The following is a 57,064-nucleotide window of genomic DNA, read 5'->3' as shown; positions in this document are numbered from 1 at the left end:
ACGGCGTCGTACGCCACCACGCCGCCGACGCCCACGTGGAGACCACCACCGTGGCCGGCGCACCCGAGGTGCTCGCCCGGCTGGTGGGCGAGTCGACGTCGTACGGCGACGGCGGGGTGCGCGCTCCCGCCCTGCGGCTGCTGCTCGGCTCCCGGATCGCCGACCTGTCCGGCGTCCTCGATCCGCAGCCGCTGCTCGCGCTGGCCCAGAGCGAGCTGCGGGCGCGCGCGGCCGCCGAGCCGGTGGTCGCGGTCCTGGAGGTGCGGTCATGACGGCCACCGAACTCACCGAACTCACCGCCGTGGACGACATCGAATGGGGCGTCCGGCTGCTGGCCGCCACACCCACCCACGAGGGGCGCGACCCCGAGCTGCTCCGCCAATGGGCGCGTAGAGCCGATGAGTTCGGGTCCCGACTGGCCCTCGCCCCCGTGCCCTCCTCCACCGCGCGCGTGGTCGAGCGGGGCGATGGTCTGGAGCGGATGCTGCTCGCCCGCTACACATCACGGCCCCCGACCGTAGAGCTGTACACCGACACGCTCGCCCTCGCCGAGGAGCTGGTCGACGCGCGGGGCTGGCGCGACTGGTATCCGCCGGGCTCGGTGCGGGCCGCCGCGCTCGCCCACGAGGCCGTGCACGCGCATCTGCACCACGGCCCGGCGAAGGCCGCGCTGAAGCAGGCGCTCGGCCACACCGTGCTGCGGCTCGGCCGCCATCGCGTGGCCGGTCATGTCGCCGGTGCAGAAGAGGTCGCCGCCCACGCGTACGCCCGAACCGTCTGCGGGCTCGGGCGCAGCCCCCTGCTCCTCACCGCCGCGCTGCGCACGGCGCTCACCCGGCCCGGAAGACAGAGAAGAGAGAACTGACCATGGGCGTCGTCATCCTCCTCGTCATGGCCGCCGGCGTCGGCCTGATGCTCACCCGCAGACTGCCCACCGCCTTTGCGCTGGTGCTGCTCGCCGTCGTCATCGCCTTCCTCGCCGGGGCGCCGCTCACCGGCAAGAACAGCGTGCTGGACACCGTTCTCCAGGAGGGCGCGCCGACCCTGGCCGCCACCATGATCGCGATCGTCCTGGGCTCCTGGCTGGGCAGACTCCTCGACGAGACCGGGATCGCGGGCACGCTCGTCCGCAAGATCGTGGAGTTCGGCGGTGACCGCCCGACCGTCGTCGCCCTCGGCGTCCTCGCCGTGTCCGCGCTCGTCGGTACGGTGACCGGCTCGGCGCCCGCCGCCATGCTCGCCGGGATCATCGGCATCCCCGCGATGATCGCCGTCGGCGTGCCCAAGGTGACGGCCGCGGGCACGGTGCTGATGGGCATCGCCGTGGGCATCCCCTTCGAGCTGCCGCTGTGGCAGTTCTTCTCCACCGCGCTGGAGCTGCCGGTCCCGACCGTGCGCGGCTTCATGGTGAAGCTGTTCCCGTTCGCGCTGGTCGCGGCCCTCGCGTTCGTCCTGGTCGAGACACGTCGGCGGGGCACGGAGCACGCCTGGTCGCTCAAGTCCGTCGACTCCCCCGACTCCTCAGGTGCGAAGCCTCGTTCACGGCGCCAGGAGCTGGGCGACGCGCCCTGGTACGCGCTGCTCGCCCCCGCCGTCCCGCTCGTTCTCGCCCTGGGCCTCGAACTCGCCATCATCCCTTCCCTGTTGGCGGGCGTGCTGTACGCGCTGGTCACGACCACCCGGCCCGGCGAGATGAACACGCGGCTGCTGCGCACGCTCTACGGCGGTTTCGAGGTGGCGGCCCCGCCGCTCGTCCTGTTCATCGCCATCGGCGTCCTGCTCGCGGCCGTGAAGCTGCCGGGCGCCGTGGAGGCACTCGAACCGCTGGTCAAGGCCGTGAGTCCGCAGAACCCGGTGCTGTTCGTCCTGGTCTTCACGCTGCTCGTCCCGCTGTGCCTCTACCGCGGTCCGCTCAACGTGTTCGGGCTCGGCGCGGGCATCGCCGGCGTCCTCATCGCCGCCGGCATCTACCCCGCGGTCGCCGTCCTGGGCATGGCCACCTCGTACAACCAGGTCTTCGGCGTCGCCGACCCCACCAGCACCCAGACCGTGTGGAGCGCCCAGTACGCGGGCGTCACTCCGCAACAGGTGATGGTGCGGACGCTGCCGTACGTCTGGGCGGTCGCCCTCGGAGGCCTGTGCGTCACCGCCGCCACCTACCTCTGAGCCCTTCTGCCATTACTGCCGCTGCTGCCGTTCCTGCCGTTCCCGCCGTTTCTGCCGTTCCTGCGATCGGAGCCCCCCATGCACGACCACCACCTCAACCGGCGTCTCCTCCTGCGCGCCGGCGCCGCCACCGGAGCCGCTCTCGCCGTCGGGACGGCCCTGGGCGCCCAGCCCGTCGCCGCAGCGCCCGGCGGATTCCCCGACTACACCTACAGGCGCACTCTTCTGACCGCGTCCCAGCTGAAGTACAACCCCACCGGCGAGATCATCTTCCCGTGCATCCGGGGCGTCTACGACAAGCTGAGCTCCCCGCTCGGCCGCTACTACCTGTACTACGCGCCGCACGACCCGCCCGGCGGGATCTGTCTGGCGTACGGGGACTCGCTGGAGGGGCCGTTCACGGAGTACCCGGCGAACCCGATCGTCTCCAACAACTGGGCGGGGCACTACTCCGTCAGCCATGTCTCGTCGCCCCACGTGCTGTGGAACGCGGACGTCAAGGAGTTCTGGCTGTACTTCCACGGCGAGAACCACACGACCCGCCTCGCCCGTTCGGCCGACGGGATCCACTTCACGTACGACAAGGTCGTGCTGTCGAAGTCCATGCTCCCGGCCGGCACCACGGAGACGTCGTACGCCCGGGTCTTCCGCCACGACCTGCCCGCGCGCGGCGCCCGCTACGTGATGCTCTTCATGCTGAACAACACCACCGACCACCGTGACATCCACTGGGGTTGGTCCGCCGACGGCCGCACCTGGACCTACGACCAGCAGGCGCTGATCCGGCACACCGACGTCGACGCGGTCAACGTCGGCGGTCCGCACCTTCTCCACCGCAACGACAGCACGTACGTCGTCTACAACAAGGACAAGTCGAGCGGCGGCGACATCATGATCACCGAGGTCGGCAACGACTTCGCCAAGCGCACCCACCTCGGCGTCTTCTACAACTCCCGCAGCACGGCTCCGGAGTACGGGCGTGCCGCGGCGCCGTCCTTCGGCACGGACGGCGGCGTCCCGTACATGATCTACGAAGCGGGAGAGCGGCTCTCGGGAGCCATCGCCGTGGCCCGGGGCTGACCAAGCCGTGTTGCCGTGTTGCCGTGTTGCCGTGTCACGACTGTGCCACGGCGGTGTCCTGAAGGGCCAACGGCGTTGTCCTGAAGGGCCGACGGCCGTGACCTCAGGGCGCTGCGGCCCCTCATACCCAGTGTCCTACTCAGAATGTCTTGCTCGAAGCAAGATCAGGAATCCGGCGGAATCGCCGCCGGCGCCCCTGCTACCCCCACCCCTCGGAAGGAACCACCCCTGATGAACCGCCACCTGCGCAAGGCCGTTTTCGCCACCGTTGCGATCACTGCCGGGCTGCTGATGACGGCGTGCCAGAACGGCACTGACGCCGACTCGTCCGGCAAGAGCGGAACGGGCGCCACGGCGGACGCGGAGAACGCGTCGAACTCCAAGAACTCGAAGGGTGTCAGCGGGACGTTCAAGGACGGCAAGGTCACCTACCTCGCCTCGGGCAAGTACATCGTGACCGTGACGGGCAAGGACGCCCAGCAGTTCCTGGTGGCCGAGGACACCGAGGTCTACGGCGTCGGCACCATATGCGGCGTGTCCGGGTCCAAGGTGGACGCGCCGTGCACGCTGGACGAGTTGGAGACGGCCGTCAAGAAGGGCGCCGTGAACGCCGACGTGGAGATGAAGGACGGCGTCGCCACCCTGGTGACCGAGCGGCGTGCCGCACAGCAGGACACCGGCTCCGGGTCGACGTCCGGGTCCGCCGAATCGCCGTCCACGTCCTCCGGCTCGTCCTCCGGCTCCGGCAGCGGCTCCTCCGACTCCCGCGAGACCGTCGTCGAGGGCGTCAACGGGGGCAAGGGCGTCAACGGAACCTGGTTCGGCAACGTCTCCTACGTGGCGCCGGGCAAGTACACGGTCTCCGACTCGAAGGGCACCGAGCAGCAGTTCCTCGTCTCCGAGGACACCAAGATCCTGGGCTACGACGACATCTGCGACGCCATCAACACCGGCCCGGGCGGCGAGGGCAGCGCCGAGTGCACCGAGGCACAGCTGGAGAAGGCCGCCAAGACGGGCTTCAGCGCGGAGGTCGTGATCAGCAACGGCATCGCGACCACCATCCGCGACGACAACTGAGCCACACCGCACACAGAGCCGGTGGACGGCCCCAGCACCTTGCTGCGGGCCGCCCCTGGCCGTACCCCGGCCGACGCTGTCGGCCCGGGCCTCCAGGGCGTCACGTAGTCGTTGTTTCAGTGACCCGCGTCACAGTGAACGGGGCGGAGCCGCAACCCGATTCAGATCAGTTCGTGTTGCGGTTCCGGCTGTCGCGTCGGGGTGGTCTGCGGTTCCGGCCGGGCGAGTGCGGTGGTCCGGACGTAGCCGTAGATCACCGAGGTCATCGCCAGGATGAGGAGCGGTCCGGACAGCCACGGATGCTCGGCCATCGGCAGCGGCAGGAAGCGGTAGGACACCAGGAGCGCGGTGAAGACCGTCGTGCCGTAGACGACCAGCCGGATCCCGGATCGGTCCCAGCCGCGGTCGAGCGAGCGCAGCGCCGCCTCGATCGTGAGCGTGAACACCACGCCGGCCACGAGGTCCACGCCGTAGTGGTAGCCGAATCCCAGGGTTGCGCAGAGCGTGGCGATCAACCAGAACGTGCCGGCGAAGCGCAGCGTCCTCGGGCCCTTCCGGGAGTGGATGTAGATCGCGACGGCCCATGCCGTGTGCAGGCTGGGCATGCAGTTGCGTGGGGTGATCTTGTCGAACGGCATGCCGTGCGGGGCGGTGATCGGCGGCGGCGTTCCCGGCCACAGATCGGCCACCGCCCACTGCGCGGTGGAGTGCGTCTCCGACCACAGGCTGACCGCCGCCCAGTGCTCGGTGCCGTCGCCGTAGGCGAAGATCGGTCCGACCACCGGGAAGATCATGTAGATGGCCGGCCCGAGCATGCCGATCGCCAGGAAGCTGCGCACCAGATGATGGCCCGGGAAGCGGCCCTCGGCCCCCACGTTGCGCAGTTGACAGAGCGCGACCAGGACCGCGGCCACCGCGAGGTTGCCGTAGACGAAGTCGAGGAAATTGAAGCCGATCGGGCCGGTGGCCGTGACGATCCGGCCCATCACCCACGAGGGGTTGCCCAGCGCGTGATCGGCGGTCGCCACGTACTGGTCGAGCACCACCGGGCGGGTCGTCGAGGTGATGAGCAGCCAGGTGTCTCCGGCCTTGCGGCCGGCCACCAGCAGCAGAGCCAGTCCGACGCCCTTCAGCAGCAGCACACGTTCATGGCCGCGGCGGCGCGTGACCGCGATGACCGCGTAGCCCAGAATCACCCACAACGCGCCGGTGCCGAAGGGGTGGCCTTCGGTCACCTTGGCGTCGACCGCCCAACGGACCAGCCAGACGACGGCGTCGATGCCGATCGCGACACCGGTCGCGATGAACCGTTGCCGCCAGGTGAGCACCACCAGCATCAACGCCATGCTGGCGTAGAGCAGAGCACCCGACTTGGGGGGGAATATCGCCTCGCGCACCTGGCAGGTGATCGGCCCCGGCAGGCCGTAGCGATGTGCGGCGGACTCCAGCGCTATGAGGAATCCGAGGACCGCGACACCCGCCACGGCCCAGAGTCTCGCCCGTGGCCGACGCCACACGGAGGACGCCGTTCTCCAGGCTATTCGCGCCGTTCGCGAAGACGCCTTCGGTGTTATACGTATCAATTTCGGCCGCTTTGTTAGATTCTGGTGGTTTCGGGGTGGGTTTCGTTCGTCACCCTCCAGCCGGGGCCGCTCTCTCCGGCAGGAAGAGCAGTCCGTCGAAGCAAGACGGAAAGTCGGCTGTCCGGGTTCCGGCGTGGTTCCGGTCTCGTTCCGGAGCCGTTCCGGAGCCGTTTCCGGCCTCGTTCCCGCCCGTTCTTCGACCCGCGAGCGAAGCACAGCGAATCTGCGCAGGTCAATAGCCGTGTACACCCCTGCCGTGGCCGTCGGCAGCAGGTCACGGACCCATGTGGATGTGCGCGGCCCAGAGGGTCGGGAAACCGGGGTAGCGGTCTCGGATCAGTCCGATCGCGGTATGCACGGCGACGCCGGTGCGGGCGGCGTCGAAGCCGTCCGCGGCGAGCTGCGCGTAGACGCGCTCGGCGATCTCGACGGCGATGGTGTCGTTGATCTGCCACAGCGTGCCGACGACCTGCGGAAATCCGGCGAGCTGGAACGCGGTGACGACGTGGAGGGCCTCGTCGGCCAGGTCGCGTCCGGTCACGGCGGTGGCGCAGGCGGACAGATAGGCGAACTCGGATCGCTCGAGCCGCAGCCGGGAGATCTCCCGCACGTCGAGCGGGTGGGCGGCATGGTCGTGGACCAGCAGGTGACTTCGGTGCGGGTCGTCGGGATCCACCCCGGCGTGGCAGGCGAAATGCGCCCAGGGGTGGGCGGCCAGGCGGGACAGCACGGCCTCGCGGGTCGCCTCCTCCCCGACCAGGCCCTCCAGCGCGGGAAAGATCCGGGCCAGGTGCTGGTACTCGGTGCGGGCGCCCGGCAGGTCGCGTGCGCCCGGCGTGTGCGGCATGGCGACCGCCAGTACGCGCGGCGGACCGGATTCCCCGGACGGCGTCGTACGCCGGGTGTGCTGGGCGCGGGCATGGGACAGCGCCCGCACGGTGGGCGTGTACGAGGACACGACGCTGTCCATGACCGTCTCCCGCCGCCCGTCCGCGGAGGGCGCCTGAAGATGGCGGCCGGCGGCGTGCAGCGGGAAGTGCGCCAGCGGGCCGCAGGGGATCCACCACATGCGACGCGTGCCGGTCCGGCCCACGGGGTGGGTGAGACCGAGCAGGTCCAGGACCGGTTCCGCCACGTCGTCCCAGAGCCAGGGCAACGTGTCCTCCGCCATGACCCGTTCGGCCTCGATGCGTGCGTCGCGCGAGCTGCCGCTGCGCGCCAGAAGGCGGCGCATGTCATGGAGGCGGTCGTGGACGTCGTCGTGGTCGACGTTCGGCAGTTCGCACACCTGGATGCCGTCGGCGGCGGTCAGCACGAGCGCGTCGCACCGGTACCGGCTGACGTTGACCATGACGATGGGGCCGCTGTGGGCTTCGGCGGCGAGCTGCGCGGCCTGCGGGGGCAGCAGGAAGCGCTCGAGACCGGGCAGTGTCCGGATCCGGGCGACCAGATCCTCCAGCTCCTGTGCCAGCCTGCGGCGGAGATCCGGGTCGGCCGCGCCTCCGGAGCCCTCGGCGGCGCCGATCAGGTCGGAGCCGTCGGTGGTCGAGCCGTCGGTGGTCGAGCCGTCGGTGGTCGAGCCGTCCGTCGTGGAACCCTCGGTGGTGGAGTCGTCCAGGCGGGCGCACAGGTGATCGAACCGGTCGGCCAGGTCCGGGGCGCGCTCACGCAGTTCGGTGAGATCCGTTCGGGACTCCAGGGCCTGCGCCAGCAGCACACCGCGTCCCATTTCGAGCACCTCGACCGCCCGGTCCGGCAGTCCGGCGGCAAGCGCGCAGGCGGCCGCGTCGCTCGCCAGACGGGAGTACTCGGTCATCCATCGCGTCGCATCGGAGCGCAGGAGGCCACGAGCCGCGAGGCGGGGCAGCAGTGCCACGCCGAGGGCGAATCCGCGCGCCGCCTGCGCGGGCCGGCCGATCGCCATCGCGAGCTCGCCCCATTCCCGGGCGGCGGACAGCCGGACCGCGGTCGGGGCGCCGGCCCGGGACGCCGCCGTCTCCAGGAGGCCGAGCGCCTCCTCGGCATGCCGCCCGTCGTCGGCCTGCCGCCCGTCCTCCGCGCTCACAAGCGGCCGGCGCCCACCGCGGATGCCCGGCGACAGCGACAACGACAACGACAGCGCCAGATTCAGTTCGCAGTGCGCCCGGAAGTGATGGTCCTCGGCGGTCCCGTCGACGGCGGTGCGGCCCACCGCGATCGCCTCCTCCAACGAGGCCGGGTCCCCCGACTGCTCGAAGTGCAGCCGCAGGGAGTTGCCGAGGTTCGCCAGCACGGCGGCCCGGTCACGGCCGCCCGCGCGGGAGGCGAGCTCCGCCATCTCGCGCTCCAACGCGATGGCGTGCCGCAGACTGCCGAGGTCCTCCGCCCGGCGGGCACTGGCCTTCAGTACGACGGCGAGGTTCGCCAGATACATCCATCGATTCGGATGGTCCTCGGGCGTCGCCTCCACCGCTTCGTCGCCCAGCACGATCGCGCGGTCGAGGGCCCGCACGTCTCCCGTCCGGTTGAAGCGCTGGTTCAGCATGCGCAGGAGGGTCGACCGGTAGCGCGGTCCGTCGGGGTGCCCGGCGGGCAGCAGGTCGACGACGGCGCTCGCGGCCTCGATGCCCTCGTCGAGCGCGGCCATGTCCCCGGTGCGGTCGGAGAGCGTGTTGAGCAGGTCGCCGAGGTTGTTCAGGGCCGTCTGCCGGATCGGCGTACCGCGTGGCGCAGCCCCGACCGCGCCGCGCGACATGGCGATCGCCTCGGCCAGGACCGACTGGTCCCCGGTGCGCGCGAACTGGTGGCTCAGCAGGAGGGCGGCGTTCACGAGCACCACCGACCTGGCCTGGTCCGAGTCCGGTAAGGCCTCCAGCGCGGTGGTGCTCAGCCGCAGGGCCTCATCCAGCAGGGCGGCGTCGTCCGAGCGCTCGTACAGCATCCGCAGGGAGTCGGCCAGCCCGCCCAGGGGCACGTACCGCTTCTCGTCCACCGGCGACATCGCACGGACCCCCGCCCGACCGACGTCGACCGCCTTCCGCAGATGTCGGACATCGCCGGTGCGCTGGAACAGCGCGCGGAGGGATTCGGCCAGGTTGTGCAGGCACATCGTCCGGTCCGTGCTCCCGACGGCGGACCGCTCCACCGCACCACGGGCGACCGCGACGGCCTGCTGGATGTCGGCGAGCTCCCCCGTGTGCTCGTACAGGCGCTGCCAGGCCGTTCCCAGGGTCCTCAGCCGGCCGACGAGCAAGGCGGAATCGTCGGCGGTGCCGGCCGCGGCATCGGCCACGGCATCGGCCACGGCGTTGCGCGCGGCGTGGATCGTCAGCCGCGCGGCGTGCGCGTCGGCGCCGCCGTCGAGGTGCGACGCCAGCACCTGGAGCAGGTTCTCCCACGTCGCCTCGCCGTCCGGGTTCAAGGGCGGCCCGGGCGGTCGCGGCACCGGCTCGGGCAAGGGCAGATCGGGCTTCAGCAGGCTCACGAGGACGAGCAGCGCGGTGGCCGTCCGCACCTCGGGCAGGGCGCGTGCGTCGGCGAGCGCCAGCCCCCGCCGCCAGTGCAGCGTCCCGACGAGGTGGCAGGTCTCCACGATGTCCTGGGTGCGGGTCGTACCGGCGAAGAGCTCCACCGCCTCGGTCAGGGCGGCAGGGTCGAGCAGGCCGTACGGACCGGCCGCACCGTCGAGTCTGGACCGGACAGCCGTCGCCCACCGCTTCCGCACGCGCCCCCCAACGCCTGTCGCGCGCACCCGACTTCACGGTGCGCGCCCCTCAACATCAAGTTCTCCTGTGCACGATACGCCGAACGCATAGCGTGACCGCATGACAGATCTGGTCGAGACCCTGTCCGAGGTCATTCTGCGCGCGAGCGAGGAACTGCTGCGGAAGACCGGTACCTGCCCCCGGCCCCAGGTCCACATCCTGGCCGAGGACATGGACCAGCCCTACATCGGCTTCATCACCTGTCGGCTCTTCTACCGCGGCGCGGACGCGGCGTCCGCAGTCGCGGACCTGGGGCTGTTCCCCTCGGTGCTCATGGCGACCCGGCTCCTCGTGGCGTGGGAGGACTGCGACCTGCGCACGGCGCTGGAGCTCCCGGGCGAGCCCTTCGCGAACGGCCTGGTCGTCCTCGACGCCGGCTTCGACGGCCACACGCTGAACTGGTACCCCTTCGACGTCGAGGTCGGGGAGGTGAGCGAGCACGGCATACCGCTGGTCATCCCGCACTGGGGCACTCCTGCCCGGGTCGAGGATGTGCAGCTCCTGCCGCCGATCGCCGCACTGCTCGAAACCTGGCGGGAGTTCCGCAGCGAGGACATCCAGGAGACGGCGATCAGGCTCCAAGAGGCGGGATACGAGTTCAACATGATCCAGCGCTGAGCCGAGCGGCCCGGGTAGGCGGAAGGGGTGCGCGGCCGGCGCTGACAGGTCACCTCTTGGCCATCGACTGGGCCCGACCGTCGGTTGGGTCCCGGCTCTCACACCGGGCCGCCCCCGGACAGATTCGGGGATGCAGCTGCTTTACAGAGCTGGACACCTCGGAAGCCGACCGCGCACCTGCGACCCTAACCGGGGGCACTGACAACGCACCGAGAGGCGAACCTAGTCGGGCAGGCGCAGGATGAGCCGGAGGGTGTCGGTCAGTACGGCGGTGGGGATGGTCGGGTCGGCGATCCGCTGGACGCCGAGTCCGATGCCGAGACCGAGCAGGGTCCGCGCGGCCTGGTCGGCGGGCATGGCCGGCGTGACGCCCAACTCCTGGGCCAGCGCGTCGAGGAGCTGGGCGAGCATCTCGTGGATCATGGCGGCGCGGGCCGCGATCTCCCGCCGGAGCTCGTCGTCGTGCCGGGCGCCGGCGAGGAACTCGACCTCCAGCGTGGTCCAGGCCTCGTCCCCGATGTGCTCCTCGCCCCATGCGGCGAAGTTCGCCAGGCGATCGTCGATCCGGGCGCCGCGCATGACGGAATCCGTGAGCAGCGTCAGCTGGTCGGCCCGGATGTCGTCGAGGACCACCAGGCACAGATGGTCCTTGCTGCGGAAGTTGGAGTAGACGGCGCCCTTGGAGTAGCCGGCCGCCTCCGCGACGTCGCTGAGCGAAGTGGCGCTGTAGCCGTCGCGGAGGAACAACTGCCGCGCGGTGGCGACGAGCCGCTCGCGCGTGCGTTCCTGACTCTCGGCGCGGCTGAGGCGGGCCATGTCTCGCTCCCTCTCCCGAGCTCCTGAAGCTCTCGGATCCTAACTCCGGCTCGGACTGTCCACTCGTATCTGTCCAGCGCATTCGGATACCGCTAGTATCCCGATCTCGTCGGTATCCCGAATGGGCGGAGAACGCAGTGACCGCAACACCGGGCAAGCGAACGACCCCTCCCACGTCCCCTTCCACGCCCCCCTCCACGCCCCCCTCCACGCCCCCTTCCACGACCCCTTCCCGCGGACTGGCTCTCGGCTGTGGAGGAACCCTCGGCGCCGCCTGGACCATCGGCGCCCTGCACTCGCTCCAGCAGGCCCTGCAATGGGACCCGCGCGAGGCCGAGGTCCTGGTGGGCACCTCCGCCGGGGCCGAGGTGGCGGCGATGCTCGGCGGCGGCATCGGCGTGGCGGATCTGCTGGCCGCGCAACTGGCCGGCCAGGACGCCCGGCCCGAGCTGGTCCGGCACTTCGCGGCTGCGCCCCGGGCGATCCCGCCGAGGCCCGCGGCGTTCCCCGGATCTCCGGGGCTGGCGCGCCGCGCGCTGCGCCGCGGCGTTCCCGTGCCGGCCGGGCTGTCCGGCATGCTGCCGCAGGGGCGGGGCGACAACCGCCGGATGGCGGTCCTCGCGGACTTCCTGGCGCCCGCCGGACAGTGGGTCCGGCATCCGGCGACCTGGCTGGTGGCCACCGACTTCGACACGGGCCGGCGCACGGTCTTCGGGCACCCCGGCACCCGGCCGGTCGCCCTGCGGGACGCGCTTCGCGCATCCTGGGCGGTGCCGGGTTGGTTCCCCCCGGTGCGCATCGACGGCCGGCGGTACGCGGACGGCGGCATCCTCTCCACCGCCTCCGCCGACCTCCTGGCGGGCGGCGGGCTCGACGAGGTGTACGTCATCGCGCCGATGAGCTCGCGCACGCCCGGACCGCGCCGCGGACTCGGACGGGCGGAAGCGCTGCTGCGGCGCGTCATGACCCGCACACTCGACGCGGAGTGCGCGGCCCTGCGGGCGACGGGCGTCCGGGTCGTCCGGATCGAGCCCGCCGCCGCCGACCTGGAGGTGATGGGCGGCAACTTCATGGACCCCCGGCGCCGTCTGACCGTGCTGGAGACGTCCCTGCGCACCACACGCGCCCTCGTCCGCGATGCCGTGCACACCGCCGACGCCCGGACAGGAGCCTGAGATGCCACACCCCGAGAGCCCCGAGAGCCCGCAGAACCCGGAGAACCCGGAGAACCCGGAGATCCCCGAGAGCCCGGAGAGCCCGGCCGGAACCGTCATCCGCGAGACCCGTCACGTCGAAGCGCTGATCATCGGCAGCGGCCTGTCCGGCATCGGAGCGGCGATCAAGCTGCGCGAGGCCGGTGTGCGCGACCTCGTCCTCGTCGAGAAGGCGGACGACCTGGGCGGCACCTGGCGGGACAACACCTACCCGGGCTGCGCCTGCGACGTCCCCTCCGCGCTGTACTCCTACTCCTTCGCGCCCAATCCGGAGTGGACGCGTGCCTTCGCCGGCCAGCCCGAGATCCGCGCCTACCTCCGCGACACGGCCGCCGCGTACGGCATCACCCCGCTCGTCCGGTTCGGCGTCGAAGTCATCCGGGCGCAGTGGAACCCGCGCGAAGCGCGCTGGCACGTCGAGACCACGCGCGACCGCTACACGGCCCGCTTCCTGATCGCGGCGGCCGGGCCCTGGCACGAGCCGCTGCTTCCCGACATACCTGGTCTGGACGATTTCCCCGGCGAGGTCTTCCACTCCTCGCGCTGGCGCCATGACCACGAGCTCGCCGGCGCACGCGTCGCCGTCATCGGCAGCGGCGCCTCGGCCGTGCAGTTCGTCCCGGCCATCCAGCCGCGGGTCGGCCGGCTGCACCTGTTCCAGCGCACCGCCCAATGGGTGCTGCCCAAGCCCGACCACCGGGTGCCGAGCGCCGAACGATGGCTGCTGCGGCACGTTCCGGGCGCTCAGCGGGCGCTGCGGAACGCGGAGTACGCGGCGCTGGAGGCCCTCGGCGTCGGCTTCCGCCGCCCGGCTCTGCTGCGGGCCGTGCAGAAGGTGGGCACCCTCCACCTCAGGGCCACCGTCAAGGACCCGCGGCTGCGGCGGGCGCTGACCCCCGACTACACCCTGGGCTGCAAACGGCTCCTGCTCTCCAACACCTACTATCCGGCCCTGACCCGGCCCAATGTCAGCGTGCACGCCACCGCGGTCGAGGCCGTCGACGGCAGCCGTGTCATCGGGGCCGACGGCAGCGGCGCGGAGGTCGACACGATCATCCTGGGCACCGGTTTCAACATCCTCGACATGCCCATCGGCCGGCGCGTGTTCGACACGGACGGGGCCAACCTCGACGACCACTGGAAGGGCAGCCCGGACGCCTACCTCGGCACCACGGTCAGCGGCTTCCCCAATGCGTTCGTCCTGCTCGGGCCGCACCTCGGCACCGGGCACTCCTCGGCGTACATGGTCCTGGAGGCGCAGCTGGACTACCTGGCGGGCGCGGTGCGCCACTTCCGCTCGGCGGGCTGGGCCGCCATGGACGTACGGCCCGAGGTGCAGGCGGCCTTCAACGCCGAGGTCCAGCAGGCGCTGCCGTCCACCGTCTACAACGCGGGCGGCTGCTCCAGCTACTACCTCGACGGCAACGGCCGCAACAGCTTCAGCTGGCCGTGGTCGACGGGGCGGATGCGGCGACGGCTGGCGCACTTCGACGCCGAGGCCTATGCCGTAACGTCGTATACCGACTCGTATGCCGAGTCGTATGCCGAGTCGCGTATCGATGGGCAATACACACTTGCCAGAGAAGTTAGGTAACCCTTACCGTACGCATTCGCACCACTCAGGGCCTCGGCCGGGACACCGGCCGATCCGCCCACGGCGAGCGCTTCACCGACGCAGCCTGGCCGTCCGCCCCCAGCACCGCTCACAGGACGGGCCCGTGAATCACTCCCCCTTCGGTCTGTACGACCCTGCCCGCGACCACAGCGCCTGCGGCGTCGGCTTCATCACCCGCCTCGACGGGACGCCGAGCCACGACGTCATCCGCCGGGGCGACGAGGCGCTCCGCGCCATCCCGCACCGGGGCGGCAAGTCCGCCGAGGGGGTCGGCGACGGCGCGGGCGTCAGCGTCGACCTGTCCGTGGAGTTCTTCGGCGCGCTCACCGGTCAGGAACTGCTCGCCGGGCACTTCGGCGTCGCCAACTGTTTCGTGCCGACCGACGCCGGACGCCGCCGCGCCGACGCCGTCGAGCTCGTCGGGCGGTCCCTCGCCGCGCAGGGCTTCGAGGTTCTCCTCGTCCGTGAGGTGCCGGTCGACCACTCCGTGGCCCGGCCCGCCGCCGAGGCCTACCAGCTGCCCATCGTGCAGTGGGTGTTCCGGGCCCCGGCAGGGTGGCGGCGCGATGAGGTCGACTCGGCGGCCAACCGCGCCCTGCTCGCCGTCGAGGCCGTCGCCTACGCCGACGACCGGGACCGGTACGCCGGGCTGTACGTGCTGTCGCTGAGCGCGCGCACGCAGGTGCTCAAAGGGCGGCTCAACTCCGGTGAGGTCATCGGATTCTTCCGGGATCTCCGCGACCCCCGGCACTCCGTGCGGTCGCTGTACTTCCACACCCGGTTCTCCACGAACACCGAACCGCATCCGACCATGGCGCAGCCGTTCCGGCTCATGGCGCACAACGGCGAGCTGAACACCGACCGCAAGAACCGGCTGAGCGACGAGGCCCTCGCGCGGGCCCGCACCCGGAGCATCGTGCGGCCGCCCGGGCAGTCCGACTCCAGCCGGCTCGACCAGACCCTCCAGAGCCGGGTCTTCGACGACGGTCTGGACCTCGTCGAGGCCGTCGTCTCGCTCATGCCGCCCGCCTGGGAGAACGACCGCACCCTGCCCGACGCCGTCCGGGACATGCTCGAGTACTTCTCCCTCTACGAGGAGAAGAACGACGGCCCGGCAGCCGTCATCTTCAGCGACGGGGACGTCATCGGCGCCCGCCTCGACCGGCTCGGCCTGCGCCCGCTGCGCACCGTCGAGACCGCCGAGTACCTGATGGTGGCGTCGGAGGCCGGTCAGGTCGCGTTCCCCGACGAGGACGTCGTGCACCGGGGGCGGATCGAGGCCGGCGGCATGCTCGTCGTCGACCACCGCACCGGGCGGCGGATGCGGACCCGCGAGGTGCTCGACGCCCTCGCCGCGCGCCGCCCCTACAGCGAGCTGCTCGACGCGGCCCGGGTGAACCTCGACGACCTGCCCGCTCCCGACTACTACCGCGGCACCACGACGCTCGGGTACGACGGCGACCTGACCCTCGCCGGCCGGTACGTGGCGTACTCGCTGAACCAGGAGAGCTTCCGGTTCATGCTCGACCCGATGCTCGCCGACGGGTCGGAACGCATCTCGGCGATGGGCTACGGCAACGCCATCAACGCGCTCAGCGACACCGAGGGCGGCATGGCCAAGTACTTCTCGCAGCGCTTCGCCCAGGTCACGAACCCGCCGCTGGACAGCATCCGCGAGGCCGACGGCATGAGCATGCGGGTCGCGCTCGGCCCCAAGCCGGACGGCACCGGGAGCGCGGGCGGGCGGCAGCTCGTCGTCTCCTCGCCGGTGCTCGGGCACCTCGACATGGTCCGGCTGCGCGACCAGCGGATCGTGCCGCTGGAGCGGTTCGACATGCTCTACGACCCGGTGGCCGGGGACGAGACCGCCAACGCCGACTCGCTGCGCGCCGCGCTCCACCGGCTCTGCGACGACGTCGAGCGGTTCGCCGGCGAAGGGGGCGGCATCGCGGTCCTCACCGACCGGGCCATCTCGTCGACGCGCGCGCCGCTGCCGGTGATCCTCGCCGTCGCGGCGGTGAACCAGCGCCTCATCGAGACCGGGCTGCGGCTGCGCGCCTCGCTCGTGGCGGAGAGCGGTCAGCTGCTGTCGTCGCACCATGTGGCGACCGCGCTCGGCTTCGGCGCCTCGGCCGTCTACAGCCTGAGCGCGCGGCTGCGCGCCGAGGAGAGGTACCCGAGCGCGCCCGCCCCCGCGGGCGAGGTCACCGACACCGACCGGGCGCTGGCGAAGTTCCGCAAGGCGGCCGAGAAGTCGCTGGCCAAGACCATGGGCCGGGTCGGGCTGTGCACCGCCGAGAGCTACATCGGCGGCGCGTTCTTCGAACCGAACTACCTCGACACCCGCGACGACGTGTTCGCGCGGGCCTTCCCGCACATGGACGCCCCCGTCGGCGGCGTCGGGTTCGCCCGTATCGCGCAGGCCACGACCGACTGGCACGAGCGGGCCCGCAGTGTGGAGACGGAACAACAGATCCCGCTGCTCGGGCTGTTCAAGGAGCGGTCGGACGGGGCCGGGCACTCGTTCGGCGTCAACGCCGTGCGCGGGTTCGGCGGCATGACCGAGGAGCGGCCGGAGTTCGGCCGGCAGCGCGACGGCGACCCGGACGCGCTGCGGCTGCTCACACTCGGGCAGCTCGACGACGCGTTCGGCATCACCGACGCCGCGTACCGCAACACCGGCTACGACGCTCTCAGCGACGCCGAGATCGACGCGTTCCGGATCACCCCCGGGTACCGCGCCTTCCTGCGGACGACCCACGAGGAGCGGTCCCGCCGGCCGTCCGCGCTGCGTGACGTGCTGGCGCTGCCCGCGGACGTCACGGGGCTGCGCACCCCGGCGGACTTCGCCCGCGAGCTCGGCCGGTTCTCCACGACCGGGAACGCGAGCGTGACGGTCCGCGGAGTGGTCGCGTCCGTCGAGGACGGGGCCGTCAAGGACGGATCCGCCGAGGACGGGGCCGTCCGGCTGCGGCTCACCTCCCCCGGACCCGACGGCGCCGAGCGGCACGCCGCGCTCGCCGCCGGGCTCGCGCTCGCGCACCCCGGCGAGGTCGAGACCCTCCGGGCGGACGTCGACGGCGTCACCGTCGCCGCCACCGGCACCGCCGCGCGCCTGCTCGCGCTCCTCGACGACGCCCCCGGCAGCGTCCCGCTCGACGCCGTGCAGCCCGCGCACGAGATCACCCGTGCGCTCGCCTCCGGCGCGATGAGCCACGGCGCGCTCGTGGCGACCGCGCACGAGGCCGTCGCGCACGGCACGAACATGGTCGGCGGTCTGTCGAACAGCGGGGAGGGCGGCGAGCACCACTCCCGGTACGGCACGATCCGCGGCTCGCGCATCAAGCAGTTCGCGTCCGGCAGGTTCGGCATCTGGGCGGGCTATCTCGCCGACCCGATGCTCCAGGAACTGGAGATCAAGATCGGGCAGGGCGCGAAGCCCGGCGAGGGCGGTCAGCTGCCCGCGCCCAAGGTCACCGTCGACATCGCGGCCGCCCGCGGCGGCACCCCGGGCATCGAGCTGATCTCCCCGCCCCCGCACCACGACACATACTCGATCGAGGACCTCGCCCAGCTCATCCACGACTGCAAGGCCGCGCGGGTGCGGGTGATCGTGAAGCTGGTGTCCTCGGAGGGCATCGGCACCATCGCGGTCGGCGTGGCCAAGGCGGGCGCGGACGTGATCAACGTCGCCGGGAACACCGGCGGCACCGGCGCGGCGGCCGTCACCAGCCTCAAGTACGCGGGACGGTCCGCGGAGATCGGCGTCGCCGAGGTGCACCAGGCGCTCGTCGCGAACGGGCTGCGGCAGAAGGTCGTCCTGCGCTGCTCGGGCGCGCACCAGACCGGCGGCGACGTCGTCACCTCGGCGCTGCTGGGCGGCGACAGCTTCGAGTTCGGGACGACCGCGCTCATGATGCTCGGCTGCGTCATGGCGAAGAACTGCAACGTGAAGTGTCCCGCCGGGCTCACCACGAACCCCGAGGCCTTCGAGGGCGATCCGCGCGCGCTGGCGCAGTACCTGCTCAACATCGCGCACGACGTCCGGCAGATCCTCGCCCGCCTCGGCCTGCGCTCCCTGCGCGAGGCCCGGGGCCGCACGGACCTGCTCCAGCTCCTCGACCACCCGGCGAGCGTCGGGCGCCTCGACGTCCGCCGGCTGCTCGCGCGCGTGCCCGAGAAGGTCGTCGCCGACCCGGAGTACCTGGAGAAGGACTTCACCACCGACGACGCCCTCGTCGAGCGGGTCCGGGCCGCGCTCGTCGACCGGCGCGAGCCGGCCCTGCTGGTCGAGGGCATCCACCTCGGCAACAGCGACAAGTCGGTGGGCGGGCAGCTCTCCATCGACGTCGAGCGCCTCCTCAACCACCAGCTCGAGGACGCCGACGTCACGACCGTCACCACCGACGACCGCGGCCGTCGCCGGCTCGTCGACGACGCCGTCCGGATCCGCACCACCGGGTCCGCCGGGCAGTCGTACGGCGTGTTCTGCAACGACGGCATCACGCTCGAGCACACCGGCACCGCGAACGACGGCGTCGGCAAGAGCCAGAGCGGCGGGCGGATCGTCGTCCGCGCCCCGGGCGGCGGCAGCGCGCAGCGCGGCGGCAACGTGCTCGTCGGGAACTTCGCGCTGTTCGGCGCGACCGGCGGCCGGACGTTCGTGCAGGGCGAGGCCGGTGACCGGTTCGCCGTGCGCAACTCCGGCGCGACCGCGGTCGTCGAGGGCGTCGGCGACTTCGGCTGCGAGTACATGACCGGCGGCACCGTGCTCAACCTCGGCGGCTTCGGCAAGGGCCTCGGCAACGGCATGAGCGGCGGTTTCCTGTACCAGTACGACCCGTCGGGCGAGCTGGGCGGCCGGGTCAGCGCCGACTCGCTGCTCGTGTTCCCGGTGACCGACACCGCGCACGGCGCCTTCCACGAGGAGGCCGTGCGGCTGCTGCTGGAGTGGCATGTGGAGGCCACCGGCTCGCCGCTCGCGGCCCGGCTGCTGGAGAACTGGGAGAGCGAGCGGGAGCACGTGTACTGCGGAATGCCCCGGGCGCTGCTCCTCTACCAGGACTCCACGGAGATCCTGGCCGCGGCGACCCGCGGCGAACTCCTCGACGAGCTGGCGACCTCGATCGCGACGGACAAGCTGCGCGCGTTCAAGGTCGACTACCGCGACCGCCGTACCGTGCTCGACGGCCGGGCCCCGGCCTTCGGCGACCAGGGCAGCGACGACATGTTCTCGCTGCTGTCCTCGTACACGGTGCTCGGCGTCGCCCAGGACCTCGCGCTGAAGCGGGTGCCCGGGGCGAGCGGCCCGGACGATCCGCGGGTGGCCGAGGCCGTCCGCAACCTCGTCCTCACCGAGGACTTCTTCGTCAAGCAGCGGGTCGTGAAGTATCTGCGCGGCACGCTGGAGCGGTTCGACGACGGCGAGTTGGCGACCCTCATCGCGATCAAGCGCCTCGACGACTACAAGCGGGCGCTGAAGCAGCGCAACAACCTCAGCGTGGACGCCCCCGGCACCTACGGCTGGATCGTCCACCAGACCACGAAGAACGCCGGCCGCGTCCGCGCCGCCCGGTTCGACGAGCTGCTCGCGAACGCGGCGCTGGAGGACATCGCCTCCCGTCTCGCCCCGCAGGCCCCGACCGAGACGGTGACCGCGTGACCCTCATGCCCCCGACCTCGCCCCCGACCGGGTCCCTCATCCCGGCCGACGCACCCTTCTCCGCCGCGCAGGAGGCCTGGCTCGCCGGGTTCCTCGCCGGCATCGCGGCCGCCGGACGCCGGGACACCGCGGCGGGCGACGCGCCCGCCGCGACGATCGACGTCCTGTTCGGCACCCAGACCGGGAACGCCGAGCTCCTCGCCGGCGAGGTCGTCGCCGGGGCCCGCGCACGCGGCCTCGGCGGGAACGTCACCGCGCTCGACGACGTCACGCCCGAACGGCTCGCCGCGATGACCCATGTGCTCGTCGTCGTCTCGACGTACGGCGAGGGCGAACTGCCCGACAACGCCGGGCTGTTCTGGGCGGCGCTCCAGTCCGACACGGCACCGCGCCTGGAGGGCCTGCGCTATGCGGTCCTCGGGCTCGGCGACCGCGGCTACGACGACTTCTGCCAGGCCGCGAAGCTCATCGACACCCGGCTGGAGCAGCTGGGGGCGAGCCGGTCGCACGACCGCGTGGACTGCGACGTCGACTTCGAGGAGCCGGCGGCGGAGTGGACGGCGGCCGTCCTGGACCTGCTGGCCGCCGAGACCGGAGCGAAGGGCCCGGGCACGGGTACGGGTACAGGTACGGGCGCAGGCACGGCCCCGGGCGCGGTCGCCCCGGCCCGCTCCCCCTGGAACAAGCGCACCCCGTACCGTTCCCGGCTCGCGGTGAACCGGCTGCTGTCCGCGCCGGGCAGCGCGAAGGAGATCCGCCACTACGAGTTCGACCTCGGCGACAGCGGCATCGCGTACCGGGCGGGGGACGCGCTGGCCGTCGTCCCGGTGAACGACGACGCGCTCGTCGACGCGCTGCTGGCACACCTGGGCGCGAGCGGCGCCGAGGAACGCGGGGAACTCGCCGGACGGGAGATCCGCACCCCGTCGAAGGAGCTGATCGCGGAGCTGGCCGAGCGGGCGCCGGCGAGCGAGCTGGCCGCGATCGTCGCGCACGGCGACCGGTCCGACCTGGACTCGTGGCTCTGGGGCCGCGATGTGCTGGACCTGCTGCGGGACGCCGGTTCCGCCGCCCCCGACCTGACCGGACTGCTGCCCCTGCTGCGGCCGTTGCAGGCCCGGCAGTACTCGATCTCGTCGAGCCCCCTGGCCCACCCGGACCGCATCCACCTCACGGTCGCCTCCGTGCGGTACGGCCGGTACGAGGGCGTCGCGTCGACCTACCTCGCGGACCGGGTCGGCGCGGACGCGGCCGTCGGCGTCTACCTCCACCCCAACGCCTCCTTCGGCGTCCCGGCGGACGACGACGCCCCGATGGTCATGATCGGCCCCGGCACGGGCATCGCGCCGTTCCGCGGCTTCCTGCACGAGCGCGCCGCGCGGGGCGCCGCCGGCCGCAACTGGCTGTTCTACGGCGATCAGCACCGCGCCACGGACTTCGTGTACGAGGACGAGCTGACCGAGCTGCGACAGCAGGGCGTGCTCACCGAACTGGACCTCGCGTTCTCCCGCGACCAGGCCGAGAAGGTGTACGTGCAGACCCGGATGCGGGAGCGGTCGCGGGAGTTGTACGGGTGGCTGGAGGACGGCGCGCACGTCTACGTCTGCGGCGACGCCTCCCGGATGGCGAAGGACGTCGAGGCGGCGCTGCTGGGCGTCATCGCCGAGCAGCGCGGACGCGGGGGCGACGACGCCGCCGAGTACCTCGCGGACCTGCGCCGGGCCAAGCGCTACGTACGGGACGTGTACTGAGCATGGCGGACGACCATCCCGAGCGGCACTGCGCGTTCGAGGGCTGCTGCGGCAGGCGGAACGGCACCGCGCGGCTGATCGACGCGCGGATGCCGGAACTCGCGCGCTGTCTGACGCTCTTCCAGTACGTCCAGGCGGTCACCGGCGGGCCGGTCGCCCGGATCGACCAGGCCGGCAGTTATGCGGTCCCGAGCCTGCGCGGCGACGCGTTCGCCGTCCGGCCGGGCTCGATCGCGCTGCGCATGGACGCCGACGGCGTCACGTCCGCCGTGGTCGCGCGGGACGAGGACACGGGGTCCGTCGCCCTCCACCTGCTCGACGCGGTGGGCCGGACCGTGCACCAGGGGCGGCTGCTGTCCGAGGGGGACCGGCTGCTGACCGGCCTGGTCGGCACGATCGACGCCGGGTCACCGGCCGCCCGGTCCGCGCCTCCCGAGGTGCCGCCCTGGCAGCACGGCGACCAACTCGCCCAGCTGGACGCGGTCCTGGCGGACGGCGGGACCGCCCGGCGCGCGGCGTTCGAGGAGTACGGCGGCGAGCACCGGCCGATCGACGTCGGCGTCCTTCCCGCCGTGCTCGACCACGTCTGCTCCGTCGGGCTCCCCATCGGTGTCGCGGTGTTCGCCCCGGCGGCCATGCAGGCCTGCAACGGCCGCGTCCATGTCACCGACCGGACCGTCGGCGGGCGGGTGTTCGCGGCGATCGAGAACAGTTCGGTGGAGATCGACCTCGCGGGGGTCGGGGCCTGCCATCTGGTCCGGTCCACGGCGGCGCACGGGCCGACGTCGGCGCTCGAACTGGACGACGAGGACGGTCGGTGCGTCGCGGTGATCACACAGTTCGGGATGGTGGGTGAGCAGGTCCACGAGGCATGGGAACAGTTGACGGCCTCCCTGCCGGACCGGCCCTAGCCCGTCGGTCGGCTGCCTAACTTGTGCCGCAGCAGGCGGTGTTGGACGGCCGTTGCCCCTGTCGGAGCAAGGGACATCTGTGCGATTCTCGTTCGTCCGCCGGTGTACGGAACCGGTGCCGGGAACGGGAAGTCGGGCACGGCATGCAGAAGAGTTCAGGCGCCGCCCATGGCGGCGCGGCCAGTCGACGGCGATTTCTCGGGCTGGTCACGGCCGGGGCGGCCGCCGTCGGCGCGGCCACGGTCGGCCGGGCCGCCCTCGCCTCGGAACCGACCGTGCCGCCACGGACGTTCCTCTCGCAGGCGGACATCGACCGCCGCAAGCTGGTCGTCGCGAGGATCCTGGACACCGCCGACCCGGCGGCCGTCGCCGCCTGGATCACCGGCACCGGGTCCGCTCCCGAAGGCGTCAAGCCGGAGATGGACGCCCAGGTCGGAGCCCTGGCCGACGCCGCGGCGGCCGGCCTGGACGCCGACCGCGACACGGTCCTCGTCTCCTGGGTGCGCAGCGCGGCGACGCAGCGCACGATATGGGACCGCAAGTACGAGTTCCTGCGCACCGGTTCGGGCGGCGCCGGCACCTTCGGCGTCATCACCGACGAGGTGCGCGCCGCGTACCCCGCCCAGCTGGGCTCGGACCCACAGTGGGACCCGGACCAGGACTCCCACCGCTCGGTGTGGGAGTCCCTGACCTCCGAGGGCCGCCAGATCGAGATCCTGCGCACCTCGACGGCGCCCGGCGTCTCGCGCCACCACCTGGGCTCCGACGCGGACTTCTTCGACACGACGCCCCAGGACTGGGCGGACGACGGCCCGGAGGCCGCGAACCACCGGTGGCTGCGGGCGAACGCGGCCCGCCACGGCTTCCTCCAGACGTACACGGCGGAGTCGGCCGCGACCGCGCCGGCGATCGGCGAGGAACGCTGGCACTGGTCGTACGCCCCGGTCTCGGAGGCGGTCCTGGACTTCGTCCGCGCGAACGAGGACGTCATCGCCGCCTCGCTCGACGAACAGTGGAGCTACGACCCGGCGCGGTTCACGTACATCAAGGCCAACTGGCGCAACTACATGTTCCATGTGAACGAGACGGCGTACTTCGGCTGAGCGAGCTGAGCGGGCTGAGCGGGCTGAGCGGGCTGAGCGGGAGGCTCAGACCTCCGTCGTCGTCCGCACCGGTGCGGAGGCGGGCGCGGGCGTGGTCGCGGGGCCGGCTTCGCTGAGGCCGTATCGTCCGTGCAGCCTGCGGAGGAAGGCGGGGGCGTACCAGGCCGTCCGGCCGAGGAGGCGCATCGCGGCGGGTACGAGGACACCGCGTACGGCGACCGCGTCGATGAGGATGGCCAGGCCGCTGCCCAGGCCGAACATCTGCATGAAGCTGATCTTCGCCGTGCCGAAGGCGAAGAAGCTCACCGCGAGCAGACAGGCCGCCGCGGTGACGATACGGCCCGTGTGGCCGAGGCCGTGGACGACGGCGGACCCGGTGTCCTCGCCCTGGTCGTGGAGTTCCTTGATGCGGCTGGTGACGAACACCTCGTAGTCCATGGACAGTCCGAAGGCGATGCAGAACATCAGCACGGTCATCGACGTCTCCATCGGCTGCGGGGTGACGCCGAGGAGGGAGGCGAGGTGGCCGTCCTGGAAGATCCAGGTCATGGCGCCGAGGGTCGCGCCCAGGCTGACCATGTTGAGGAACAGGGCGCGCAGCGGCTGGACCACGCTGCCGGTGAAGAGGAAGAGCAGGACGAAGGTGGTCAGGGCGACCAGGGCCAGGGCCAGCGGGATACGGCCGCCGACGGAGTCCTTGTTGTCGACCAGCGCGGCGTCCACTCCGCCGACCAGGGGCTGTGACCCGCCGGGCGGTGCGACGGACCGTACCTCCTTCACCAGGCTCTGGGCCGCGCCCGACTTCGGCACCAGGTCGCTCACCACGTTCAGCCGCTGGGCGTCCGGGCGGCCGAGGGCGGTGGCGGCGCCGGGCGGGGCGGGCGTGGCGCGGCCGTCAATGTAGGTTCCGGTGCCGGCCTCGACGCGGACCACGCCGTCGAGGGACGACAGCCGGGTCGCGTACGCGCCCAACTGGGCCGCGGTCACGGGCTGGTCGATGACGACGTGGACGGCGGCGTCGTCGTTGCCGTCGAACTTCTCCCGCAGCACGGACGAGACCTGGCGGCTCTGGGCGTCCTCGGGCAGCACGCGCTCGTCCGGGGTGCCGAGGGTGATGCCCAGCAGCGGGCTCGCCGCGAGCAGCAGCACCGCGAGCACCGGCAGCGCGGTGAGCGCGGGCCGCCGCATGACGGTGCGGGCCAGCCGCCCCCACAGCGGCGTCCGGGACGCGGGGCGGCCGGGCTTCGCCCACGGGAGCCGTCCGCTGTTGACCCGGTGGCCCAGGACGACGAACAGGGCCGGCATCACCAGCAGCGTGCCGACGGCCGCGATGGCCACGACGCCGACTCCGGCGTAGCCGAACGAGCGCAGGAAGTACTGCGGGAACACCAGGAGCGCCGCGAGCGCGACGGCGACCGTCGCCGCGGAGAACGCCACCGTGCGGCCCGCCGTGTGGACGGTCCGCCGTACGGCGTCGTCCACGCTCGCGCCCGTCGCGAGCTGCTCGCGGAACCGGCTGATCATCAGCAGGGCGTAGTCGATGCCGAGGCCGAGGCCCAGGGCGGTGGTCAGGTTGGTCGCGTTGATCGAGACGTCGGTGACGCTGCCGAGGAGGGCGAGTTCGGCGAACGTGCCCGCGATGGCGACGAGCGCGATGACCAGCGGCAGCAGGGCCGCGACCACGCTGCCGAAGACGAACAGGAGCAGCACGAGGGTCAGCGGCACGGCGATGGTCTCGGCCAGGACGAGGTCCTCGGGCACCTGGGCCGACAGGTCGTTGCCCACGCCCGCGCCGCCTCCGGCCTGGAGGATGAGCCCGCCCTCGTACGGTCGCCCGGTGTACGCGTCGATGACGCTCTTGGCGTTCTTCTCCGCCTGCGTCTCGTCGCCCTTCACATGGGCGAGGACGAGGGCTTCGCGGCCGTCCTCGGAGCGGAGGGCGGGGCTGTCCGCGTCCCAGTAGGAGACGACGTTCTCGAGGTTCCGGTCCTTCTTGAGATCGGCCAGCAGGGCGCGGCCGCTCCGCTCGGCCTCCGGGGTGTCGACGCGGCCTTGAGGGGCTTCGGGGGCACGGACCAGCAGGACCAGGTTCGTCTCCCCGCCGAACTTCTCCTCGATGGCCTGCGCGGCCCGGGTGGACGGGGAGGCCGGGTCGTCGTAGCCGCCGCCCTTCAGCTTGCCGAACGCGCCCGCTCCGACGGCGCCCATGAGGGCCACCGCCACGACGGCGACGACGAGTACCAGCCGGGCCCGGCGGATCGCCAGCTCGGCTATGCGGTCGAACATGACCGGTCTCCTTTGACAGGAAAGGGGAGAACAGGACTGGCGCCATGCACGAAACTAACGGGAGGCAAGAAAAGTTGGCAGTGTTAGATTTTCTTCATGGCTGTACTCCCCGAACCCGCGACCCCGGTCCTGCCCTCCCTGCGCGAGCGGCGTCGGGCCGCCGCCACCCAGGAGATCCTCGACGCCGCCGAGCGGCACCTCACCGAGCACGGGCCGCAGGCGCTGTCCCTGCGGGCGGTCGCCCGCAGCCTCGGCATGACGGTCCAGGCGCTCTACCACTACTTTCCGAGCCGGGACACCCTCGTCACGGCGATCATCGCCAAGGCGTACGAGGACCTGGCCGACGCCGTCCAGGCCGCGGTCGACTCCGCGGCCGACGACCCCTCGACTGACGACCGTGACCTGCCCAGCGCGGTGGTCGCGACCGAGGGCTACCGGCGCTGGGCCATCGCCCACCCCGAGCACTACCAGCTCCTGTACGGCACCCCGCTGCGCGACTACGCGGCGCCCGTCGACGGCCCGACGACGCAGGCGATGCGCCGGATGAGCCTGATCTTCCAGAGGGAGCTGTTCGGCGGGTTCAGCACGGCGCAACTCGCCGCCGCCGACACCCCGCCGCTGTCGTCCGCGCTGCGGACGCACCTCGCCTCGTTCCCCCCGGACGGTCCGGACGCCCTGCCGCCGCCCGCCATCGCGCTCCTGCTCAGCGCGTGGGGCCATATGCACGGCCTCGTCGTCCTGGAGGTGTTCGGGCACACCGTCTTCGTCGGCGACCACCAGGCCGAGATCTTCCGCATGGCGATGCGGAACATGCTCCAGGACATCCACGGCCGGATCCCCGCGGCCCGATCCTGACGGTTCGTGTCCGGCCTAGGTCCCGTCCGTCGTGGCGGTGGCCGTCGGCAGGACGGTGAGCGCGAAGGACATGCCGGCCGCCGCCACTCCCTGGAACCACTCGGCGTCGACCCGCTCCAGACCGATCCAGCTGCTGCCGTCGTCGTCATCGGCCTTCTGCACGTCGTAGTCGGAGTCGAAGCCGACGTAGAGCCGCTCCTTGCGGGCGTCGCGCAGTTCGACCGCGTACGTCATCCCCTGAACGTGGCGGGTCCCGTCGGTCGGGTCGGTGACGGTCAGAGCCTTGATGTCGTACGTCGCGTACACAGTCAGCGGGCCCGTGAGCCCGGCGCTGTCGATGTACTCCGAGGACATCCGCAGAACCTGGTCCTTGACGGTCAGCGTGCGCCGGTCGAGGTCCAGCGTGCCGACGACGGGCAAGGACCCGGAAGGGGCCGAGGACGGGGACGGGAACGAGGACAAGGAGGGGGACGGGGACGGGTCGGCGGGTGTCGCGGGCGGGGTCAGGCTCTGCCCTCCGGCTCCGGCTCCGGTCCCGGTCGGGGCCCCCTTGCCGTCCTCGTGCGGGGTGAAGTCCGCGGTCAGGGCGAAGGCCACCAGCGCCAGGGCCGTCGCGGTGGCGCCCAGTGCCCCGGCCAGACGGCGGCGGGCCCGGCGTACGGCACGGGCTCGGACCTCGGCGCCGGAGAGCACCGGCGGGGTCTCGGCCTGCGCGGCCAACTCGCGGAGCGCGGTGGAGAGTTCGGTGGAGAGGTCATCCGACAAGGCCGCCCTCCTTCCGCACCGGGTCGACCGCCTCGACCGGTTCAGCCGCTTCGGCCGCCTCGTCCGCCGTCAGATGTCTCGCCAGCGCCGCCCGTCCACGGGACAGCCGGGCCTTGACCGTCCCCACGGGCGCGCCGGTCTCGGAGGCTACCTGCTCGACACTCAAATCGCACAGATGGTGCAGGACGATCGCCAACCGCTGCGCCTTGGGCAATTGGCGCAGCGCGGCCACGAGCGCCGTGTGCTCGGGGCCGGGCCCCGGTGTGGACTCGGGCGGCGGGGTCCGGCGCACCAGCTCCAGCCAGCGCTTGGCCCGGCGCCAGCGGCTGACCGCCAGCCGGGTGGCCACCGTGCGTATCCACGCCTCGGGCGCCTCGTCGGCGAGGAAGTTCTGCCGCCGGTCCCAGGCCCGGACGAACGCCTCCTGGACGACGTCCTGCGCCTCTCCGTGATCCCCGGTGAACGCGGCGAGCTGCCCGGTCAGCCGGGGGAACGCGGCCGTGTAGAAGGCGTCGAACTCGTCTTCGGTCATGCCCCCACCGGAGTCTCGGAATTCCCGTGCAACCTCGCCGCCTTGCCGTGCGTACAGGTCCCGTAGGTCGCGCCCATCGAAACACAACACAACCCACGGGAAAGACGATGAACACGAGTCTCAGGATCCATCGCCTCCCGGCCAGTCGTCGGCGGCACGACGATTTCGCCTCATACGCGCGGATGAGCTGGCCCCGGCTGGTCACCACCGCGTACCTCCTCACCGGAGACCTGGACCGGGCGAAGGAACTGGCACGGGACACCCTGGTGGTGGTGTGCGCACGGTGGCGTCGGATACCGCGGGACGACGTGGACTTCTATGCCCGGCGTTCCCTCGTCAAGGCCCATCTGCGCCGGGCCCGCCGCCGAAAGCCCGTGCCCCAGGGGGCGTTGGGGACCTTGTCCGCGCTGTCCGCGCTGTCCGCGCTGTCCGCACTGTCCGCGGTCTCCGCCCGGCAGCGGGTCGTGCTCGTGATGCTGCACGGGGAGGGCCTGGGCGAGGTGGAGACCGCCCAGTTGCTCGGCTGCTCGGCCGGCGCGGTCAGAAGCCTCGCCCAGCGCGGTCTGGCGGTCTGCGGGGCCGGGAGCGGGAGCAGGGGCGGAGGCGGGAGCGGAGGCAGGAGCGGGAGCGGTGCGGAGCGGTTGCGCGGGCTGTTCGCGGAGGCCGCCGAAGCCGCCGAGATCGCCGAGGTCATCGGCGTCGTCGAGGTCGTCGAACTCGGTGACGACAGCGTCCCGTTCGCTCTGCCCCTCGGTGCGATCGAGCAGCGGGGACGGGCCCGCCGACGACGTCGTACCGGCGCCGTGGCGGCCGTCTGCGCGCTGCTGCTCGCGCCGACGACCGTGTTCGCCGCCGAGCGGATGGGGCTCTTCGGCGCCGCGGAGTCGTCCGGGCCCTCCTCCGCCTCGGAGGCGGGGAGCCCGGTGCGGATCGTCGCGCCCGGCGAGCGGGTGCAGGTCGTGAAGGGGGTGCAGGTCTGGCTGACCGCCGACGGCGAGCACTGGTCGACGCCGACCGGCTCCAACCAGTTCCGCGGGCCGGTCGGCAGCGGCACCGAGGGTGCGAAGTCGGGGGTCTCGGCGCAGGTGGAGGCGGTGAACGACAAGTACTTCCTGTCGGGGCTGTATCACGGCCTCGCCACGGACCCGGGCCGCGTCGCGGTCGCCGTCGGGGCCGGGGACGCCACCGTCAACGGCGCGGTCCTCACCCTGGCGGGCAGCCCGGGCTGGGGCTTCTGGTATTCGAGCACCCTGCTGACGGGATCGGAGCTCAAGTCGGTCCTCGCCGAGGGCTTCGACGACACCAGGGGTCGCGAGAGCCGCGCGAGCGACGGGAGCAGCGGGAGCGACGGGAACAGCGGGAGCGACGGGAGCGGCGAGGACCGTCCGGCCGTCGTCACCGTGTACGACACGGACGCCAAGGTCGTCGCGCGGACGGACGGCCTCGGATGAAGGGCCTCCCGTTCATGAGGAGTCGGGCGCGACGGCTGAAACGGGCGGCGACCTCGCACCGGCTGCGCCTGCGGGTCCCGCTCCGCCTCCGGCTGCGCCGCACCCGGGGCCGTCGGCTGCGTCGGCTGCTCATCGCCTTCTTCGTGCTGATCGCCGGGCTGTGCACGGCGGCGGTCGTCGCCTACCGGCTGACGGACATCCCGAAGCCGCACCCGGAGACGGTCACCCAGAGCACGGTCTTCACCGACGCCAAGGGCTCCTATCTGGGCCGACGCGGTCCCGTGGACCGTCAGGAGGTGCCGCTCTCGCAGATCCCGCGCTACCTCCAGGACGCGGTGATCGCGGCCGAGAACCGCTCCTTCCGCTCGGACAGCGGGGTCTCGCCGCGGGCCATCGCCCGCGCGGTGCTGGCCTCGCTGACCGGGGGCGAGCGGCAGGGCGGCTCGACCATCACCCAGCAGTATGTGAAGAACGCGCTGCTGAGCCCGGAGCAGTCGCTGTCGCGCAAGGCGCGCGAGGCGCTGATCGCGATCAAGCTGGACCGCACCCGCTCCAAGGACGAGATCCTGGAGGGCTATCTCAACACCGTGTACCTGGGCCGGGGCGCCGCCGGCGTGCAGGCGGCGGCGCGCAACTACTTCGGCGTGGACACCGAGGACATGACCGTCTCGCAGGCGGCCGCGCTGGCGTCGATCCTCAACATCCCCTCGTACTACGAGAAGGCGGGCTCAGACCCCGAGGTGACCGCGAAGCTCAGGAACCGCTGGGAGTGGGTGCTGGACGCGATGGAGGCGGGCGGCAGCATCACGGCGAAGCAGCGCGCCGACGCCGCCTTCCCGGCGTTCCGGTTCTATCCGCCGGGCACCACCGAGGGACAGCGGCAGTACATGATCGACGTCGCCGGGAAGGAGGCCGCCGACCGGCTCGGCATCACCGAGGACCAGCTGGCCCGGGGCGGCTACACCGTGCAGACCACCTTCGACCTGGCGCTCCAGGACGCCACCACCGAGTTGGTGAAGAACCTCAAGGGCGACAAGGGCACCACGCTGCACACCGCGGTCGTCGCGATCGAGCCCGGCGACGGCGCGCTGCGGCTGCTGTACGGGGGTTCGGACTACGCCCGGCAGCCGTTCAACGACGCGGTGAACGGCGCGGTGGAGGCGGGGGACGCGCTGGAGCCTTTCGCCGAGGTCCGGTTCGGCGCCCCGCTGAACGCCCTGCGGAAGACCGCGGCACCCACCCCGCTGAAGCTGGCCTCGGCGTACGCGACGGTGGCGGCGAACGGGCTGTACGCGACCCCGTACACGGTCACGAAGATCACCCAGGACGGCCGGACGGTCTACACGGCCCGCCCCGAGACCCGGCGCGGGCTGGACGAGAAGGAGGCGTGGTCCGTGAACGCGGCGATGCACAAGTGGCCGTCCCCCAGGGCTGTCCAGGCCGATGGCTCGGCCTTCTTCACGGCCGGGGCGGGCGGTGGGACCGCCCGCCGGACCGTGTGGTCCACCGGGCTGGACTCCCGGCTCGCCCTGACGGTCGTGCTCTTCGCCGATCGGCCCGGCAAGAAGAAGAACACGACCGTGCCCGCCCAGCTGCCCGACAACCCGGCGCCGACCGATTCCGCGGCCGACACGGCGGCCCGGATCTGGGAACTGGCCACGGCGGGAGCCGGAGCAGGGTCAGGAGCCGGAGCCACCCTCACGCCGGCACGGCCCGGGACGGCGCCGTCCCGGGCAGCCTGGGGGTCACCCCCAGGTCGCTTCGAGCTTGGCGTAGTAGCCGGCGATGTAGCCCGCCAGGGTGGGGTGGAAGACCGAGGCCGGGTCGGACAGGTCGTTGATCCACGGGTCGGAGCCGCACGCCCCGTGGTTCTTGAACTCGGCGCGCACGTCCAGGAAGCGGACCGGCTCCTTGGCCGCCGCGGCCTTCGCGCCCTCGGCCAGGGCGTCGGCGAACCCGTTCATGTAGGTGCGCTTGGCGGCGCTGAGGTCGATGACGGGGCAGACCCCGGACGTGGCGACCGCCTGCGGGTAGCCGAGCACGCTGACGGTGGCGTTCGGCGCCTTGGCCTTGATGTCCTTGTACAGCGAGGCGAGTTCGTCGACCAGCTGGTTCCTGGCGTAGTACGACATCCAGTCCGTGGCCGTCTTGCAGTAGGCGTCGGTGTTGGTCAGACAGGCCTGGACCACGCTGCTGAACTGGGCGTCGTTGCCGCCCACCGTGAGGGTGACGAAGTCGGTGCCCGTGCTCAGGGCGGACAGCTGGTCGGCGCGCACGTCCGCGATGGTCGCGCCGCTGCACGAGACGTCCTTGAGCGCGTACTCGTCGTGCACGCCCGCCCACAGGGCCGGATAGCCGAGTTGGCTGCGCTTGCAGGCGCCGCTGGCGCTGTCGTAGTGACCGGCGCCCACCCCGGACGCGTACGAATCCCCCAGGGCCACGTATTCCAGTTCTCCCGCCGCCTGGGCGGGGGTGCCGGACAATGCCGCAATTCCGGCGAATGCCATCACAGTGCTTACGACGGCAGACTTCAATTTACGCATGAGTTCCTTCAACAGATTCCGTGTCGCGGGATCCCGAAGGTAGCCGCGGCCCGTTGCTCAGGAATTGTCCGCCCGTTGCCCGTAATTGACTCTCCTTCAGAAGGGCGGGCGCGGGCGGTCTTATCGGCCCGAGGTCGTAGTCCCGCCCTCTATCCGCGGTTGCAGATCCGCGGCGCTGAGATCATTTCCTGTGCCGACGCACCGACCCGTCCGCACATTCGAGAATTGAACCGTCCCGACCGGCGGACAACATACGGACAACAGCCGAGCAACCAACCGTTGGTTGACTCCTTGACGAGCTCGCCACGTAAGGAACTACGCACATGGCCACTCCGGATTCACGACACGCACACGCGATGCGGTTCGGCGTGCTCGGCCCCGTCGAGGTCCTGAAGGGCGACGCCTCCCTCGATCTGGGCCCTCGGCAGCGCCGGTTGCTGCTCGTCCGCCTGCTCATCGAGGACGGCCGGCCCGTCTCGCAGGACACGCTCTGCCGTGACCTGTGGCCGACCGACCGGCCGACGGGCGCCGCGTCCTCCGTGCGCGCCCACATCAGCCGGCTGCGCGCGGTCCTCGACCCGGTCCGGCAGGGCCGGTCCACCACCCTGGTCAGCGGCCCGACCGGCTACGCCCTGAAGGTGCCCCGCGAGGCACGGGACACGGCGCTCTTCGAGGAGTCCGTGGGCCGGGCCCGGGAAGCGCTGAGGCAACGTCAACTGGCGGTCGCCCGGCAGGAGATCGACATGGCGCTCGGGCTGTGGCGCGGCGAGGCGCTGGCCGAGGCGACCGAGCACGCCTTCGCGATGCGTGAGCGCACCCGGCTCGACGGCGCCCTCCAGGACGCCAAGGAGCTCCAGGCCACGATCCTCGTCCAGCAGGGCGAGACGGAACCGGCGATCGACGTCGCCGAGGGCCTCGTCCTCAAGGCCCCGCTCCGCGAGACGTCCTGGGCGCTGCTGATGCGTGCGCTGTACGCGGCCGGCCGGCCGGTCGAGGCGCTTCGGCAGTACGAGCGGTTCCGCGGCACGCTCGCCACGGAGCTGGGCCTGGACCCCAGCCCCCAGCTGCGGGATCTGCACACCGCGATCCTGCGGCACGACGTCGTCGTCCTCGGCGGCTCCGTCGCGTCCGCGTCCCCCAGGCCCCTCTCCTCGCTGCCTCCCGGGCCGGGCTTCACCACCGGGTGTGTGCACCCGGACCTCGGCGCCCGGCCCGCCGCCGTCCCCTTCGTGGGCCGGAGCGAGGAGAGCGCGCAGTTGGCGTCCCTGCTGTCCGCCGCGGCCGCGGGCCGGCCCGGGTGGGCCGTGGTGGGCGGGGAGCAGGGGTCGGGCAAGACCCGGCTGCTGGAGGAGCTGGCCGCGCGGGCCGCGGCCGCCGGGTTCACCGTCGCCCGCACCCGGGCGGGTCAGGCGCTCAGCGGGAACCGCGGGATCGTCCAGACCTGCCCGACCGTCCAACTCCTCGACGCGCTGCGGCAGGACGGCTCCGACTCCGCCCAGGACGACGTGGCGCAGAAGGATCCGCTCGGCACGGTCGTCCATGAGCTCACGCAGGGGCCCACGCTGTGCGTCGTCGACGATCTCGACCAGGCGCCGCAGGGCTTCCACCGGCTGCTGAGGCGGCTCGCCAAGGTGCTGCGGGAGGGCCCGGTCCTGTTCGTGTGCGCCCTGCGCGACGGCGACAGCCCGGCGTCCAGCATGCTGCTCGCGGAGCTGGCCCTGCTCGGCGCGACCTGGCTGACCCTGGAGCCGCTGACCGTCGACGACGTGGCCGAACTGCTCGCCGCGGGCGGCGCTTCCGAGGACGCGGCGTCCGAGAGAGCGGCTTCCGAGGACGCGGCATCCGAGAAAGCGGCTTCCGCGGAGGCGGCGTCCGAGAAGGCTGCTTCCGAGGAGGCGATGGCGCTGCACCGGCGCACCGAGGGGCATCCGTTCGCCCTGGCCGAGCTGCTCAAGCTGCCGCCCGGCCGACGCACCGGACCGGAGGCGCAGGTGCCGGCCGCGGTGCGCAACGTCCTGCTCGCGAGACTCGTCGAGTTGCCCAGCGCGGCACGCTCCATGCTCACCTACGCCGCGGCGGACGGCGAGTGGCTGGACGTCGGTCTGCTCGCCGATGTGCTGGGCCTGGCGCCGGACGGACTGCTGCCGTTGGTCGACGCCGCCGTGACGGCCCGGATCCTCGTCTGGGACGCGGACACGGGCTCCGGCCTGGGCGGGGACCTCGGTGGCGACCTCGGCGGGGGCGGCCGTTACCGGCTGCCCGAGCTGGCACGCGATGTGATGCTGAGCACACAGACTCCGTCCTCCCGACAGCTTCGGCACGCGGCACTCGCCCGCGAACTGGCGGGGCGTGAGGACGCCGATCCGGCGCGTCTGGCACGGCATCTGCGCGCGGCGGGCCCCATGGCGCCGGCCGCGGTCCCCATTCGCGCCCCAGGGCGCTGATCCCCCTTCCGCACCCTTTTCCACCCCCCTTTCCACCCTCCTTTCCACCTCTCTTCCCTTCTCTCTGTCGTTGTCTACTCGTTCGCTTTTCTCCACGTAAGGAGTCTGTGATGAGCACCAAGACCGGACCTCAGCGATACCCCGGCGCGAGTCGTGCCAACTGGTACCAGGACGACTTCGGGGGCGACCCGATGCAGGTCGACGTCATCGTCCTGCACACCACCGAGGGCCCCACCCTGCCCGGCTACGGCGGTGGCGGCTCCGCGCCGAATCTGACCGCGGTCCCCGACCTCGCCGCCAAGAAGCTGAAGTGGTACCAGCACTTCGACGTGGAGACCTCCTCCCGGGCGCTGGTCAATCTGCGCGGCGGCGTCGAGACGAACACCGAGAACGTGTGCCAGGTCGAACTCGTCGGCACCTGCGACCCGAAGACGCACAAGAAGTGGACGGCCGCGGGCAAGGCGCACATCTACTGGCCGGACGCCCCCGACTGGGCGCTGCGGGGCGTCGCCGCCTTCCTGGGCTGGATGCACGAGGAGCACGGCGTGCCGCTGGTCGGCGCGAAGAGCTGGCCCGCGTACCCGACCTCGTACGCGAACGGCGGCGGTCAGCGGATGACGGCCGCGCAGTGGAAGGCGTTCAAGGGGGTCTGCGGGCATATGCACGTGCCCGAGAACGAGCACGGCGACCCCGGCGCGATCGACTTCGCCAGGATCATCAAGTACGCGAAGGCCGACCTGGACGTGGACGACGACACCCCCGCGGCGACCACACCGCCCGCCAAGCCGACGGTCCCGGCGTTCCCCGGGCGCAAGTACTTCGTGGCCGGGGCCACGAACGCGCATGTCCTGAAACTCGGCAAGCAGTTGGTCAAGCGCGGCTTCGGCGACCACTACAAGGTCGGCCCGAGCAAGTCCTGGGGCGAGGCGGACCGGCTGAACGTGCGGGACTTCCAGAAGTCGCGCCCGGAGCTCCGCGGCGACGCCGACGGCAACCCCGGCCCGCTGACCTGGCGCCTGCTGTTCACCTGAGCCCGCCGCGGGCCCTCTGAGCCCGACCGAACCGAGCCTCCGTCGGGAACCCGCCCGGCGGAGGCTACCCGCGGCTGACGTTCCGCCAGTGCCTGCGGATCGCCCTGCGGCTGCACGGTCACCCCTCGACGGACCCGCACATCGAGTCGCTGCTCGACCAGGTCGGCCTGGGCAGCAGGGAGGCGGACGCGAAGCCCCACGAGCTGTCGGGCGGCCAACGCCAGCGGCTCGCCGTCGCGCGGGCGCCGGCGGTCGAACCCCGGGTCCTGGTCCTCGGCGAGATCAGGCAGCGCGATCGGGCCCCGGAATGTGATCCGCGTCTCACCAGAAACGGCCCGAGGGTGATTGGCTGGCAGCCATGAGCCAGGCCTACGCGTTCGAGTACAAGGTCGTCACCTTCCGGGAGTCGCTGATCGGCGACGCGCTGGACAGCGACAAGCTGGAGAAGGTCCTCAACAAGCACGCCGAGGACGGTTGGGCCCTCAAGGCCATCACCTCCGCCGACGTCAAGGGCCGCATCGGCCCCGGAGCCGTCGCGGGCCTGCTGCTGACCTTCGAGCGCCCTCGCGGCTGAGCCCCTGAGCCCCTGAGCCCCTGAGCCCCTAGAGGTAGTCCTCCAGGCGGGCGACCGTGAAGCCCTGTTCCTGGATGTGACGGAGCATGTTCGCCGTCATCTCGGTCATCGTCGTGCCCTTGAGCTCGGACGGTCCGCGGAAGTGGGCCAGGATGACGTCGCCCGGGTGGAGCTTCTTGTCGCCACGCTGGTACTGCATGTTCTTGATCTGCATGGACTCGCGCCACAGGACGATCGCCTCGGCGCCGCAGGAGGCCGCGGCGGCCCGGGTGTTCTCGTCCCAGTTGCCGTAGGGCGGACGCATCAGCCGGGGCGTGTCCCCGTACTCGGCCTTCAGCCTGGTCTGCTGGCCGCAGATCTCCTGCTTCTGGGCCGCCGCGCCCAGGGTGCGCAGGTTCGGGTGGGTCAGCGTGTGGTTCTGGACGCTGCCGCCGAGTCCCTGGAGTTCCTTGAAGTAGCCGTAGTCGGAGCGTATGGCGGCGTCCGTCAGGAACATCGTGAAGGGGATCTTCAGCTCCTTCATCATCGTCACGAACTCCGGGTCCTTCTCGGCCCCGTCGTCGAACGTGAGGAAGACGATCTTCTCCTTGGTCGGTATGTCGCTGATCACCGGCACCGTGCCGTCGGCCGCCGGAAGCGTCACCGGCTTGGTCGCGGGCGGGGCGGGCGGAGCGGCCAGCGGTTCGAGGCCCCACTTGCGGTAGGCGGCCGCGGTGCCGACCTGCGCCCCCGCGTCACCACGGGGAATCTGCGCCCCCGGCGTGGAGGAGGTCGGCGCGGCGGACGGGGAGGAGTCCGCGGAGTCGGCGGAGTCGGCGGAGTTCGCGGAGGATTCGGTCGCGCAGCCCGTCGCGAGGCTCGTCAAGAGAAGAAGACAGGCCAGGGCCGCCCTCCTGGACCGTATGTTCAACTCGCGCCGCCCCTGTGCCGTCGATGTGCCTGTGCTGTTCACCCTCCTTGATGCCGAACAGGCGTCCGAGGTTGCACCCCCGTTCGGCGTCCCCCTTGTTTGACATCCCCGGGACCCCTCCACCATTCTTGTATTAATTCATTAATGGAAGCATGCTTGAACCTGGAAGGTGACGTGGTCGAGTACCGGATCGACCGGGGCAGCGGCGTACCCGCCTACGTGCAGATCGTCGAGCAGACCGAACGGGCGCTCCGGATGGGCACGTTGCAGGTCGGGGACAAGCTGCCCACGGCCAGGGAAGTGGTGGCGGCGACCGCCATCAACCCCAACACCGTGCTCCGCGCCTACCGCGACATGGAGCAGGCCGGCCTGGTCGAACTGCGCCGCGGGCTCGGGACGTTCGTGACGCGGTCGCTCGCCCGGCCCGGCGCGGAGGACGACTCCCCCCTGCGCGCCGACCTCGCCGAGTGGACGGCACGCGCACGGGCGGCCGGCCTGGAACGGGCCGACGTCCTCGCGCTGGTCACAGCCGCCCTGGACAGCTACGACAACCACACAGAGGAGGACGCATGACCGGGCCTGACGCCCCGGCCGCCGCACTGCGCGCCACGGGACTCGGATTCCGGTACCGGGCACGGGGCGGCTGGGCCCTGCGGGACTGCGAGTTCACCGTGCCCGGCGGCCGGGTCACCGCCATCGTCGGACGCAACGGGGCCGGCAAGAGCACCCTGCTGCACCTGGCCGGCGGCCTGCTGCGGGCCCGCAGCGGGGAACTGCGCGTGCTGGGCGCCGTACCGGGCACGCCCGAGGCCCGCGCCCGGGTCGCCCTGCTCACCCAGGACAAGCCGCTCTACCCCCGCTTCACCGTGGCGGACACCCTGCTGCTGGGCGAGAAGCTGAACCCCTCGTGGGACCGGGCGACCGCCGAGCGGACCGTCGACGAGGGCGGCATAGCGCACACCGCCCGGATCGGCGAGCTGTCCCCCGGCCGGCGCACCCGCGTCGCCCTCGCCCTGGCCCTCGGCAAACGGCCCGACCTGCTGCTGCTCGACGAGCCGATGGCCGACCTCGACCCGGTGGCACGCGGCGAGATCATGGCGGCCCTGATGACCGACGCCGCCGAACGCGGCACGAGCATCGTGCTGTCCTCGCACGTCCTGCCCGAGCTGGAGCAGACCTGCGACTGGGTGCTGCTGCTGCGCGAGGGCCGGGTCGAACTGAGCGAGGACGCCGAAGCGCTGCGCGAGAGCCACGCCGTGCTGACCGGCCACGCCGACCGGGCCGACGCCCTGGCCGAGCAGCACGACGTCGTGCACAGCCGGGTCCACGGCAGACAGCTGACCGCGCTGATCCGCCGACGCGGTCCGGTGCACGGCGACTGGCACGTCGAGCGGCCCAGCCTGGAGACCGTCCTGATCGGCCGCCTCCGGACCCCGGCCGCCGAGTCCTCCGCCGCCTCCGACTCCTCCGATGCCTCCGCCGAGCCGACGGAGGTGGCCGCGTGAAGGGCTCCCTCTGGCTCGCCTGGCGACAGCAGCGGCTGCTGGTCGGCGTCGGCGCGGCCGTCCTCGTCGCCGCCGCGGCGATCGCCGCGTACTCCCGCTCGAGCATGCTGGACGCGCTGCGCAGCGGACTGTTCGACCACTGCGACCCCGGTCCGCTGTCCTGCACGCAGGGCGACACCGGCCCGCTCCTGCTGCTGGACGTCGAGCCGCTCCAGTACCTCGGCGCGCTGAACCTCGTCCTGCCCGTCCTGATCGGCGTCTTCTGGGGCGCCCCGCTGCTGGGCCGCGACCGGGAACTGGGCACCCACCGCATGGTCCTCGCACAGGGCGTGAGCCGCGGCCAGTGGTTCGCGTCCCGGTTCGCCCTCGCCGCGGCGGCCACCACGGCCGTCTCCGGCCTGCTCGCGGGGGTCTTCGCATGGTGGTGGCGACCGGCCGCCGACCGGAGCTACGGCCTGTTCTGGTACGAGAACGCGGCCCTGAGCGGCTCGGGCCCCCGGGTCGTCGCGGCCGCCCTGTTCGGCCTGGCGGCCGGCACGCTGCTGGGTCTGCTGGCCCGCCGCGTCCTGTCCGCGATGGGCCTGACCCTGCTGGTGACCGGGGCGACGACCCTCCTGCTGGAGTGGGCGCACCGGACCCGACTGCTGGTCCCGCCGCACCGCTACGTCAGCGCCGGCGGCGTCCCCAAGGAGCCCATGGGCGACAAGTGGTCGACCGGCCACTACGGCCTGATCACCGCCTCCGGCCGCCGTGACGACGTACTGAACTGCCCCTACCCGTCAGGCGCCGAGCTCGACGCCTGCATGGACCGGCACGGGTATGTGGCCCGCTTCTACGAGGCCAACCCGGCCGGCGACTACTGGGCCTTCCAGTGGACCGACACCGCCGTCCTCGGCGGGCTCGCCGTCCTGCTCACGGTCGCCGCCGTACTGGTCCTGCGCCGCCGCGTCTGACCCTCCGCCGCCGCACCGCCGCACCGCCCTCTCCCCTTCGCTTCCTTCAACCCCTTCATCCGGGGTCCCCCCATGCCCGGGGCCCCGCTCTGCACGGAGGTCGATTCGTCATGCCTTCAGACGCCAAGTCGCCGAAGAAGCTGCGCAGCAACCGCGCCGCCCTCACCCACAAGATCGGGTACGCGCTGCGCAACCCCGGCCGCGTCTCCCCGTATCTGCGCCGGGCCGGGCGGGACGCCTGGCTGCGGCTGAGGCACCCCGACCACGTCGGCTACTACCGGGCCGTGATGGCCTCGGACACCCGCCGCAACCCCGAGGCCGCGGTCGGCAGCCAGACCCACGACCGCTGGCTGGCGCTCGGGCAGATGCAGTTCGACTACCTCGTGGAGCACGGGCTGCGCCCCGAGCACCGCATGCTCGACATCGGCTGCGGCAACCTGCGCGGCGGCTGGCGCTTCATCAGCCACCTCGACGCCGGCAACTACTACGGCATCGACATCTCGCCCGACATCCTGATCGCCGCCAAGAAGACGCTCACCGAGCGCGGCCTCCAGGACAGGCTGCCGCACCTCACCATCAGCGGCGACCTCACCCTGGACTTCCTGCCCGACGACCACTTCGACGTCATCCACGCGCACAGCGTCTTCTCCCACTCGCCGCTGGACGTCATCGACGAGTGCCTCGCACACGTCGGCCGGGTGCTGACCGACACCGGGTTCTTCGACTTCACCTTCGACCGCACCGAGGGCGCCGAGCACCAGGTGCTGCGCGAGGACTTCTACTACCGCACCGAGACCCTGCTGGCCCTGGCGGCCGAGCACGGCCTGTACGCGCGCTTCATGGAGGACTGGGAGGAGCGCCCGCACGGCCAGTCGAAGATACGGGTCAGCCGCTCGCCCCTGCCTGCCACCGTCTGAGCAGGCCGTCCCCCACGGCACCCACGGCACCCACGGCACCCACGGCACCCACGACGACGTCCACCACGGTGTCCACCAGCACCCGGCCCCGGCCGCCCGTCGGCACCCGGCCGCCCGTGCCGCCGCGCGTCGCACGGCGGCCGGGGCCGGGGCCAGTCCCGGCAGGTGTCCTGGATACCGCCCGTCTCCCCCGGGACGCTGGCCGTGGTCGCGGCCGGCGTGCCGGCGGCCGGCGGCTGAGCCCGGCCGCCGCCGGCACCCTGCACGGCGTCGAGGCGGATCCGGCGGCCATCGCCCGCGTCCTGCTGCGGGAGAAACGTGTCATCGTCGTCGGCGACGCGGTGCGGCGACCCGCCCGCAACGCCCGCGACCGTGTGAAACGACGTGTCCTGCGCGAACACTTCGCCGAGCGCTCCACGACGGGCCGCCGCGGACGCAGCGTCACCGTCTACGAACGGGTCCGGTAGCGGGTCCGGCAGCGGACCGTGCGCCGGGGTTCCGTACCAGGTCAGCGGTGTCGTCCGGGCGGCAGGCAGCCTGCGGATCGGCGCTCTCGCCGTGCGGGACAGGGCCCGCGGCGGTGATCGTTCGTCCGAGCCGGTGCCGAACAGTGATGCGGACGGCCGCAGCGAACGGCCCCAAGCGGGCGCATACTGGTGGCAATGACAAAGCCAGCTGCACCGAAGCGTTATTTGCCTTCCAGCCCGTTCAAGGCTCCGGTCGCGCCGCCGCCCAAGCACTTCGAGGTCGGTGACCAGGTCACACACGACATGTACGGCCTCGGCCGGGTCATCGGTATCGAAGAGGGGATCGCGGCGCTCGTGGATTTCGGTTCGGCGCAACAGCGGATCCTGAGTCCTTACTCGAAGATGAGCAAGCTGTAGGACCGCTGTGCCCGGTCACGGCACGCCAGGCGCCCTCACGGCCCTGTAACGATAGGGAGACCTCTCATCGAATCGACCTCGCTGTTCTCCGCCCCGGAGGGTGCGATCCGCTCCGCCACGGCAGCGTCGCCCCCTCCGACGACGAACCCCTTCCAGGCCCCGGACTTCGGAGAGATCGAGACGGAGTCCTTCCTTTCGGACTTGGACGAGGATCAGCTCAGGGCAAGCTAGCGCGACCAGCGACGTCCCCCGTCCGCCGCTTCCGTCCCCATCTCGATCACGTTCGTCAGCACGATCTCGTTCGTCCCCGTACGAGCCCCGTTCATCCACGTACGAGCCCCTTCACCGCCGTACAGCCACCGCCCGGCGTACGGCGGTGATCGGTGTGACCACCCGGTTCGGGCCGGGACGGTGCGAACCGGGTCCTCAGGCTTCCTGCGCGGGCAGTCGGCCGGCGCTCACCGCGTCGAGGAGCGCCTGGTGGTCACGCTCGTTCTGGTCGGCGTACAGCTCGGCGAACGTCACCAGCGCCCGGTCGAAGGAGTCGCCGCCGCCGAGATAGGCGGCGATGGCGATCCGGTCGCCGGAGCGCGCGTGGGCCCGGGCCAGCGTCGCGCCGCAGAGCTCGCCGAAGGTGCGCATGCCCTTCGGCACCATGTCCTCGGCCTCGGCGACGCCCTTCCAGTCGCGCAGCTGGCGCACATAGAAGTCGCGCCGTCGGCCGTCGATGCCCTCGACCCGCTCCCAGCCCAGGAAGATGTCGCTGGTCGCCTGCATCAGCCGCTGTCCGGAGACGACCCGCTCGCCCTGCGTCCGGGCCTCGCTGGCGCCGACGTGGGGGGCCAGCACCGACTCGTCGGCCTCCTTGGCCTGGAGGAGCAGCGGATCCTCGTCGTCCCGGCCGAGCAGCAGCACGATCCAGCAGCGGGTGCCCACGCTGCCGACTCCGACGACCTTGCGCGCCATGTCGGCGACCCGGTACTGGTCCAGCAGGAACCGCCGGTCCGACTGCACGGTTCGGCCGTAGCGTTCGAGCAGCCCGAGCAACGGCTGCTCCACTTCGCGGTACCCGGCGCCCGGGAACAGGTCGCGGATCGGGATGATGAGCGGCGGGTCGGGGGCGATCTTGCGCTTGCCGTCCACGACCCGGGTGAGCTTTTCGAACGCCTGGAGCGTGTCGCGCGAACGCGCCTTGGTCACGGCTCGCGACCAGCGGTCACGGCCCCGCGCGGACAGCGCCGGTCCGAACCGCTCGCGCACCCAGGCCACGTCGAACCGGGTGTACCAGACCGCCAGATTGCCGTCGGCGGCGAAGGCGCGCATGTGCTCGCGGTAGGACCGCACGGTCGCCAGGACGATCGCCCTGCGCTCCTTGGTGCTGAAGCCGTTCAGCCGGCCCGCGATGACGAGGCTGGCGGCCAGCCGCTTGACGTCCCACTCCCAGGGGCCCGGCAGCGTCTCGTCGAAGTCGTTGATGTCGAACATCAGCTGCCGCTCGGGAGACGCCAGCAGCCGAAAGTTCAACATGTGGGCGTCGCCGCAGAGCTGGGTCCTGAACCCCGACCTCGGAGTGTCCGCGAGGTCCGAGGCCATGATGGCGGCGGCTCCCCGGTAGAACCGGAACGGCGACTCGGACATCCTCCCGTAGCGAATCGGCACGAGGTCGGGCAGTCGCGTCGCCGACTGCCTCTCGATGATCTCCAGCGGGTCGGGCCGCTTCGGCCCGGGTGCGAACTCTGCGTGACTGGACCGGGGCACCGCGCTGCGCGCGGCCTTGCCGAGTGCGGCCCGCTCCTGCGGGGTGCGGTTGCGTATCTCGTGCCCGTCCGGGTGACGGCTCTGGCTCATGACGGCGGCTCCGGGAAGCTCATTGAACACCCGATTTGCTCATCAAATACTCAATTCAGCCTATCCTCGGGGCGGGTTTCGAGCGAACTCAGAACTTCCTCTCCTCCCCCTGTAAGAAATCACGGCTCCCGACCATTTCCAGGTGAGAGAGCCGAGACGAGGAGACGGTGCGTGACCGAAGTCCAACGCTTCCGTGACCTGTACGAGGAGTGCCAGCCCCGGGTGCTCGCCTATGTGTCGAGCCTGGTGGGCCGTCAGGTCGGGGAGGACATCGCCAGCGAGACCTTCACGGTCGCCTGGCGGCGGATGCGGGACATACCGACGCCGCCACTGCCGTGGCTGCTGGGCGTGGCCCGCAATCTGACCCATGAACTGCGGCGCCGCGACGGCAGACAGTACGCGGTGGCCGTCGAGGAGGCCCAGCGCATCATCACCTCGGGCGGCCAGGTCGACGACGTCGCCGCCGATGTGACCGAACGGGCGGCGGCGCTGCAGGCGCTGGCCGGGCTGTCGGCCGCCGACCGCGAGGTGCTGACGCTGGTCGCCTGGAACGGGCTCGCCCCGAGACAGGCCGCACGCGTCCTCGGCTGTTCCACCGCCACCTTCCAGGTGCGGCTGCACCGGGCGAGACGGCGGCTGGAACGAGCCGTCGACGAGGCCGCGGCCGGACTCTCTCGCGACTCCCGCCCCAAGGTGACTGCGACTGTGAATGTGAAGGAGCACTGACATGGCACGCAAGCGGCCCGATGTCATGAAGACGCTGGCCCAGGCGCGGCCCGCGGAGTTCGACCCGGCCCGGCTGGCCGGTTCCGAGCGCGCCCGGGACGACCTGCTCGCCATCCTGGCGAGCACCCAGGACGAGCCCGAGACCCGAAGGGCGGTCCGCCCGGCCCGGCCCGTGCGCCCGTTCAGCTGGAGCTGGGCGCTGCCCGCCGCGGCGACCGCGGTGGTCGCGGCCGTGGTCGTCGGCACCCTGGCCGACAGCGGCGCGGGCACCGGCGTGGACGCCGGCGGCTCCCGGACGAGTGCCGGGGCCTCGACGGACGGCACCGGATCCGGGCAGACCCCGGCGAACGGCCGCCTCGCGCTGCTGAACGTCGCCGCCCAGCTGGACCGCACGACGCAGGACGGCACGTACTGGCAGCTGACCACGCGCTCGGCCTGGATCGGCGTGATCGCCGAGCCCGCCTCCGGCTTCTCCGTGGTCTCCACCGAGACACAGGAGTGGTCCTACGGCGTGAAGTCCGGCGGCGAGAGCCTGTGGGTGTCGGGGATCGACGACTCCACCCAGCCCCGCACCGCACGCGACAAGCAGCGCTGGCAGGCGGCCGGTTCGCCGAAGGAACTGACCCTCGCCGGCGGCGACACCGCGGGCGGCAGGCTCGGGCTGCGCATCGAGTCGCCGTCCGAGAGCCGGCCGACGACGACCCGGATCAACGACGGCGACGACATCGCCGCGCTCGGCGCCGACAACGTCACCTACGCCGACCTCCAGAAGCTCCCCGGCGACAGCACCGAGCTGAAGGCCTACCTCGCGGACCTCTACAAGGAGGACGGCGGCGGCGAGATCTCCGACCGCACCGAGTGGATGTGGCAGCAGGCGGCCGGGCTGATCGGGCTGCCGGTCAAGGCCGAGGTCAGGGCCGCCGCCTATCGCGTGATCGCGGACCTGCCGGGCATCCGGTCGCTCGGCGAGGTGACCGACCCGCTGGGCCGCAAGGGCCTGGGCTTCGCCCTGCCCGCCTCCGACACGCCCGACTACGGGGCCGTGCGGTCCGAGCTGATCGTCGACCCGGACACCGGCGCCCTGCTCTCCGAGCAGCAGACGGTGACCGAGCCGAACGCCGCGGCCTCCGAGGCGGGCGTCACCGCGGGAACGGTGGTGAACTACACCGCCACGGAGAAGGCGGAGTGGAGCGACCGGCAGCTGGAGACCCGCAAGTAGTCGGGCCTCAAGCGCCGCGTCGCAGGGCGCGCGCGCACCAGCCGATGACCGTGGCGTTGACCAGCGCCCCGACGACCACGGTGACGACGAACATCGCGTAGTGGTCCCCGAACGGCAGCAGGAGCAGGCTGGCCGGGGCGGTGGCGAGCAGCGGGACGACCCCCGCCATGGACTCGCCCGAGTCGTCGACGACGGACACCACGACCGCCCACCCGAGCAGGACGGCGCAGATCGCCAGATAGCCGAGGGCGAAGACGCTGCCGAGGACATGGCGCAGTCGGGTCACGGGGACAGGCTCCTTGATCGCGGTCTCAGTGGTGGTCAGGGCTGGTCAGGGCTGGTCAGTGGTGGTGAGCGAGGGTCAGAGGTGGGCGCCCGGCGGGTTCGGGCGGGCGAGGCCCAGGTCGTAGGCGAGGATCGTCGCCTGCACCCGGTCGCGCAGCCCGAGCTTGCGCAGCAGCGCGTTCACATGGGACTTCACCGTGCCGACGGTGATGCCCAACTCGGCCGCGATCTCCGCGTTGTTGAGTCCGGTGGCGAGCAGTTCGAGGACGCCTCGCTGGCTGCCGGTCAGACTGTCCAGCTCGCGGAGGCCGCTGCCGTCCCCGGTGTGGGCGACCGCCGTCCCCGACGCGTAGTGGCCGATGAGCCGGCGCGTCGCGGACGGCGCGAGCACGCTCTCGCCGGCGGCCACCACCCGGATGCCGTCCAGCAGTTCGGCCGGGCGGACGTCCTTGAGCAGAAAGCCCGAGGCCCCGGCGCGCAGCGCGTCGAAGACGTATGCGTCGAGGTCGAAGGTGGTCAGCACCAGCACCCGGGGCGCGTTCTCCCGGCCGGTGATGATCCGGGTGGCGGCGATGCCGTCCAGTTCGGGCATCCGGACGTCCATGAGAACGACGTCCGGGGCCAGTTCGGCGGCCAGCCGCACCGCTTCCGCGCCGTCGCCGGCCTCGCCGACGACCGTCATGTCGTCCTCGGCGTCGATCACGGCGGCGAACCCCGCTCGTACGATGCCCTGGTCGTCGACGACCAGCACTCTGAGGCTCATGGCTGCCGCTCCTTCTTGTTCTCGTCGCCCGGCGCGAGCGGGGCGAGCGGCAGCCGGAGGCTGACCGTGCCCTGCGGACCGGTGGTCAGGATGCCGCCGAGCGCCTCGACCCGCGCCGCCAGCCGCGCCTGTACGGCGGGACCGGCGGCCCGGGGCACTCCGGTGGCCGTGAGCGTCAACGTATCGGCGTCCGCGTCGAGTTCGAGCATCGCGGGCTCCTCGCCGCCGGCCGCGAGGAGCGTCTCGGCGGCATGGTAGGCGGCCAGGTCCACCTCGGTGGGCAGTCGGCTCGGCACCCGGTCGGACAGCCGTATCTCGACCTCGCGGCCGGTGGCCCGGAGCTGGTGGGCGAGCAGGTCGAGGGCCTGGAGAGTGGGCTGCGGCCGTAGTTCGGGGCCTGTGCCGCCCTCGCCGGCGCCCTCCCGGACCGCGTCGAGCAGGGCGCGCATCGCGGCGAGGGCCTCGCGGGCGCGTTCGGCGGTCTCGTCGAGCCGGCCCGCCTCCGCCTCCGCGACCATGTCGGCGGTGCGCGCCAGCACGGTCGTCTCCAGCCCGGCGGCGATACGACGGCGCTCGGCCCACGCGTCCCGGACGGCCTCCTCGGTCCAGCCGGCGACACGTTCCTCCCGCGTGCCCCGGGCGGCCCGTTCGCGCCGCCCCCGCAGGACACCGCCCCACTGCGCCGCGGCCGCCGCCAGCCCCGCCCCGGCCGTCGCCGCCCCGGCCACCGCCCAGAGGGGAACCGTCGTCCCCCGGTCAACCACCGCGGCGGTCGCGGCCGCCGCGTGCACGGCCGCCGCCACGACGGGGAGCACCGGCGTGGGCCTGCGCGCTGCCGTCGAGGCGAGCATCACGCAGGTGGCGAGCATGCTCAGGGCAGGCGGCAGGGCGACCGGGCCGGTGTAGTCGCCCGCGGCCATCGCGACCGGCCAGAGCAGCGGCAGCCCGAGCAGGACGGTGTGCGCGGCGCGGGGCGCGCGGCGCAGCCACAGCAGCGCGACGGCCTGGGCCGCGGCCAACAGCGCGAAGAGCACGCCCGCGGAGACCTGGGAGCCCGTCGAGCCGGCCGATGTGGGCTCCGCCCGGATGATCAGTGCCGGGAGCAGCGGCTGGAGGACGAGGCCGAGGGCGGCCGTCAGCTGTGCCGGGCGGTAGCCGCGCGGCACGGTCCGCCGCACCTCGGCGGAGGTCCGGCCGGGCAGCTCCGCGCGCACCTCCCAACCGCCGTCCGCGGTGGGGCCGCTGGTCAGGGTGCCGCCCGCCTCCCGGGCCCGGGACCGCAGGAAGCCGGTGCCACGTCCGCCGCCGAGGCCCGCGGCGTGCGCCGTGGCACCGGCCGGCGGGGCCGCGCTGGTGACGACGACCTCGGTGCGGCTGTCGCCGTACCGGCAGAGCACGTCCGTCGGCGCGCCCGGTGCGTGCCGGGCCACGTTGGTGAGCGCCTCGCGCACGATGCCGTACGCCGCGTCCGCGACGGCGCCGTCCGGCAGCGGGTCGATCTCGCACTCCACCCGCTGGTCCAGCCGCCGGAACCCGGCGACGAGGTCCAGCAACCGCTCCTGCGGCGACGGCAGTTCCTCCCGTGAGGGCGTCGGCGCCCGCACCGCGCCGAGCGCCCGCGTCACCTCCCGCCCGGTCCCGACGGCGAACTCCAGTGCCTCCTCGGCGAGTTCGGGACGGCGCTCACGCAACCCGAGCGCCGCGCCCGCCGTGACCACCACGGCCGTCAGATGGTGGGCGCTGACATCGTGCAACTCCCGTTCCATGCGGCGGCGTTCGGCCGCCGGAAGCCGGTGCCGCTCGGCCTCGGCCCGTTTCAGCAGCCGCTCGGCCGTGCGTCGGGCGCGTCTGGTGCGCCGGACCAGGAAGCCGGCGCCGCACGCGGCCGCGTACAGCAGGGCGGTCAGGACGAGGTCGAGGCCGTCGGGGTCGCTGAGCCCGTGCAGGGTGATGCCCTGCAGGAACTGCCAGCCGGCGAGGGCCACGACGCACAGCACGGCGGTGAAGGGGTCGCGTTCGGTCGCCACGGTGAACAGCGCCAGCGCCATCCCGGCGGTCCCGAGCAGCGCCACCGCCCCGACGGGCAGCGGCCCCGCGCCCAGCGCGCAGGCGGCGGCCACCACGACGACGGCCGTCACCGGGCGGGTCCGGCGCAGCGCGAGCGCGGCCGTCACCGGCCCGGCGACCAGGAGGGCCACGAGCAGCGCGGACGCGGCGGGGACGTCCCCGCGCACCAGCGCCGCCCCCGGCCACACCACGGCCTGGACGCAGATCAGCAGGACCGGGAGCAGCCGGTCGTCGGTTCGATTCATGGCTGATCCAGGCTAGGGCCGCAGGTGAGCGGCCCGATTCCCGCTGGAGGCTGATTCGCCTCTCTTACTTTGGTTGCAGACGCTCCACCTGAGGTGAGACGCCGCAATCGTCCCTCAGCGCGAGGACTGCGCCGGGTCCCCGACCCTAGGCTCGATCACATCAACTCGACCCAGTTCAGGGGGAATTCCCATGTCCAAGCGCATTGTCATCGCCACGCTCGTCGGCACCGTCGTCCTCGGCGGAGTGGCCGCAGGCAGCCTCGCCATGGCCTCGGCGGCCACGAAGCTCACCGTGGAGAACGGCTCGGCCCGCTATGTCGCGCCGTCCGCCGGGGCCGCCGGTTCGCTCACCTTCACCGTGGACGTCAGCGACGACTCGGGCGTCCGTGACCTCAAGGTCGTGGCGTGGCCCGCGAGTTCGAAGCTCGACCCGACCGCGGCGGAGCTGCGGGACGCCGAGAGCGCCCAGTGCCGGAGCACCTCGGACGAGACGTCCCGCTGCACCTACACCCTGAAGGTCACGCAGCAGGACGCCGCCGACCTGGCCGCGGGCGCCTGGCACGTCTCGGCCCTGGCCACGGCCGCGGACGGGGACACCCTGTTCGTGCCCCGCGCGGCCGCCTTCACCGTCGCAGGCTGACGTCAGCCGGCCTGTGACGGCGTCTGCTTGATGCCGTCGACGATGGCCCGGGTGATGACGGCGCTGGTGAAGGTGACCGTGCCGGGCTTGATCAGGACGCCTTCTTCCGTATAGCCCTTGACCTGGACCGAGCGGCCGCCGAGGAACACATGGGTCTTCTCGTTGAAGATCCACTCCTCGCGCTGCCCGCTCGCCTCGTCCAGCCGGGCCACCGCCACGCCGTGCCGGCCGACCGCGTCCACCGCGTCGTTCACGATCACCACACCGGGGATCTTCGCGGCGGTCTTGAACAGCGCCGAGTACAGCTCCGCCGGCGGGTAGCTCTCGCTCAGCAGGTCGCCGATGGTGCTGAACGCCTGCTGGTCCGGGGAGTTGCCCTGCCCCTTCGTCTCCTTGTAGATCTTGGCGAGGAGTGCGTCGGGGTCGGTGGGCAGCTTGGTCAGGTAGTCGTAGGACGGCGCGCCCAGGTGCGCGGTGGGGGTGTTGCCCAGCTCGTCGGGGAGGCTCAGGGTCTCGCCCTCGGGGCTGTCGTTGACGGCGGGGTCGATCAGCCAGCCCTGGGTGCCGTCCGCGGAGTCCCACACCTGACGGCGGTGCAGCTCATGGCTGGCCAGGGACGACTTGTCGTCGACCGTCCGCACGAAGGTGTCGGCCGTCTTCGACTCGATGTAGACGAACTGGCCGGGCTCGAGGTCCGGGTGGGGCGCCTCGGCCGCCGCGAGCGCGATCTGGTCGAGCAGCTGCGGCACTCCCTTGGTGGTCGGGGTGCCGAGGGTCGTGGTCAGGGCGGGCCCGGTGGCGAGACCGCCGTCCCTGACCCCGGAGCCGCCGTTGGTCACCACTCCGGCGACGACCGCCGCGGCCACGGCGGCGGCCATCGCGGGCAGGGCGATCGCCAGGCGCGGCATCCTGAACCGCCGGACCTTGGCGGGGGCCGGGGACTCTTCTGCCTGCCGCATGTCGTGGATCTGGGCCATCAGACGCTCCTTGTGGAACTGGTGACGGCCCGTAGGCAGGTCACGTGCCGTAGAGGCGAAGAGCTCTGCGGTGTCGTCCGTGTTCGCGTTCATCGGTTTCCTCCCTGCGCGGGCCGGACCACGTTTGTGTGATCGCCTCTTGTCTGTCGGGCCGGCCGCCCGCCTTCCCGAATTCCGCCAACTCTTTTGAATTCTCTGCCGGATTCGGACTCTCGGGCGGGCTCGTCCCCGGCGAGCGCGCGCAGCTTCTTGCGCGCCCGGGAGAGGCGGGAGGCGACGGTGCCGACCGGGACCCCGAGCGCTTCGGCCGCGGCCTCGTAGTCGAGCCCCTCCCCGAGGCAGAGCGCGACGACCTCGCGCTCCGGTCTGCGCAGGGTGGCGAGGGCGGTGAGAGCCTTCGCGAGCCGCTGCCGGTCGTCGATCCGGTCGGCGACCTCGTCGGCGTGGTCGGGCACGGCCGATTCGGCGGCCGCGGCGGCGCCGGCCGCGGCCCGGTAGCGCCGGTTGCTCCGGAACTGGTTGCGCGCGGTGTTGGTGGCGATGCCCAGCAGCCAGGGCCGCAGGGAGCCGCCCTCCGGCTCGACCCGGTCACGCAGCCGCCACGCCTCCATGAAGGTCGCGGCCATCACGTCCTCGGCCGTCGACCAGTCCGCCGTCAGCCGGAAGGCATGGTTGTAGACCGCGCGGGAGTAGCTGTCGAACAGCTCCGCGAACGCGCCCGACTCCCCGGCCCGTACCCGGGTACGCATATGTGTGCTCACCTCCATGAGCTGTCCGGCACCCGACCCCTACTTCCCGTGACCTGCGTCACACGACATTGGCGCTCCGGCCTGGGCACCGCCAAGGACAGCAAGAAGGCCACCGAACCGCTCCAGGAAGCAGAAGAAGTCGCCGCGTCACGGTCAAAGGGCCGCCGCATACGCAAGCATCCGGCCGCGGAAGGCATTCTTCCTGTACGTGCGGCATGGACCACGAGCTGGAGCGAGCAGCCCTCGTCGCACGGCCGTGGACCTGGACGCCGTCGCCGCTGAGATCACCGCCTGGGAACGCGAGGGTATGCGGCTGGTGACGATCCTCGACGAGGACTACCCGCTCTGTCTGCGGCTGGTCCACCAGCGTCCGCCGTTCCTGTTCCTGCGCGGAACGTCCGTCATGGCCGATCTGCGGGTCGCCGTCGTCGACGGCCCGGACGACGTCTTCGGTCAACTCGACTCTCTCGTCGACGACACCTGGGCCACGGGCCACCACGGCTGAGCCGACAGCACCTCACCCCTACGGATTGAGCACGACCTTCCCGACGACCGTGCCGGACTCGGCGAGCCGTACCGCGTCGGCGATCTCGGCGAGCGGGAGGCGGCCGGCGATGCGAGGGGTGACGTCGCCGCGTTGCAGGGCGGCGAAGACCTGCGTGAGGTCGGTGCGCAGCCGGGCCCGGAACCGGTTCTTGGCCAGGGCCCGGCCCGCCCAGACGTTGAAGAAGTAGGCGCGGCGGCGGTTGGGCAGGGCGTTCCACAGCCACAGTCGGCCGAGCAGCTTGAGCACGGGCCACTGCTTGGACCCTTCGTCGTCCCGCGTCGAGGCGGTGCCGTAGGAGACGAGCGTGCCGCCGGGCGCGAGGAGCCGCCAGGAGTCGACGATGCCCCGCCCGCCGACATGGTCGAAGACGGCGTCCACCCCGGCGGCCGGGGCGAGTGCGCGAATCCGGGCGGCGAGGTCCTGGGCCCGGTAGTCGACCGGGACGACCCCCTGCTCCCGGAGGGCGTCGTGGTGGCGGGCGGAGGCGGTGCCGATCACCGTCGCACCGGCCGCCAGCGCCAGCTGGACGAGCACCGAGCCGACGCCTCCGTTGGCGCCGTGCACCACGACGGTCCCACCCGCGCGGATCCGCGCCTTGCGGTAGAGCATCTGCCAGGCGGTGATGCCGTTGAGGATCAGGGTCTCCGCCTCCGCCGCGTCGATCCCGTCGGGCACCGGCACCGCGTCGGCCGCGTCGACCAGCACATGGCTGGCCCAGCCGCCGACCTTGACCAGCGCGGCCACCCGGGTGCCGGCCAGGCCGGGGTCGACGCCCTCGCCGGTCGTCAGCACCGTGCCGACCAGGTCGTAGCCGGGCACGAAGGGGAAGGGCGGCTGGTCGTAGTACCGGCCGCGGCGCATCTGCTGCTCGGCGAAGGAGACTCCGGTCGCCTCCATCCGGACCAGCACCTGCCCGGGCCCCGGGACGGGCACGACCCCGTACCGGATCCGCAGACCTTCGGGCTCGACCTTCCCCGGCAGGACGACCTCGACGAGTTCGTTGGTTCCTTCAGCGTTCATGATGGCCTCCAGTGAGCGTTACTTGCACTTGCGTTCGTTAGAAGTTGTAACGCAACCGAATGGAGGGTGTCAATAACCTTCGTGATAGCCTCTAACTAAATCTTGGGGATATAGGCACACATGCGGAGAGGTGGCGGCAGGCCATGGCGGAGACGGGCACGACGACCCCGCGCGAGCGCTATCGAGCCCAGGTGCGGGCGGAGGTCAAGGAGCGAGCGTGGGAGCAGATCGCCACGGCAGGGGCCTCGGCCCTCTCCCTCAACGCGATCGCCAAGCAGATGGGGATGAGCGGGCCCGCGCTGTACCGGTACTTCGCCGGCCGCGACGAGCTGATCACCGAGCTGGTCCGGGACGCGTACCGAAGCCTCGCCGACACCTTCCGCGCCGCCGCGGCCGCAGACGCCGGCCTGACCGCGCTCGGGCACGCGCTACGCGCCTGGGCCCTGGCCGACCCCCACCGCTACTTCCTCGTCTACGGCACGCCCGTCCCCGGCTACCACGCGCCCGACGACATCACCACGATCGCGGCCGAGATCATGACGTCCCTGCTCGACGCCTGCGCCGACCTGCCCGCCGACGGGCCGCCGACCCCGCTCACCGCCCGGCTCGAAGGCCTCGGCGACCAGTGGACCGCCGGCCACCCCGCCCCACCCGCCACCCTCCACCGGGCCCTGACCTGCTGGACCCGCCTCCACGGCGTCCTCTCCCTCGAACTGGCGGGCCACTTCACCGGCATGGGCTTCGACCCGGCACTGCTCTACACCGCCGAACTGAACACCCTGACGGGCCGGTCACCGACCTGACCGCCGCCCGGCGTGCCGACGCTCGGGCCACCACCCCACCGCTCCCCCACCACTCCCGCACCGCTCCCGTCCCTACCGTCCCCACCGCTTGATCGCTAGCATCCCTGCCATGCCCTTACTCCGGAGTCAGGAAGACAGCCTCTCGGGGCTCCCCCGCGACCCGCGAGCGGACGCGTATCCGATGCCGGTCGTCCCGTTCGGGTGGTACGCCGTGCTGCGGAGCGTCGAGCTCCGGCGGGGCAAGGTCGTCAGCCTGCACTACTTCGGGCGGGCGCTCATCGCCTTCCGCGGCGCCGACGGGCAGCCGGCCGTACGGGACGCGCACTGCCCGCACTACGGCGCGCACCTGGGCGCCGGCGGGAAGGTCGTGGACGGGACGGTGCAGTGCCCCTTCCACGGGTGGCGGTTCGGGACCGACGGGCGGTGCGTGGAGGCTCCCTTCGCCGCCCGCACCCCCAAGGCGGCCCTCGGCGGCTTCCCGGTCCGCGAGCACAGCGGGCTCGTCTTCGTGTACGTCGGACCCGACGAGCCCTCCTGGGAAGTCCCCGACATCCCGGAGACCGCCTCCCGGGACTTCGCCAGCCCGGTCGACGACACCTGCCGCGCCAGGATCCACATCCAGGAGATGCGCGAGAACATCGTCGACGAGTCCCACTTCCACTTCATCCACGGCCAGAGCGAGCCCCCCGTCCAGGACTGGCGGGTGGACGGTCCCTTCGCCGAGGTGCGCGGGCGGATCCGGCGGCGCGTCCTCGGCCGGGACATCGACAACACCTTCGACGCGTTCATGTACGGCCCGGGGGTCATGGTGGTCCGCACCCATGGACCCGTCCTCTCCGTGACCGCCGTCGCCCTCTCCACCCCCGTCGACGACCACACCAGCGAACTGCGGATGCTCTACTACCTGCGCAAACCGTCCCGGGCCCGCTTTCTGACCCCCGCGCTCAAACTCGTGTTCCGCGCGGAGGCGCTGGGCGAGGTGCGCGAGGAGGTCCGGATCTGGGACCACAAGATCCATCGGTCCCGGCCGGTCCTGCTCCCGCACGAGAAGGGCATCCGGGCGCTGCGCCGCTGGTACGCGCAGTTCTATCCCCCGGCCTGACGAAGACGAGGACGGCCCGGGTCGATGTCTCCGAGACCCGGGCCTTCCTCACTTCCGTTGCTTCCGTCAGGTCCGACCCAGGTCGGCTCGGCTACAGCGTCACGACCTTGCCTCCCAGGGTGACGACCAGCTTCCCGTCCGTGGCGAAGGACCAGGCCAGCGCGCCCGAGTACGAGGCGCAGCGGGAGCCGTTGGCGCCGGTCCAGAACTGGTTCGTGGTGTCGGCGTCGCCGATCGTCTTGTCGTTCGAACCGGTCACCGAGAAGCGGCAGGACGTGTTGCTGCGGAAGACCGAAGTCCCCGCGTCCCACGAGTAGTTGCGGGTGGTGTTGTCGATGCTCAGGTTGTTCGACACCGCCATCGTGCCCGGGTTGCTGTTGTACGTGAAGCCGTGCTTGCCGTTGTGGTAGGCGATGCTGCGCCGCACGACATGGTTGACGGCGATGTCGTCGCCGCCGAGCTTGTAGCCGTTGCGGTCGCCGTTGGAGTTCACGGTGCCGTCGCTGAGGGTGCCGTTGCCGTAGGAGAGGGAGTCCTCGATGGTCACCGGGCCGATCGCGCCCGTGTCCGGCTTCGTGTAGAGGTCCCAGCCGTCGTCGATGTTGTTGTGGGCGACGGCGTACCGGAAGACGTTGCCCGTGCCGGTGGTGAGCTTCGCGGCGAAGCCGTCCGCGTCCTCGCCGTCGGAGTCGGCGTTGTCGTGCGACTCGGCCGAGACGATCAGGTTGTCGGACGGCCACTGCGCGACGGGGGTGCTGGAGGAGATCCGGCCCAGTTGCAGCCCCGTGTCGTGGTTGTAGCGGGTCACCGTGCGCTCGATGACGTTGTGGCTGCCGCCGACGTAGATCCCGTTGTCACCGGCTCGTTCGACGACGATCCCGGACACCCGCCAGTAGGAGCCGTAGAGCTGGAGGCCCCGGTTGGAGGAACTCTCGGCCTGGGCGGAGAAGTTGAGGACCGGCGTCTCCCCCGGGTAGGCCGAGAGCGTCGTCAGGGCGGAGGTCGTCCCGTTGTTCGTCTGCGGGATCGTCACCGTCGAGGCGTGGTTGTACGTTCCGCCGCGCAGGTAGATCGTGCCGCCGGCCGTCACCCGGCCGATCGCCGACGTGAGGGTCGTGGGGGCGGACTGGGTGCCCGCCGCGCCGTCCGTGCCGCTCGGCGAGACGTAGATGGCGCCGGTCGTGGGGGGTGTGGTGCCGCCGTCGGCGGTCGTCGCCTCGAGGCGGTCGACGTTGGGCAGGCCCTCCGCCGCGGTCGGACTCAGGCGGACGGTGTTGCTGCCCGCGTTCAGCGTCACGGTGAGCGTCTTGGTGACCCAGGTCGACCAGGCGCCGGTGGCCTCGAAGGACGGCGTCTGCACCGTCGTGCCGTTGACGATCAGCGAGGCCGGGCGGGCCGTGGCGGTGCCGTTCGCGAAGCGGACGTCGATCGTCGCCGTGCCGGCCGTCGCCGCGTTCACGGTGAACTGGGCGTATCCGCCGGTCGAGTTGGTGCCGTTGCAGAATCCGGTGCCGGAGTAGCCGGTCCAGTCGGAGTCGATGGTGCCGGTGCAGACCGCCGGGGACGTCTCCGCCTCATAGCGGACGGTGGCGGCCTGCGCCGTGGTGCCGGACAACGCTACGAGCGCGCCTGCCACCAGGCCGGTGCATGCGATGACGGGTCTCAGAAGCATCCTTGACATCGTTGATCTCTCCATCTCCAGGACGGTGCGGGTCGTCTGCCAGAGGTGCGGAAAGCGCTTTCTAGCGGAAGCTAGGGGTATTGCCCTGAGCGCGTCAATAGTCACGTACATGATTCACATTCACATGGATGGACGCGTGGCCGCGTGACGACGACATCCGCCCACGCCCCTCCAGGGATCCGCGCAGGAGCATCACACAGGCTGCACACAGTCGTTCGAAGGACTCGTTAGCGTGCCGCAGATGGACTACTGCTCCTCGTGTCGTCGGCATCTCAACGGCGCCCTGGTGTGTCCCGGGTGCGGCGCCTACGCCCCGGACATCGCCCCGGTCACGCTCCGGCCCGCGCAGACGACGACGTACGCCGCCGTGGAGGCCGTTGCGCACTTCGAGCCGCCGGTGCGGCCCGCACGGCCCGATGTGCCCGCGCTGCCCGCGCTGCCCGAGCTGTCGGAGCTGCCGGAGCTGTCCGAGCCGTATGTACCGCCCGTGGCGTCCGCGCCGCCGGGGCGGGCCGCACGGCGGCGGCAGCTGGCGCGCTGGAAGAAGAACCAGCGCCGGGCCGTGGTCGCGACGGCCGTCGCCCTCGTCGGCGGCGGTCTGACCGTCGCCGCGCTGGACCGGCAGGGCGGCGACCGCGCCGAGGCCGCCACCGCGCCGGAGAACCCGACCACCTACGGGGGCGAGGTACCGACCTCGGAGCACACCAGCCCGACCGTCGACCGGTCCGACGCGCACCGGCCCTCGACCGCCCCCACGCAACCGCAGTCCCCGTCGACCGAACTCGGGGGCGAGCGCTACACCCCGTCGGACACCGACCCGGACGCCGCCGCGCCCTCCGCGCCCCGTACGAGCGCCTCGCCCACCGCCGCGCAACAGGGAACCGGCACCTCCTCGTACACGGGATCCGTCACCACCTCCACCGACACGTCCGACGGCACATCCGACACGTCGTCCGGGCAGCAGTCGTCCACGCCCGCCGCGAGCGACAGCGCCACCGACTCGTCGAGTTCGACATCTACGTCCACCTCCACCTCCACCTCCACCTCTACGTCGGGTTCGACGTCCGGGAGCAGCTCCGCATCCGCGTCGACCTCGCCGTCGGACGTCTGTCTGCTGGGCCTGATCTGCCTCGGCTGAACCGAGTTCCAGAAACGGACAACGGAGAACGGAGCCGGAACCGGAACCGGCGGGAACCAATCCGGTCGATCGTCAGTTTGAACTTCTGACCCATACCGACCTTCTGGAGTTCTCATGGCCCTGTGGGATCGCATCAAAGAGTCCGCGTCGACGATGCAGACCCAGCTCGAGGCGAAGAAGAACGACCTCAAGAGCGGCGCCTTCCGCGACGCGAGCATGGCCATGTGCGCCCTGGTCGCCGCGGCGGACGGCAGCATCGACCCGG

Annotated in this window: 46 protein-coding genes and 3 pseudogenes (1 of these 49 cut by a window edge); 33 read left to right on the top strand and 16 right to left on the bottom strand. The window is 72.0% G+C overall.

Annotation, left to right across the window (positions count from 1 at the left end):
• From ACWD4O_RS26205 to ACWD4O_RS26185, 5 genes are all read left to right on the top strand, one after another.
• A protein-coding gene (locus tag ACWD4O_RS26205) for a hydantoinase/oxoprolinase family protein (RefSeq protein WP_451283355.1) crosses the window boundary here: on the top strand, positions 1-272 show its 3' portion. The gene continues 1,861 nt to the left of window position 1, outside the view; 272 of the gene's 2,133 nt are visible here — the last part of the coding sequence; its start codon lies off the left edge, out of view; it ends in the stop codon at positions 270-272.
• Positions 269-865 (top strand): hypothetical protein, encoded by a 597-nt coding sequence (locus ACWD4O_RS26200; RefSeq protein ID WP_451283353.1) that lies wholly within the window; start codon positions 269-271, stop codon positions 863-865. The genes ACWD4O_RS26205 and ACWD4O_RS26200 overlap by 4 nt, the downstream gene beginning before the upstream one ends.
• A 2-nt stretch (positions 866-867) precedes the next feature.
• A complete protein-coding gene (locus ACWD4O_RS26195; protein ID WP_451283352.1) occupies positions 868-2,166 on the top strand; it encodes a transporter in 1,299 nt (432 codons plus the stop codon).
• Between the two features lie 78 nt (positions 2,167-2,244).
• Positions 2,245-3,246, top strand: coding sequence for a hypothetical protein (locus ACWD4O_RS26190; RefSeq protein ID WP_451283350.1), 1,002 nt, complete (start codon positions 2,245-2,247; stop codon positions 3,244-3,246).
• Between the two features lie 231 nt (positions 3,247-3,477).
• Positions 3,478-4,323 carry a hypothetical protein gene (locus tag ACWD4O_RS26185; protein WP_451283348.1) on the top strand — a complete coding sequence of 282 codons (846 nt, stop codon included), beginning with the start codon at positions 3,478-3,480 and terminating at the stop codon, positions 4,321-4,323.
• 161 nt (positions 4,324-4,484) lie between these two features.
• On the opposite strand, the gene ACWD4O_RS26180 is transcribed toward ACWD4O_RS26185, so the two are convergent.
• On the bottom strand, positions 4,485-5,807 hold the full coding sequence (locus ACWD4O_RS26180; protein WP_451283347.1) for a DUF5933 domain-containing protein: 1,323 nt from the start codon (positions 5,805-5,807) through the stop codon (positions 4,485-4,487).
• A 373-nt stretch (positions 5,808-6,180) separates the two neighbouring features.
• A complete protein-coding gene (locus ACWD4O_RS26175; protein WP_451283345.1) occupies positions 6,181-9,609 on the bottom strand; it encodes a CHAT domain-containing protein in 3,429 nt (1,142 codons plus the stop codon).
• Between the two features lie 100 nt (positions 9,610-9,709).
• Here ACWD4O_RS26175 and ACWD4O_RS26170 point away from each other — a divergent pair, with 100 nt between their 5' ends.
• On the top strand, positions 9,710-10,267 hold the full coding sequence (locus ACWD4O_RS26170) for a hypothetical protein (protein WP_451283344.1): 558 nt from the start codon (positions 9,710-9,712) through the stop codon (positions 10,265-10,267).
• Between the two features lie 222 nt (positions 10,268-10,489).
• Here ACWD4O_RS26170 and ACWD4O_RS26165 read toward each other — a convergent pair whose 3' ends face one another.
• Complete coding sequence (locus ACWD4O_RS26165) at positions 10,490-11,083, bottom strand: TetR/AcrR family transcriptional regulator (RefSeq protein ID WP_451283342.1); 594 nt, start codon at positions 11,081-11,083, stop codon at positions 10,490-10,492.
• Between the two features lie 137 nt (positions 11,084-11,220).
• Between ACWD4O_RS26165 and ACWD4O_RS26160 the strand changes: the two genes are divergently transcribed.
• The 6 genes from ACWD4O_RS26160 (at position 11,221) to ACWD4O_RS26135 (ending at position 23,339) form a co-directional block, all read left to right on the top strand.
• On the top strand, positions 11,221-12,258 hold the full coding sequence (locus tag ACWD4O_RS26160; RefSeq protein ID WP_451283340.1) for a patatin-like phospholipase family protein: 1,038 nt from the start codon (positions 11,221-11,223) through the stop codon (positions 12,256-12,258).
• A 1-nt stretch (position 12,259) separates the two neighbouring features.
• Positions 12,260-13,891: an NAD(P)-binding domain-containing protein gene (locus ACWD4O_RS26155; protein WP_451283338.1), complete on the top strand. Its 1,632-nt coding sequence runs from the start codon at positions 12,260-12,262 to the stop codon at positions 13,889-13,891.
• Positions 13,892-14,015: 124 nt separating this feature from the next.
• Positions 14,016-19,574, top strand: coding sequence for a glutamate synthase-related protein (locus tag ACWD4O_RS26150; RefSeq protein ID WP_451283336.1), 5,559 nt, complete (start codon positions 14,016-14,018; stop codon positions 19,572-19,574).
• Positions 19,575-19,579: 5 nt separating this feature from the next.
• Positions 19,580-21,325 carry a diflavin oxidoreductase gene (locus ACWD4O_RS26145; protein WP_451283609.1) on the top strand — a complete coding sequence of 582 codons (1,746 nt, stop codon included), beginning with the start codon at positions 19,580-19,582 and terminating at the stop codon, positions 21,323-21,325.
• Between the two features lie 2 nt (positions 21,326-21,327).
• Positions 21,328-22,236: a hypothetical protein gene (locus ACWD4O_RS26140; RefSeq protein WP_451283334.1), complete on the top strand. Its 909-nt coding sequence runs from the start codon at positions 21,328-21,330 to the stop codon at positions 22,234-22,236.
• 143 nt (positions 22,237-22,379) lie between these two features.
• The gene (locus ACWD4O_RS26135) at positions 22,380-23,339 is read left to right on the top strand and encodes a D-alanyl-D-alanine carboxypeptidase family protein (RefSeq protein WP_451283332.1); all 960 of its coding nucleotides are present in this window, start codon (positions 22,380-22,382) and stop codon (positions 23,337-23,339) included.
• A gap of 45 nt (positions 23,340-23,384) precedes the next feature.
• Here ACWD4O_RS26135 and ACWD4O_RS26130 read toward each other — a convergent pair whose 3' ends face one another.
• Complete coding sequence (locus ACWD4O_RS26130) at positions 23,385-25,625, bottom strand: MMPL family transporter (protein WP_451283330.1); 2,241 nt, start codon at positions 25,623-25,625, stop codon at positions 23,385-23,387.
• Positions 25,626-25,721: 96 nt separating this feature from the next.
• Between ACWD4O_RS26130 and ACWD4O_RS26125 the strand changes: the two genes are divergently transcribed.
• Positions 25,722-26,480: a TetR/AcrR family transcriptional regulator gene (locus ACWD4O_RS26125; RefSeq protein WP_451283328.1), complete on the top strand. Its 759-nt coding sequence runs from the start codon at positions 25,722-25,724 to the stop codon at positions 26,478-26,480.
• Between the two features lie 15 nt (positions 26,481-26,495).
• Here ACWD4O_RS26125 and ACWD4O_RS26120 read toward each other — a convergent pair whose 3' ends face one another.
• Positions 26,496-27,245, bottom strand: coding sequence for a hypothetical protein (locus ACWD4O_RS26120; RefSeq protein WP_451283326.1), 750 nt, complete (start codon positions 27,243-27,245; stop codon positions 26,496-26,498).
• Positions 27,235-27,777, bottom strand: coding sequence for a SigE family RNA polymerase sigma factor (locus ACWD4O_RS26115; protein WP_451283324.1), 543 nt, complete (start codon positions 27,775-27,777; stop codon positions 27,235-27,237). The genes ACWD4O_RS26120 and ACWD4O_RS26115 overlap by 11 nt, the downstream gene beginning before the upstream one ends.
• Before the next feature lie 182 nt (positions 27,778-27,959).
• On the opposite strand from ACWD4O_RS26115, the gene ACWD4O_RS26110 reads away from it, so the two are divergent.
• Complete coding sequence (locus ACWD4O_RS26110; protein WP_451283322.1) at positions 27,960-29,228, top strand: sigma factor-like helix-turn-helix DNA-binding protein; 1,269 nt, start codon at positions 27,960-27,962, stop codon at positions 29,226-29,228.
• Positions 29,225-29,956, top strand: a pseudogene (locus tag ACWD4O_RS26105) (transglycosylase domain-containing protein); the annotation flags it as partial. The gene ACWD4O_RS26110 and the pseudogene ACWD4O_RS26105, both read left to right, overlap by 4 nt.
• Positions 29,957-30,973: 1,017 nt before the next feature.
• Here ACWD4O_RS26105 and ACWD4O_RS26100 read toward each other — a convergent pair.
• The gene (locus ACWD4O_RS26100; protein WP_451283607.1) at positions 30,974-31,735 is read right to left on the bottom strand and encodes an SGNH/GDSL hydrolase family protein; all 762 of its coding nucleotides are present in this window, start codon (positions 31,733-31,735) and stop codon (positions 30,974-30,976) included.
• Between the two features lie 359 nt (positions 31,736-32,094).
• Here ACWD4O_RS26100 and ACWD4O_RS26095 point away from each other — a divergent pair, with 359 nt between their 5' ends.
• From ACWD4O_RS26095 to ACWD4O_RS26080, 4 genes and pseudogenes are all read left to right on the top strand, one after another.
• Positions 32,095-34,215: a BTAD domain-containing putative transcriptional regulator gene (locus ACWD4O_RS26095; protein WP_451283320.1), complete on the top strand. Its 2,121-nt coding sequence runs from the start codon at positions 32,095-32,097 to the stop codon at positions 34,213-34,215.
• Positions 34,216-34,325: 110 nt separating this feature from the next.
• Positions 34,326-35,246 (top strand): peptidoglycan-binding protein, encoded by a 921-nt coding sequence (locus tag ACWD4O_RS26090; protein WP_451283318.1) that lies wholly within the window; start codon positions 34,326-34,328, stop codon positions 35,244-35,246.
• 68 nt (positions 35,247-35,314) lie between these two features.
• A pseudogene (locus ACWD4O_RS26085) lies at positions 35,315-35,527 on the top strand (ATP-binding cassette domain-containing protein); the annotation flags it as partial.
• A 77-nt stretch (positions 35,528-35,604) separates the two neighbouring features.
• Entirely contained in the window at positions 35,605-35,820 is a 216-nt protein-coding gene (locus ACWD4O_RS26080) for a DUF4177 domain-containing protein (RefSeq protein ID WP_451283316.1), read from the top strand.
• Positions 35,821-35,848: 28 nt separating this feature from the next.
• Here ACWD4O_RS26080 and ACWD4O_RS26075 read toward each other — a convergent pair whose 3' ends face one another.
• On the bottom strand, positions 35,849-36,685 hold the full coding sequence (locus ACWD4O_RS26075) for a polysaccharide deacetylase family protein (protein WP_451283315.1): 837 nt from the start codon (positions 36,683-36,685) through the stop codon (positions 35,849-35,851).
• A gap of 207 nt (positions 36,686-36,892) precedes the next feature.
• On the opposite strand from ACWD4O_RS26075, the gene ACWD4O_RS26070 reads away from it, so the two are divergent.
• From ACWD4O_RS26070 to ACWD4O_RS26045, 6 genes are all read left to right on the top strand, one after another.
• Positions 36,893-37,303: a GntR family transcriptional regulator gene (locus ACWD4O_RS26070; protein WP_451283605.1), complete on the top strand. Its 411-nt coding sequence runs from the start codon at positions 36,893-36,895 to the stop codon at positions 37,301-37,303.
• A complete protein-coding gene (locus ACWD4O_RS26065) occupies positions 37,300-38,235 on the top strand; it encodes an ABC transporter ATP-binding protein (RefSeq protein WP_451283313.1) in 936 nt (311 codons plus the stop codon). The genes ACWD4O_RS26070 and ACWD4O_RS26065 overlap by 4 nt, the downstream gene beginning before the upstream one ends.
• On the top strand, positions 38,232-39,188 hold the full coding sequence (locus tag ACWD4O_RS26060) for a transporter (protein ID WP_451283311.1): 957 nt from the start codon (positions 38,232-38,234) through the stop codon (positions 39,186-39,188). Before ACWD4O_RS26065 ends, ACWD4O_RS26060 begins: the two co-directional genes overlap by 4 nt.
• Before the next feature lie 110 nt (positions 39,189-39,298).
• Positions 39,299-40,105, top strand: coding sequence for a class I SAM-dependent DNA methyltransferase (locus ACWD4O_RS26055; RefSeq protein ID WP_451283309.1), 807 nt, complete (start codon positions 39,299-39,301; stop codon positions 40,103-40,105).
• 68 nt (positions 40,106-40,173) lie between these two features.
• Complete coding sequence (locus ACWD4O_RS26050; RefSeq protein WP_451283307.1) at positions 40,174-40,572, top strand: hypothetical protein; 399 nt, start codon at positions 40,174-40,176, stop codon at positions 40,570-40,572.
• A gap of 195 nt (positions 40,573-40,767) precedes the next feature.
• On the top strand, positions 40,768-40,989 hold the full coding sequence (locus ACWD4O_RS26045; RefSeq protein ID WP_351906099.1) for a CarD family transcriptional regulator: 222 nt from the start codon (positions 40,768-40,770) through the stop codon (positions 40,987-40,989).
• Positions 40,990-41,415: 426 nt separating this feature from the next.
• Here the strand turns inward: ACWD4O_RS26045 and ACWD4O_RS26040 are convergent, their stop codons facing one another.
• Positions 41,416-42,837 (bottom strand): DUF2252 domain-containing protein, encoded by a 1,422-nt coding sequence (locus ACWD4O_RS26040; RefSeq protein WP_451283305.1) that lies wholly within the window; start codon positions 42,835-42,837, stop codon positions 41,416-41,418.
• 171 nt (positions 42,838-43,008) lie between these two features.
• On the opposite strand from ACWD4O_RS26040, the gene ACWD4O_RS26035 reads away from it, so the two are divergent.
• Together ACWD4O_RS26035 and ACWD4O_RS26030 are read left to right on the top strand one after the other, a co-directional pair.
• Positions 43,009-43,563 (top strand): RNA polymerase sigma factor, encoded by a 555-nt coding sequence (locus ACWD4O_RS26035; protein ID WP_450946358.1) that lies wholly within the window; start codon positions 43,009-43,011, stop codon positions 43,561-43,563.
• 1 nt (position 43,564) lies between these two features.
• Positions 43,565-44,782, top strand: coding sequence for a CU044_5270 family protein (locus ACWD4O_RS26030; protein WP_451283303.1), 1,218 nt, complete (start codon positions 43,565-43,567; stop codon positions 44,780-44,782).
• A 7-nt stretch (positions 44,783-44,789) separates the two neighbouring features.
• Here ACWD4O_RS26030 and ACWD4O_RS26025 read toward each other — a convergent pair whose 3' ends face one another.
• The 3 genes from ACWD4O_RS26025 to ACWD4O_RS26015 all read right to left on the bottom strand — a co-directional run bounded on the left by ACWD4O_RS26025 (position 44,790) and on the right by ACWD4O_RS26015 (position 48,142).
• Positions 44,790-45,068 carry an SCO4225 family membrane protein gene (locus ACWD4O_RS26025; protein WP_451283301.1) on the bottom strand — a complete coding sequence of 93 codons (279 nt, stop codon included), beginning with the start codon at positions 45,066-45,068 and terminating at the stop codon, positions 44,790-44,792.
• Positions 45,069-45,143: 75 nt separating this feature from the next.
• Positions 45,144-45,830: a response regulator gene (locus ACWD4O_RS26020; RefSeq protein ID WP_451283299.1), complete on the bottom strand. Its 687-nt coding sequence runs from the start codon at positions 45,828-45,830 to the stop codon at positions 45,144-45,146.
• Positions 45,827-48,142, bottom strand: coding sequence for a histidine kinase (locus tag ACWD4O_RS26015; RefSeq protein ID WP_451283297.1), 2,316 nt, complete (start codon positions 48,140-48,142; stop codon positions 45,827-45,829). Before ACWD4O_RS26015 ends, ACWD4O_RS26020 begins: the two co-directional genes overlap by 4 nt.
• A 190-nt stretch (positions 48,143-48,332) precedes the next feature.
• On the opposite strand from ACWD4O_RS26015, the gene ACWD4O_RS26010 reads away from it, so the two are divergent.
• A complete protein-coding gene (locus tag ACWD4O_RS26010) occupies positions 48,333-48,782 on the top strand; it encodes a DUF5707 domain-containing protein (RefSeq protein WP_451283296.1) in 450 nt (149 codons plus the stop codon).
• 2 nt (positions 48,783-48,784) lie between these two features.
• Here ACWD4O_RS26010 and ACWD4O_RS26005 read toward each other — a convergent pair whose 3' ends face one another.
• Both ACWD4O_RS26005 and ACWD4O_RS26000 read right to left on the bottom strand, forming a co-directional pair.
• Complete coding sequence (locus ACWD4O_RS26005) at positions 48,785-49,852, bottom strand: CU044_5270 family protein (RefSeq protein ID WP_451283294.1); 1,068 nt, start codon at positions 49,850-49,852, stop codon at positions 48,785-48,787.
• The gene (locus ACWD4O_RS26000) at positions 49,849-50,508 is read right to left on the bottom strand and encodes an RNA polymerase sigma factor (protein WP_451283292.1); all 660 of its coding nucleotides are present in this window, start codon (positions 50,506-50,508) and stop codon (positions 49,849-49,851) included. Before ACWD4O_RS26000 ends, ACWD4O_RS26005 begins: the two co-directional genes overlap by 4 nt.
• A gap of 256 nt (positions 50,509-50,764) precedes the next feature.
• Between ACWD4O_RS26000 and ACWD4O_RS25995 the strand changes: the two genes are divergently transcribed.
• Positions 50,765-51,013 carry a hypothetical protein gene (locus ACWD4O_RS25995; protein WP_451283290.1) on the top strand — a complete coding sequence of 83 codons (249 nt, stop codon included), beginning with the start codon at positions 50,765-50,767 and terminating at the stop codon, positions 51,011-51,013.
• 18 nt (positions 51,014-51,031) lie between these two features.
• On the opposite strand, the gene ACWD4O_RS25990 is transcribed toward ACWD4O_RS25995, so the two are convergent.
• Positions 51,032-52,075: a medium chain dehydrogenase/reductase family protein gene (locus tag ACWD4O_RS25990; protein WP_451283288.1), complete on the bottom strand. Its 1,044-nt coding sequence runs from the start codon at positions 52,073-52,075 to the stop codon at positions 51,032-51,034.
• 143 nt (positions 52,076-52,218) lie between these two features.
• On the opposite strand from ACWD4O_RS25990, the gene ACWD4O_RS25985 reads away from it, so the two are divergent.
• Positions 52,219-52,878 (top strand): TetR/AcrR family transcriptional regulator, encoded by a 660-nt coding sequence (locus tag ACWD4O_RS25985; protein WP_451283286.1) that lies wholly within the window; start codon positions 52,219-52,221, stop codon positions 52,876-52,878.
• Between the two features lie 109 nt (positions 52,879-52,987).
• Positions 52,988-53,980 (top strand): Rieske 2Fe-2S domain-containing protein, encoded by a 993-nt coding sequence (locus ACWD4O_RS25980; protein WP_451283285.1) that lies wholly within the window; start codon positions 52,988-52,990, stop codon positions 53,978-53,980.
• A 91-nt stretch (positions 53,981-54,071) separates the two neighbouring features.
• Here the strand turns inward: ACWD4O_RS25980 and ACWD4O_RS25975 are convergent, their stop codons facing one another.
• The gene (locus tag ACWD4O_RS25975) at positions 54,072-55,652 is read right to left on the bottom strand and encodes a carbohydrate-binding protein (RefSeq protein WP_451283283.1); all 1,581 of its coding nucleotides are present in this window, start codon (positions 55,650-55,652) and stop codon (positions 54,072-54,074) included.
• A gap of 250 nt (positions 55,653-55,902) precedes the next feature.
• Between ACWD4O_RS25975 and ACWD4O_RS25970 the strand changes: the two genes are divergently transcribed.
• A complete protein-coding gene (locus ACWD4O_RS25970; protein WP_451283603.1) occupies positions 55,903-56,799 on the top strand; it encodes an SCO2400 family protein in 897 nt (298 codons plus the stop codon).
• A 114-nt stretch (positions 56,800-56,913) separates the two neighbouring features.
• Positions 56,914-57,064 (top strand): annotated as a pseudogene (locus ACWD4O_RS25965) (Tellurite resistance TerB); the annotation flags it as partial.

It is taken from the genome of Streptomyces sp. NPDC002623, assembly GCF_053592635.1.
The sequence above is the reverse complement of the archived record's forward strand: the minus strand, read 5'-3'. Positions and strand labels throughout refer to the sequence as shown.

Excerpts from the sequence above, each read along its gene's own strand:
- ACWD4O_RS26200 (WP_451283353.1), top strand. The coding sequence starts at position 269 with ATGACGGCCACCGAACTCACCGAACTCACCGCCGTGGACGACATCGAA.
- ACWD4O_RS26195 (WP_451283352.1), top strand. The coding sequence starts at position 868 with ATGGGCGTCGTCATCCTCCTCGTCATGGCCGCCGGCGTCGGCCTGATG.
- ACWD4O_RS26190 (WP_451283350.1), top strand. The coding sequence starts at position 2,245 with ATGCACGACCACCACCTCAACCGGCGTCTCCTCCTGCGCGCCGGCGCC.
- ACWD4O_RS26185 (WP_451283348.1), top strand. The coding sequence starts at position 3,478 with ATGAACCGCCACCTGCGCAAGGCCGTTTTCGCCACCGTTGCGATCACT.
- ACWD4O_RS26170 (WP_451283344.1), top strand. The coding sequence starts at position 9,710 with ATGACAGATCTGGTCGAGACCCTGTCCGAGGTCATTCTGCGCGCGAGC.
- ACWD4O_RS26165 (WP_451283342.1), bottom strand. The coding sequence starts at position 11,083 with ATGGCCCGCCTCAGCCGCGCCGAGAGTCAGGAACGCACGCGCGAGCGG.
- ACWD4O_RS26155 (WP_451283338.1), top strand. The coding sequence starts at position 12,260 with ATGCCACACCCCGAGAGCCCCGAGAGCCCGCAGAACCCGGAGAACCCG.
- ACWD4O_RS26145 (WP_451283609.1), top strand. The coding sequence starts at position 19,580 with ATGCCCCCGACCTCGCCCCCGACCGGGTCCCTCATCCCGGCCGACGCA.
- ACWD4O_RS26140 (WP_451283334.1), top strand. The coding sequence starts at position 21,328 with ATGGCGGACGACCATCCCGAGCGGCACTGCGCGTTCGAGGGCTGCTGC.
- ACWD4O_RS26135 (WP_451283332.1), top strand. The coding sequence starts at position 22,380 with ATGCAGAAGAGTTCAGGCGCCGCCCATGGCGGCGCGGCCAGTCGACGG.
- ACWD4O_RS26130 (WP_451283330.1), bottom strand. The coding sequence starts at position 25,625 with ATGTTCGACCGCATAGCCGAGCTGGCGATCCGCCGGGCCCGGCTGGTA.
- ACWD4O_RS26125 (WP_451283328.1), top strand. The coding sequence starts at position 25,722 with ATGGCTGTACTCCCCGAACCCGCGACCCCGGTCCTGCCCTCCCTGCGC.
- ACWD4O_RS26115 (WP_451283324.1), bottom strand. The coding sequence starts at position 27,777 with ATGACCGAAGACGAGTTCGACGCCTTCTACACGGCCGCGTTCCCCCGG.
- ACWD4O_RS26110 (WP_451283322.1), top strand. The coding sequence starts at position 27,960 with ATGAGCTGGCCCCGGCTGGTCACCACCGCGTACCTCCTCACCGGAGAC.
- ACWD4O_RS26100 (WP_451283607.1), bottom strand. The coding sequence starts at position 31,735 with ATGGCATTCGCCGGAATTGCGGCATTGTCCGGCACCCCCGCCCAGGCG.
- ACWD4O_RS26095 (WP_451283320.1), top strand. The coding sequence starts at position 32,095 with ATGGCCACTCCGGATTCACGACACGCACACGCGATGCGGTTCGGCGTG.
- ACWD4O_RS26090 (WP_451283318.1), top strand. The coding sequence starts at position 34,326 with ATGAGCACCAAGACCGGACCTCAGCGATACCCCGGCGCGAGTCGTGCC.
- ACWD4O_RS26080 (WP_451283316.1), top strand. The coding sequence starts at position 35,605 with ATGAGCCAGGCCTACGCGTTCGAGTACAAGGTCGTCACCTTCCGGGAG.
- ACWD4O_RS26065 (WP_451283313.1), top strand. The coding sequence starts at position 37,300 with ATGACCGGGCCTGACGCCCCGGCCGCCGCACTGCGCGCCACGGGACTC.
- ACWD4O_RS26055 (WP_451283309.1), top strand. The coding sequence starts at position 39,299 with ATGCCTTCAGACGCCAAGTCGCCGAAGAAGCTGCGCAGCAACCGCGCC.
- ACWD4O_RS26045 (WP_351906099.1), top strand. The coding sequence starts at position 40,768 with ATGACAAAGCCAGCTGCACCGAAGCGTTATTTGCCTTCCAGCCCGTTC.
- ACWD4O_RS26040 (WP_451283305.1), bottom strand. The coding sequence starts at position 42,837 with ATGAGCCAGAGCCGTCACCCGGACGGGCACGAGATACGCAACCGCACC.
- ACWD4O_RS26030 (WP_451283303.1), top strand. The coding sequence starts at position 43,565 with ATGGCACGCAAGCGGCCCGATGTCATGAAGACGCTGGCCCAGGCGCGG.
- ACWD4O_RS26020 (WP_451283299.1), bottom strand. The coding sequence starts at position 45,830 with ATGAGCCTCAGAGTGCTGGTCGTCGACGACCAGGGCATCGTACGAGCG.
- ACWD4O_RS26015 (WP_451283297.1), bottom strand. The coding sequence starts at position 48,142 with ATGAATCGAACCGACGACCGGCTGCTCCCGGTCCTGCTGATCTGCGTC.
- ACWD4O_RS26010 (WP_451283296.1), top strand. The coding sequence starts at position 48,333 with ATGTCCAAGCGCATTGTCATCGCCACGCTCGTCGGCACCGTCGTCCTC.
- ACWD4O_RS26005 (WP_451283294.1), bottom strand. The coding sequence starts at position 49,852 with ATGAACGCGAACACGGACGACACCGCAGAGCTCTTCGCCTCTACGGCA.
- ACWD4O_RS26000 (WP_451283292.1), bottom strand. The coding sequence starts at position 50,508 with ATGCGTACCCGGGTACGGGCCGGGGAGTCGGGCGCGTTCGCGGAGCTG.
- ACWD4O_RS25990 (WP_451283288.1), bottom strand. The coding sequence starts at position 52,075 with ATGAACGCTGAAGGAACCAACGAACTCGTCGAGGTCGTCCTGCCGGGG.
- ACWD4O_RS25985 (WP_451283286.1), top strand. The coding sequence starts at position 52,219 with ATGGCGGAGACGGGCACGACGACCCCGCGCGAGCGCTATCGAGCCCAG.
- ACWD4O_RS25980 (WP_451283285.1), top strand. The coding sequence starts at position 52,988 with ATGCCCTTACTCCGGAGTCAGGAAGACAGCCTCTCGGGGCTCCCCCGC.
- ACWD4O_RS25975 (WP_451283283.1), bottom strand. The coding sequence starts at position 55,652 with ATGCTTCTGAGACCCGTCATCGCATGCACCGGCCTGGTGGCAGGCGCG.
- ACWD4O_RS25970 (WP_451283603.1), top strand. The coding sequence starts at position 55,903 with ATGGACTACTGCTCCTCGTGTCGTCGGCATCTCAACGGCGCCCTGGTG.